General features: G+C 56.1%; 55 protein-coding genes and 2 tRNA genes (2 of these 57 running past the window's edge). 19 read left to right on the plus strand and 38 right to left on the minus strand.

Annotated elements, in window-relative coordinates:
• A protein-coding gene (locus ACXADZ_RS08625) for a class II 3-deoxy-7-phosphoheptulonate synthase (protein WP_475195036.1) crosses the window boundary here: on the minus strand, positions 1-946 show its 5' portion. It extends 425 nt beyond the left edge of the window; the window shows 946 of its 1,371 coding nt (coding positions 1-946); the start codon lies at positions 944-946; the stop codon falls past the left edge of the window.
• Positions 947-1,115: 169 nt separating this feature from the next.
• Here ACXADZ_RS08625 and ACXADZ_RS08630 point away from each other — a divergent pair, with 169 nt between their 5' ends.
• Positions 1,116-2,120, plus strand: coding sequence for a GlxA family transcriptional regulator (locus ACXADZ_RS08630; protein WP_171105248.1), 1,005 nt, complete (start codon positions 1,116-1,118; stop codon positions 2,118-2,120).
• 2 nt (positions 2,121-2,122) lie between these two features.
• Here ACXADZ_RS08630 and ACXADZ_RS08635 read toward each other — a convergent pair whose 3' ends face one another.
• Complete coding sequence (locus tag ACXADZ_RS08635; protein ID WP_475195044.1) at positions 2,123-3,214, minus strand: PQQ-dependent sugar dehydrogenase; 1,092 nt, start codon at positions 3,212-3,214, stop codon at positions 2,123-2,125.
• Positions 3,215-3,369: 155 nt separating this feature from the next.
• Here ACXADZ_RS08635 and ACXADZ_RS08640 point away from each other — a divergent pair, with 155 nt between their 5' ends.
• From ACXADZ_RS08640 to ACXADZ_RS08670, 7 genes are all read left to right on the plus strand, one after another.
• The gene (locus ACXADZ_RS08640; protein WP_171090017.1) at positions 3,370-4,551 is read left to right on the plus strand and encodes an ABC transporter substrate-binding protein; all 1,182 of its coding nucleotides are present in this window, start codon (positions 3,370-3,372) and stop codon (positions 4,549-4,551) included.
• 106 nt (positions 4,552-4,657) lie between these two features.
• The gene (locus ACXADZ_RS08645) at positions 4,658-5,446 is read left to right on the plus strand and encodes an ABC transporter ATP-binding protein (RefSeq protein ID WP_171090015.1); all 789 of its coding nucleotides are present in this window, start codon (positions 4,658-4,660) and stop codon (positions 5,444-5,446) included.
• Positions 5,443-6,276 (plus strand): ABC transporter ATP-binding protein, encoded by an 834-nt coding sequence (locus tag ACXADZ_RS08650; RefSeq protein WP_475195051.1) that lies wholly within the window; start codon positions 5,443-5,445, stop codon positions 6,274-6,276. The genes ACXADZ_RS08645 and ACXADZ_RS08650 overlap by 4 nt, the downstream gene beginning before the upstream one ends.
• 5 nt (positions 6,277-6,281) lie before the next feature.
• A complete protein-coding gene (locus tag ACXADZ_RS08655) occupies positions 6,282-6,755 on the plus strand; it encodes a hypothetical protein (RefSeq protein WP_475195054.1) in 474 nt (157 codons plus the stop codon).
• Positions 6,755-7,765 carry a branched-chain amino acid ABC transporter permease gene (locus ACXADZ_RS08660; RefSeq protein WP_475195058.1) on the plus strand — a complete coding sequence of 337 codons (1,011 nt, stop codon included), beginning with the start codon at positions 6,755-6,757 and terminating at the stop codon, positions 7,763-7,765. The genes ACXADZ_RS08655 and ACXADZ_RS08660 overlap by 1 nt, the downstream gene beginning before the upstream one ends.
• Positions 7,762-9,075: a branched-chain amino acid ABC transporter permease gene (locus ACXADZ_RS08665; RefSeq protein WP_475195063.1), complete on the plus strand. Its 1,314-nt coding sequence runs from the start codon at positions 7,762-7,764 to the stop codon at positions 9,073-9,075. Before ACXADZ_RS08660 ends, ACXADZ_RS08665 begins: the two co-directional genes overlap by 4 nt.
• Positions 9,076-9,255: 180 nt before the next feature.
• A complete protein-coding gene (locus ACXADZ_RS08670; RefSeq protein WP_171183191.1) occupies positions 9,256-9,510 on the plus strand; it encodes a hypothetical protein in 255 nt (84 codons plus the stop codon).
• A gap of 32 nt (positions 9,511-9,542) precedes the next feature.
• On the opposite strand, the gene ACXADZ_RS08675 is transcribed toward ACXADZ_RS08670, so the two are convergent.
• The gene (locus ACXADZ_RS08675; RefSeq protein WP_475195069.1) at positions 9,543-11,090 is read right to left on the minus strand and encodes a helicase HerA-like domain-containing protein; all 1,548 of its coding nucleotides are present in this window, start codon (positions 11,088-11,090) and stop codon (positions 9,543-9,545) included.
• A gap of 449 nt (positions 11,091-11,539) precedes the next feature.
• On the opposite strand from ACXADZ_RS08675, the gene ACXADZ_RS08680 reads away from it, so the two are divergent.
• On the plus strand, positions 11,540-12,148 hold the full coding sequence (locus ACXADZ_RS08680) for an invasion associated locus B family protein (protein ID WP_475195072.1): 609 nt from the start codon (positions 11,540-11,542) through the stop codon (positions 12,146-12,148).
• Between the two features lie 63 nt (positions 12,149-12,211).
• Here the strand turns inward: ACXADZ_RS08680 and ACXADZ_RS08685 are convergent, their stop codons facing one another.
• Genes ACXADZ_RS08685 through ACXADZ_RS08700 form a run of 4 tightly spaced genes read right to left on the minus strand, consistent with a single transcriptional unit; the run spans position 12,212 to position 16,453 of the window.
• Complete coding sequence (locus tag ACXADZ_RS08685; protein ID WP_171089999.1) at positions 12,212-13,420, minus strand: beta-ketoacyl-[acyl-carrier-protein] synthase family protein; 1,209 nt, start codon at positions 13,418-13,420, stop codon at positions 12,212-12,214.
• 9 nt (positions 13,421-13,429) lie between these two features.
• Entirely contained in the window at positions 13,430-13,687 is a 258-nt protein-coding gene (locus tag ACXADZ_RS08690) for an acyl carrier protein (protein WP_171089997.1), read from the minus strand.
• 32 nt (positions 13,688-13,719) lie between these two features.
• Entirely contained in the window at positions 13,720-14,811 is a 1,092-nt protein-coding gene (gene lpxD, locus ACXADZ_RS08695) for a UDP-3-O-(3-hydroxymyristoyl)glucosamine N-acyltransferase (RefSeq protein WP_475195085.1), read from the minus strand.
• 34 nt (positions 14,812-14,845) lie between these two features.
• The gene (locus ACXADZ_RS08700) at positions 14,846-16,453 is read right to left on the minus strand and encodes a L,D-transpeptidase family protein (RefSeq protein WP_475195090.1); all 1,608 of its coding nucleotides are present in this window, start codon (positions 16,451-16,453) and stop codon (positions 14,846-14,848) included.
• Positions 16,454-16,808: 355 nt separating this feature from the next.
• On the opposite strand from ACXADZ_RS08700, the gene mepK reads away from it, so the two are divergent.
• Positions 16,809-17,378 (plus strand): peptidoglycan L,D-endopeptidase MepK, encoded by a 570-nt coding sequence (gene mepK, locus ACXADZ_RS08705; protein WP_475195098.1) that lies wholly within the window; start codon positions 16,809-16,811, stop codon positions 17,376-17,378.
• Between the two features lie 64 nt (positions 17,379-17,442).
• Here the strand turns inward: mepK and ACXADZ_RS08710 are convergent, their stop codons facing one another.
• The 11 genes from ACXADZ_RS08710 to iscR all read right to left on the minus strand — a co-directional run bounded on the left by ACXADZ_RS08710 (position 17,443) and on the right by iscR (position 26,327).
• The gene (locus ACXADZ_RS08710; protein ID WP_475195104.1) at positions 17,443-17,775 is read right to left on the minus strand and encodes a hypothetical protein; all 333 of its coding nucleotides are present in this window, start codon (positions 17,773-17,775) and stop codon (positions 17,443-17,445) included.
• A gap of 169 nt (positions 17,776-17,944) precedes the next feature.
• Positions 17,945-18,021, minus strand: a tRNA-Arg gene (locus ACXADZ_RS08715).
• Positions 18,022-18,098: 77 nt separating this feature from the next.
• Positions 18,099-19,319 (minus strand): cysteine desulfurase, encoded by a 1,221-nt coding sequence (locus ACXADZ_RS08720; RefSeq protein WP_475195109.1) that lies wholly within the window; start codon positions 19,317-19,319, stop codon positions 18,099-18,101.
• Between the two features lie 11 nt (positions 19,320-19,330).
• Positions 19,331-19,897, minus strand: coding sequence for a YIP1 family protein (locus ACXADZ_RS08725; protein WP_475195115.1), 567 nt, complete (start codon positions 19,895-19,897; stop codon positions 19,331-19,333).
• The gene (locus ACXADZ_RS08730; RefSeq protein WP_171089983.1) at positions 19,894-20,379 is read right to left on the minus strand and encodes a YIP1 family protein; all 486 of its coding nucleotides are present in this window, start codon (positions 20,377-20,379) and stop codon (positions 19,894-19,896) included. Before ACXADZ_RS08730 ends, ACXADZ_RS08725 begins: the two co-directional genes overlap by 4 nt.
• The gene (gene sufD, locus ACXADZ_RS08735) at positions 20,379-21,659 is read right to left on the minus strand and encodes a Fe-S cluster assembly protein SufD (protein WP_171183177.1); all 1,281 of its coding nucleotides are present in this window, start codon (positions 21,657-21,659) and stop codon (positions 20,379-20,381) included. The genes ACXADZ_RS08730 and sufD overlap by 1 nt, the downstream gene beginning before the upstream one ends.
• Positions 21,659-22,414 (minus strand): Fe-S cluster assembly ATPase SufC, encoded by a 756-nt coding sequence (sufC, locus tag ACXADZ_RS08740; protein WP_171089980.1) that lies wholly within the window; start codon positions 22,412-22,414, stop codon positions 21,659-21,661. The genes sufD and sufC overlap by 1 nt, the downstream gene beginning before the upstream one ends.
• Positions 22,415-22,461: 47 nt before the next feature.
• The gene (locus tag ACXADZ_RS08745; protein ID WP_475195127.1) at positions 22,462-23,232 is read right to left on the minus strand and encodes an FkbM family methyltransferase; all 771 of its coding nucleotides are present in this window, start codon (positions 23,230-23,232) and stop codon (positions 22,462-22,464) included.
• Between the two features lie 2 nt (positions 23,233-23,234).
• Positions 23,235-24,755: a Fe-S cluster assembly protein SufB gene (sufB, locus tag ACXADZ_RS08750; RefSeq protein ID WP_475195129.1), complete on the minus strand. Its 1,521-nt coding sequence runs from the start codon at positions 24,753-24,755 to the stop codon at positions 23,235-23,237.
• A gap of 18 nt (positions 24,756-24,773) precedes the next feature.
• A complete protein-coding gene (locus ACXADZ_RS08755; protein ID WP_475195131.1) occupies positions 24,774-25,817 on the minus strand; it encodes a cysteine desulfurase family protein in 1,044 nt (347 codons plus the stop codon).
• 51 nt (positions 25,818-25,868) lie between these two features.
• A complete protein-coding gene (iscR, locus tag ACXADZ_RS08760) occupies positions 25,869-26,327 on the minus strand; it encodes a Fe-S cluster assembly transcriptional regulator IscR (protein WP_171089975.1) in 459 nt (152 codons plus the stop codon).
• A 178-nt stretch (positions 26,328-26,505) separates the two neighbouring features.
• Between iscR and ACXADZ_RS08765 the strand changes: the two genes are divergently transcribed.
• The 6 genes from ACXADZ_RS08765 (at position 26,506) to ACXADZ_RS08790 (ending at position 32,029) form a co-directional block, all read left to right on the plus strand.
• Positions 26,506-27,159, plus strand: a complete 654-nt coding sequence (locus ACXADZ_RS08765) for an alpha/beta hydrolase (RefSeq protein ID WP_170324952.1) — start codon at positions 26,506-26,508, stop codon at positions 27,157-27,159.
• Complete coding sequence (locus tag ACXADZ_RS08770) at positions 27,159-27,404, plus strand: hypothetical protein (protein WP_171089973.1); 246 nt, start codon at positions 27,159-27,161, stop codon at positions 27,402-27,404. Before ACXADZ_RS08765 ends, ACXADZ_RS08770 begins: the two co-directional genes overlap by 1 nt.
• Complete coding sequence (locus ACXADZ_RS08775; protein ID WP_475195138.1) at positions 27,401-28,570, plus strand: HD domain-containing protein; 1,170 nt, start codon at positions 27,401-27,403, stop codon at positions 28,568-28,570. The genes ACXADZ_RS08770 and ACXADZ_RS08775 overlap by 4 nt, the downstream gene beginning before the upstream one ends.
• A gap of 362 nt (positions 28,571-28,932) precedes the next feature.
• Complete coding sequence (locus ACXADZ_RS08780) at positions 28,933-29,268, plus strand: DMT family transporter (protein ID WP_171668210.1); 336 nt, start codon at positions 28,933-28,935, stop codon at positions 29,266-29,268.
• 76 nt (positions 29,269-29,344) lie between these two features.
• Entirely contained in the window at positions 29,345-31,162 is a 1,818-nt protein-coding gene (gene typA, locus ACXADZ_RS08785) for a translational GTPase TypA (RefSeq protein WP_475195141.1), read from the plus strand.
• 465 nt (positions 31,163-31,627) lie between these two features.
• A complete protein-coding gene (locus ACXADZ_RS08790; RefSeq protein WP_475195145.1) occupies positions 31,628-32,029 on the plus strand; it encodes a hypothetical protein in 402 nt (133 codons plus the stop codon).
• Positions 32,030-32,151: 122 nt separating this feature from the next.
• On the opposite strand, the gene ACXADZ_RS08795 is transcribed toward ACXADZ_RS08790, so the two are convergent.
• The 4 genes from ACXADZ_RS08795 to recA form a co-directional block, all read right to left on the minus strand.
• Positions 32,152-32,766 (minus strand): transglutaminase-like cysteine peptidase, encoded by a 615-nt coding sequence (locus tag ACXADZ_RS08795; protein ID WP_475195149.1) that lies wholly within the window; start codon positions 32,764-32,766, stop codon positions 32,152-32,154.
• Between the two features lie 354 nt (positions 32,767-33,120).
• Positions 33,121-33,408 (minus strand): DUF1330 domain-containing protein, encoded by a 288-nt coding sequence (locus ACXADZ_RS08800; protein WP_171089965.1) that lies wholly within the window; start codon positions 33,406-33,408, stop codon positions 33,121-33,123.
• Between the two features lies 1 nt (position 33,409).
• Complete coding sequence (alaS, locus tag ACXADZ_RS08805; protein ID WP_475195151.1) at positions 33,410-36,082, minus strand: alanine--tRNA ligase; 2,673 nt, start codon at positions 36,080-36,082, stop codon at positions 33,410-33,412.
• Positions 36,083-36,259: 177 nt separating this feature from the next.
• Complete coding sequence (gene recA, locus ACXADZ_RS08810; RefSeq protein WP_171183159.1) at positions 36,260-37,327, minus strand: recombinase RecA; 1,068 nt, start codon at positions 37,325-37,327, stop codon at positions 36,260-36,262.
• Between the two features lie 192 nt (positions 37,328-37,519).
• On the opposite strand from recA, the gene ACXADZ_RS08815 reads away from it, so the two are divergent.
• Positions 37,520-38,113, plus strand: coding sequence for a gamma-glutamyl kinase (locus ACXADZ_RS08815; RefSeq protein WP_475195156.1), 594 nt, complete (start codon positions 37,520-37,522; stop codon positions 38,111-38,113).
• Here ACXADZ_RS08815 and ACXADZ_RS08820 read toward each other — a convergent pair whose 3' ends face one another.
• The 3 genes from ACXADZ_RS08820 to guaB form a co-directional block, all read right to left on the minus strand.
• Entirely contained in the window at positions 38,114-40,405 is a 2,292-nt protein-coding gene (locus tag ACXADZ_RS08820; protein ID WP_475195160.1) for an ATP-binding protein, read from the minus strand. It lies immediately after the preceding gene.
• Positions 40,406-40,515: 110 nt separating this feature from the next.
• Complete coding sequence (locus tag ACXADZ_RS08825) at positions 40,516-41,673, minus strand: RsmB/NOP family class I SAM-dependent RNA methyltransferase (protein WP_475195164.1); 1,158 nt, start codon at positions 41,671-41,673, stop codon at positions 40,516-40,518.
• Positions 41,674-41,747: 74 nt separating this feature from the next.
• Positions 41,748-43,196, minus strand: coding sequence for an IMP dehydrogenase (gene guaB, locus ACXADZ_RS08830; protein WP_171183152.1), 1,449 nt, complete (start codon positions 43,194-43,196; stop codon positions 41,748-41,750).
• Between the two features lie 206 nt (positions 43,197-43,402).
• Here guaB and ACXADZ_RS08835 point away from each other — a divergent pair, with 206 nt between their 5' ends.
• Positions 43,403-45,451, plus strand: coding sequence for an ASKHA domain-containing protein (locus tag ACXADZ_RS08835; protein ID WP_475198535.1), 2,049 nt, complete (start codon positions 43,403-43,405; stop codon positions 45,449-45,451).
• A gap of 81 nt (positions 45,452-45,532) precedes the next feature.
• On the opposite strand, the gene ACXADZ_RS08840 is transcribed toward ACXADZ_RS08835, so the two are convergent.
• The 8 genes from ACXADZ_RS08840 to ACXADZ_RS08875 form a co-directional block, all read right to left on the minus strand.
• Positions 45,533-45,946, minus strand: a complete 414-nt coding sequence (locus ACXADZ_RS08840; protein ID WP_171089951.1) for a universal stress protein — start codon at positions 45,944-45,946, stop codon at positions 45,533-45,535.
• A gap of 23 nt (positions 45,947-45,969) precedes the next feature.
• A complete protein-coding gene (locus ACXADZ_RS08845; protein ID WP_475195171.1) occupies positions 45,970-46,950 on the minus strand; it encodes a zinc-dependent alcohol dehydrogenase in 981 nt (326 codons plus the stop codon).
• A complete protein-coding gene (locus ACXADZ_RS08850) occupies positions 46,947-47,708 on the minus strand; it encodes an SDR family NAD(P)-dependent oxidoreductase (protein WP_475195176.1) in 762 nt (253 codons plus the stop codon). The genes ACXADZ_RS08845 and ACXADZ_RS08850 overlap by 4 nt, the downstream gene beginning before the upstream one ends.
• Positions 47,701-49,008 carry a histidinol dehydrogenase gene (gene hisD / locus ACXADZ_RS08855; RefSeq protein ID WP_475195179.1) on the minus strand — a complete coding sequence of 436 codons (1,308 nt, stop codon included), beginning with the start codon at positions 49,006-49,008 and terminating at the stop codon, positions 47,701-47,703. The genes ACXADZ_RS08850 and hisD overlap by 8 nt, the downstream gene beginning before the upstream one ends.
• Before the next feature lie 12 nt (positions 49,009-49,020).
• On the minus strand, positions 49,021-50,349 hold the full coding sequence (locus ACXADZ_RS08860; RefSeq protein ID WP_171089942.1) for a TRAP transporter large permease: 1,329 nt from the start codon (positions 50,347-50,349) through the stop codon (positions 49,021-49,023).
• Between the two features lie 11 nt (positions 50,350-50,360).
• A complete protein-coding gene (locus ACXADZ_RS08865) occupies positions 50,361-50,873 on the minus strand; it encodes a TRAP transporter small permease (protein ID WP_171089940.1) in 513 nt (170 codons plus the stop codon).
• A 111-nt stretch (positions 50,874-50,984) separates the two neighbouring features.
• Complete coding sequence (locus ACXADZ_RS08870; protein ID WP_475195190.1) at positions 50,985-52,130, minus strand: TRAP transporter substrate-binding protein; 1,146 nt, start codon at positions 52,128-52,130, stop codon at positions 50,985-50,987.
• Positions 52,131-52,153: 23 nt separating this feature from the next.
• Positions 52,154-52,339, minus strand: a complete 186-nt coding sequence (locus ACXADZ_RS08875) for a hypothetical protein (protein WP_050602530.1) — start codon at positions 52,337-52,339, stop codon at positions 52,154-52,156.
• Positions 52,340-52,474: 135 nt separating this feature from the next.
• Between ACXADZ_RS08875 and ACXADZ_RS08880 the strand changes: the two genes are divergently transcribed.
• Positions 52,475-53,497 carry a LacI family DNA-binding transcriptional regulator gene (locus ACXADZ_RS08880; RefSeq protein ID WP_475195198.1) on the plus strand — a complete coding sequence of 341 codons (1,023 nt, stop codon included), beginning with the start codon at positions 52,475-52,477 and terminating at the stop codon, positions 53,495-53,497.
• Between the two features lie 26 nt (positions 53,498-53,523).
• On the opposite strand, the gene ACXADZ_RS08885 is transcribed toward ACXADZ_RS08880, so the two are convergent.
• From ACXADZ_RS08885 to ACXADZ_RS08905, 5 genes are all read right to left on the minus strand, one after another.
• Positions 53,524-53,597 (minus strand) — tRNA-Gly (locus ACXADZ_RS08885).
• A 70-nt stretch (positions 53,598-53,667) separates the two neighbouring features.
• Positions 53,668-54,495, minus strand: a complete 828-nt coding sequence (locus tag ACXADZ_RS08890) for a polyphosphate kinase 2 family protein (protein WP_475195202.1) — start codon at positions 54,493-54,495, stop codon at positions 53,668-53,670.
• Positions 54,496-54,616: 121 nt separating this feature from the next.
• Positions 54,617-55,678: a methyltetrahydrofolate cobalamin methyltransferase gene (locus ACXADZ_RS08895; RefSeq protein WP_171089932.1), complete on the minus strand. Its 1,062-nt coding sequence runs from the start codon at positions 55,676-55,678 to the stop codon at positions 54,617-54,619.
• Between the two features lie 9 nt (positions 55,679-55,687).
• Entirely contained in the window at positions 55,688-56,614 is a 927-nt protein-coding gene (locus ACXADZ_RS08900; protein WP_171646930.1) for a methylenetetrahydrofolate reductase, read from the minus strand.
• A gap of 24 nt (positions 56,615-56,638) precedes the next feature.
• Positions 56,639-56,834 carry the 3' portion of a virulence factor gene (locus ACXADZ_RS08905; RefSeq protein WP_171089927.1) on the minus strand. It continues 101 nt past the right edge of the window, so 196 of the gene's 297 nt are visible here — the last part of the coding sequence; its start codon lies beyond the right edge, outside the window — the gene reads right to left on this strand; it ends in the stop codon at positions 56,639-56,641.

Genomic DNA, 56,834 nt, shown 5'->3' on the forward strand with positions numbered 1-56,834 from the left:
TCAGGCGACCCTCTTCGTTTTCGGGGTTCAGTTTGGACATCAGAACCTTGAGGTCTTCAGCCGTCGTCGTCGGGCCGCATTTCAGTCCGATTGGGTTCAGAACGCCACGGCAGAATTCCACATGAGCACCGTCCGGCTGCCGCGTGCGGTCGCCGATCCAGATCATGTGTCCAGACCCTGCCAGCCAGTTGCCCGATGTCGAATCCAGACGTGTCAGCGCCTCTTCATACTCCAGCAGCAGTCCTTCGTGGCTGGTGTAGAATTCGACGGTCGAGAACTCATGCGTGGTGTCCGCTGTGATCCCAGCCGCACCCATGAAGTCGATGGTGTCCTGAATACGATCCGCGACCTCAGAGTACTTCTGCACATCCTGCTCATCCGTAAACCCAAGGGTCCATGAATGCACACGGCTCATATCCGCGAAACCGCCGGTCGAAAAGGCCCGCAGCAGGTTAAGCGTGGCCGCTGCCTGCGTATAGGCCTGAAGCATCTTAGCCGGATTCGGGATGCGCGCTTCGGGCGTGAAGGCCAGTTCGTTGATGATGTCACCACGATAGCTGGGCAGTTCCACACCATCCAACACCTCGGTTGGTGCACTGCGAGGCTTGGCAAACTGTCCCGCCATACGGCCGACTTTGACCACCGGCACTTTTGCGCCATAGGTCAGAACCATTGCCATCTGCAGCATCACCTTAAAGGTGTCACGGATCGCATCCGCGCTGAATTGTTCAAAGCTTTCAGCACAATCCCCGCCTTGCAGCAGGAAGGCCTCGCCGCGACCGGCGGCACCCAGGTGTTGTTTGAGACGCCGCGCCTCACCGGCAAAGACCAGCGGGGGATACTGTGAAAGCTGAGCCTCGACTTTGGCCAGAGCGGCCGCGTCGGTATAGTCTGGCATCTGAACCCGGGGCTTGTTGCGCCAGTTCGTTTTTTGCCATTCGGTCATAGCTTTGATCTCCGCTGAAGTGTTCAGGTGGCCTCTATACAAAAAGCTTTGAAGAGTGACCATATCCCATTTGCGCCTCTTGACGGCGCAAACAAGCTTTGATCATGGTGAGTTCTAAATCTGTCGCTGGATACGACCGTATTCAGCGCCGAAGTAAGGACAACCCGCCATGCAAGTGCAACGCCAGGCAGTCACAGTGGAAGACGCTGAGGCCATCCCGCGCCATTATGTTTTTGTTCTTCTGGACAAGTTCTCGTTGCTGTCTTTTGCCTCGGCCCTTGATAGTTTGCGGATCGCAAACCGTATGGCGAACCAGGAATTGTATACGTGGACACTGTCGGGCGAAGGCGGTGAAACCGTGACATGCTCAGCGGGAACCGAGTTCAAGCTGGATACGGATCTGGAAGAACTGCAACGCGATGATGTGGTTCTGATCTGCGGCGGCGTGGACGTTCAGACAGCAACCACCAAACGCGTTCTGAACTGGCTTCGGCGCGAAGCGCGCCGGGGGCTGCGAATTGGTGGGCTGTGCACCGCGGCCTACACGCTGGCCAAAGCTGGTTTGCTCGACAACAAGAAGGCAACGATTCATTGGGAAAACTCGGACAGCTTTGTCGAAGAGTTTGACGAGGTAGAGCTGACGAAATCGGTGTTCCAGATCGACGGTAGCCGCATGACAACGGCGGGCGGAACATCCTCGATCGATTTGATGCTGAAACTGATTGCGGATGATTTTGGGGAAGATTTGGCAAATGCGGTTGCGGACCAGATGATCTATTCGTCGATCCGGACGGATCAGGACACGCAGCGCCTTTCGACACCGACCCGGATTGGTGTGCGCCATCCCAAACTCAGCCAGGTTATCCTGATGATGGAAAAGAATATCGAAGAACCGATTTCACCTTCGATTCTGGCCAAGGATGTAGGAATGTCGACCAGACAGCTGGAGCGTCTTTTCCGCCGTTACCTTAGCCGTTCGCCAAAGCGCTATTATATGGAGCTTCGACTGCACAAAGCACGGAACCTTTTGATGCAGACGGACATGAGTGTGATCAACGTAGCGCTTGCCTGCGGGTTTGCCTCGCCCAGTCATTTCTCAAAGTGCTACCGCGCGCACTACAACACCACCCCCTACCGTGAGCGTGGGGCGCAAAGCGGTCGGTTGTCAGTTTAACCCTAGGGTGCCATTCGGTACACGGCACCCTGCCCAACCGAAATGAACCAGATCGATCCATCCGGGGCCTCGACGATATCGCGCACGCGCTCGGTCTCGGGACCCTTGATTTGCTCGACTTCGCGCAGCGGATTACCTGCAAGTCGGGCGATATAATCGAACTTCAACGAGCCAACAAAAATGTCGCCCTTCCATTGCGGCCAGAGTTTACCGGAATAGACCAGCAGACCAGAGGGTGCGATGGATGGGTCCCAAAACAGTTTCGGCTGTTCCAATCCGGCCTTCGCGGTGCCCTCGCCTATCTTCTGACCCGAATAATGCGTGCCATAAGATATGACCGGCCACCCATAGTTTCGACCGGCGCGCGGTTGGTTAACTTCATCCCCGCCACGGGCACCATGTTCTGAAATCCATAGCCGCCCCCGCGCATCCAGCGCGGCCCCCTGAGGATTGCGATGCCCAAAAGACCAGATTTCGGGTTTGACGTTCGATTGCCCGACGAAAGGGTTGTCAGCTGGGACAGACCCATTCCGATTGATCCGAATGACCGATCCCATCGGAGAGGACCTGTCTTGCGCGCTGTCAGGCTTTCCACGATCACCGATCGTTACAAACAACGTTCCGTCCCGTGCCTCAACAACGCGGCTGCCAAAATGCCTTCCACCTGATCCGCCGGGCGTGGCCTCGTAGATGACGCGCACATTGGTCAGGCGCTTTCCGTTTTCGGACAAGCGAGCCACAGCGACCGCCGTTCCAGTCCCTTGGTTTTGAGGTTTTGAGAAGGTCAGAAAGATCTCGCGACTTTGCGCGAAATCGCGGGGGATCGTCACGTCCAGCAGACCGCCCTGCCCTGTGGCAGCGACTTTGGGAACGCCGCGCACCGTGTTGGCCTTGCCGTTCCGAACGAACAGCAAATCACCGTCCCGCTCGGTTACCAGGAACGTCCCGTCCGGTAGGATGCCCACCGCCCAAGGTGTGTCCAGGCCACCAACCATTTGGGTCACTTCAATGTTCCCGGCGGATGTCGGCAGGGTCTGTGCCGCGGCTGAAACAGCGCTGAGCGAGAGAAACAGAATCATAAAGACACGAAACATGCTGGTCCCTTTCGGTGACGGTCACGGAAGAATTTCTAGCAAAACAGTTAGTTTCCCGATCAGCAAAAACACGTTTGCGTTAGGACTTTTCTTTTCCGGGCAGCTTGCCTAGGGTCAGGGCCAGAACAAAGTTGTTCATAACAGGGAGTAACCGTATGAAAAAGCTGCTTACAGCAACTGCAGCAACTGCACTTCTGGCCGGCGCGGCCATGGCAGACGATGTGAAACTGGGTATTCTGATCGGCTTTACCGGCCCGATTGAATCGCTCGCTCCAGCAATGGGGTCCGGTGCCGAGTTGGCAATTGCCGAAGTCAACGAGTCCGGCAAGTTCATGGATGGCGCCACCGTCTCCGGTATGCGTGCCGACACGGGTTGTATCGATAACGGCCTTTCCACCTCGAACGGTGAACGCATGATCGCGGACGGTGTTGCCGGTATCATTGGCGGCGATTGCTCGGGCGTGACCGGTGCGATTTTGCAGAACGTTGCAATTCCAAACGGCATGGTCATGATTTCGCCTTCGGCGACATCTCCGGGCCTGTCGACAATGGAAGATAATGGTCTGTTCTTCCGCACCGCCCCGTCTGATGCACGTGAAGGCCAGGTTATGGCCGACATCCTCAAGGACCGCGGCATCGAATCCATCGCCCTGACCTATACCAACAATGACTATGGCAAGGGTCTGGCGGATGCGATCCAGTCGTCGTTCGAGGCCGCAGGTGGCGAAGTGACCATCGTGGCCGCGCATGAAGACGGCAAGGCGGACTATTCCGCTGAAGTTGGCGCACTGGCGTCGGCAGGTGGCGACATCCTGGTTGTTGCAGGCTATCTGGACCAAGGTGGTCTTGGCATCATCCAATCGGCGCTGGACAGCGGTGCATATGACACATTCGGTCTGCCTGGCGGCATGATCGGTGACTCGCTGCCGGCCAATGTCGGACCCGATCTGAACGGTTCTTTCGGTCAGATCGCGGGTGCGGGTGGCGAAGGTCCTGAAAAGTACTTTGCTCTGGCCGAAGCTGCCGGTTTTGACGGCTCTTCACCGTACTCGCCGGAATCCTACGACGCCGCTGCGCTGTTCATGTTCGCCATGCAGGCTGCGGGATCGACCAATCCGGCCGATTACGCGGGCAAGGTCATGGAAGTAGCCAACGCACCGGGTGAAAAGATTTATCCGGGTGAGCTGGCCAAGGGGCTGGAGCTTTTGGCCAACGGTCAGGACATCGACTATGTCGGCGCTTCAGGCGTTGAACTGATCGGCCCCGGTGAAAGCGCCGGTTCCTATCGCGAGATCGAAGTGACCGACGGCGAAAACAAGACCGTAAACTTCCGTTGATCAAACGTAAAATACCATAAAAACAAGCAGCCCGGGCCTTGTGTCCGGGCTGTTTCAATGACAAAAGGCTGCACCTCGCGACGCGAGGCAAAGGCAAGGGGATAACATGATCGTCGTCGAAGACGTGCACAAGCATTTCGGCGGATTTCACGCGGTGGACGGGGCATCGCTGGAAATCCAAAAAGGGTCGATCACCGGCCTGATCGGGCCGAACGGTGCAGGAAAAACCACTCTGTTCAATGTGATCGCGGGCGTTCTGCCACCTACCAGCGGCAAGGTGTTCATGGATGGTGAGGATATAACCGGCCTGCCCCCGCATGAGCTGTTTCACAAGGGATTGCTGCGCACCTTCCAGATCGCGCACGAGTTTTCCTCGATGAGCTGCCGAGAGAACCTGATGATGGTGCCCGGTGCGCAAACGGGTGAATCGCTGTGGAACACCTGGTTTGGCCGCAAGCGCATCGCGGATGAAGAACGCGCGCTGCGGGCCAAGGCCGATGAGGTGCTTGAGTTTCTGACCATCGAACACCTGGCCGACCACAAGGCGGGTCAGGTCTCGGGCGGGCAGAAAAAGCTGCTGGAACTTGGCCGCACCATGATGGTCGACGCCAAGATCGTGTTCTTGGACGAGGTCGGTGCCGGTGTGAACCGTACCCTGCTGATGACCATTGCCGACACCATCCTGCGCCTGAACAAGGAACGCGGCTACACCTTCGTAGTCATCGAGCACGACATGGATTTCATCGGCAAGATCTGTGACCCGGTCATCTGTATGGCCGAGGGCAAGGTTCTGGCCGAGGGCACTCTGGACGAGATCAAAGCGAATGAGCATGTGATCGAGGCTTATCTGGGCACCGGCCTGAAGAACAAAGACAAGCTGGAGGCAGGCGCGTGAGCGACAATCCTTACCACGACGACAAAGGGAACAAGGACGCCTCGATCACCAACACGCACGGCGTTGGCACGATGACGCCTGCGCATCCCAAAAGTGGTGAAGCGCGATACGTTGGTGGCGGCGGCCCCTTCCTGATTGGCGACACGATGACCGGCGGCTATGGCAAGGGGCCGGACATCCTGCATGACTGCACCATTGCGGTCGACAAGGGTGAGATCGCGGTGATCGTTGGCCCCAACGGCGCGGGCAAGTCCACCGCGATGAAAGCCGTTTTCGGAATGCTGGACGTACGTGCCGGTTCGGTTCGGCTGGACGGCGAAGACATCACCAAGCTGTCACCGCAGGACCGCGTGATCAAAGGCATGGGCTTTGTGCCGCAGACCTCGAACATCTTCACGTCCATGACGGTGGAAGAGAACCTTGAAATGGGGGCCTTCATCCGCCGCGACGATATCACCGAGACGATGGAGCAGGTCTATGACCTCTTCCCCATCCTGCGCGACAAGCGCAATCAGGCCGCCGGAGAGCTGTCAGGCGGTCAACGCCAACAGGTCGCCGTGGGCCGCGCGCTGATGACTCAGCCCAAGGTTCTGATGCTGGACGAACCCACTGCCGGTGTGTCTCCCATCGTGATGGATGAGCTGTTTGATCGGATCATCGAGGTATCGCGCACCGGGCTGCCGATCCTGATGGTCGAACAGAACGCCCGCCAGGCACTGGAGATCGCGGACAAGGGATATGTGCTGGTTCAGGGGCGGAATGCCTATACCGGCACGGGCAAGGAACTGCTGGCCGATCCTGAGGTTCGTAAGAGTTTCTTGGGGGGGTGATCTCTGTGGTTAAACCATTCTCAGCTGTTCTAAACAGTGCGTGGATTTTTTTCGCTGGTGTAACCATGTACACACCGTTGCAAGCGTCTGAATCAGAAACCTTCAATTTCGCCAAAGACATAGTGGATAACGGCGGAATAGTTATCAATTGTGCACTTGCAGAGACTTGCAACCGCGGGGATTGCTCAGCGATGGATGGTACAGTTGAAATCGCGCTCAGTGCGGTAGCTGAAACTCAGCTCAAATTAGATACTAACGAGGCTGTCGCAGTAAGTGGCACTTGGATCGAACCAACGCGGCATAGCAACGTTACTGGCGTTCAGCTGGGCAGAGTTGCGACATTAATTGCGACAGGTTTCGGCGATGCCATTTTGGTCGCTTCCGTTGATCTGAAAACGATGGAAATCAATTCCTCCGAGCACCTGTCGACAGCCTTCGGAACTTCCAATCAATACGGTTCATGTGAGGTCGTAAACTAATGGACTTCCTCAACGCCCTTGTGGCGCTCTCCAACTTCGTCCTTGTTCCCGCAATCGCCTATGGCAGCCAGTTGGCGCTGGGGGCTTTGGGGGTGACGCTGATCTATGGCATCCTGCGGTTTTCGAACTTTGCCCACGGCGATACGATGGCTTTTGGCGCAATGATCGCTGTTCTGGTCACGTGGGGCTTGCAAGCCGCCGGGGTCAGTTTTGGGCCGCTGCCAACTGCTCTGCTGGCCCTGCCCTTCGCCATTCTGGGCTGTATCGTTCTGGTGCTGATCACCGACCGGCTGGTTTACAGGTTCTACCGGGAACAAAAGGCCAAACCGGTGATCCTCGTGATCGTCTCGATGGGCGTGATGTTCATCATGAACGGCATCGTGCGCTTTGTCATCGGGCCGGATGATCAAAGGTTCTCGGACGGTGCGCGGTTCATTATCTCGGCGCGCGACTTCAAAGCATTGACCGGGCTGCGCGAGGGATTGGCGATCAAGACCTCGCAAGGCATCACCGTGATCGTGGCGGTTGTCGCGGTGGCGTTGCTGTTCTGGTTCCTCAACAAGACCCGCACCGGCAAGTCCATGCGTGCCTATTCGGATAACGAGGATTTGGCGCTGCTGTCCGGTATCAACCCCGAGCGTGTGGTGATGATCACATGGATCATCGTTGCCGCATTGGCGACCACGGCTGGGGTACTCTACGGCCTCGACAAGAGCTTTAAGCCGTTCGTCTATTTCCAACTTCTGCTGCCTATCTTTGCGTCGGCCATTGTGGGCGGGCTTGGCAATCCGCTGGGTGCCATCGCAGGTGGGTTCATCATCGCGTTTTCCGAGGTGACCATAACCTATGCGTGGAAAAAGGTGCTGACCTATCTGGCTCCGGAAAGTCTGGAACCCTCAGGTTTGGTCCAGTTCCTGTCCACCGACTACAAATTCGCCGTCAGCTTCGTGATCCTGCTGATCGTGCTTCTGTTTAAGCCCACGGGCCTGTTCAAGGGGAAAGCGGTATGACCGAGTCTGTCAAAAACACGCTGCTTTTTGCTGTTGTCGCCAGTTTGATCCTGCTGACAGGTTTCACCCAAAGCTGGAATACCGCCATTCTGATCCTGAACATGGGGTTGATCTCGGCCATCATGGCGATTGGGGTCAACCTGCAATGGGGCTTTGCGGGCCTGTTCAACGTAGGTGTGATGGGCTTCGTCGCGCTTGGCGGTCTGGCCGTGGTGCTGGTGTCAACACCGCCCACGCCGGGGGCCTGGGTTGCGGGCGGTTACGGGATTGTATTGTCACTGCTGTTGGGGGCTGCGACCGTTGTTGCCGCTGTTCTGGTGGCGACCAAGATGCCGAAAGGTCGGGCTCAGACCCTGACCATCATCGCAGTTCTGGTTGTAGGGTTCTTCATTTACCGAGCTGTGTTTGACCCTAATGTTGCTGCAGTCGAAGCTATCGACCCAGCGATTGCAGGTAATATCGGCGGTCTGAACCTTCCGGTTCTGCTGGCCTGGCCTGCCGGTGGTTTGCTGGCGGCGGGCGCTGCCTGGCTGATCGGTAAAACGGCTTTGGGTCTGCGGTCGGATTATCTGGCGATTGCCACACTGGGTATTGCCGAGATCATCATTGCCGTCATGAAGAACGAAGACTGGCTGGCCCGGGGCGTTAAAAATGTCTACGGCATTCCGCGCCCGTCCCCTGTTGTCGGTTACGAAGTTGAACTGCAACAAGATCCGGCGTTTCTGGCGCGCGCGGAATGGTTCGGGCTTGATCCGGTCACAGCCTCTACCCTTTCGGTCAAATTGGGTTATTCGCTGCTGTTCCTGATCGTCCTGCTGGCGTTGCTGTGGATGGCCCAGATGGCATTGAAAAGCCCGTGGGGCCGCATGATGCGCGCGATCCGCGACAATGAGGTCGCGGCCGAGGCGATGGGCAAGGACGTGACTCGCCGCCACTTACAGATCTTTGTTCTGGGGTCGGCCATCTGCGGGATCGCAGGGGCTATGATGACCACGCTGGACGGTCAGCTGACACCAAGCGCCTACCAGCCTTTGCGTTTTACCTTTCTGGTCTGGGTGATGGTGATCGTTGGCGGTTCGGGCAACAATTTCGGCTCTGTTCTTGGGGCATTTCTGATCTGGTTCCTGTGGGTTCAGGTGGAGCCAATCGGCCTGTGGCTGATGAACCTGATCACATCGGGCATGCCGGATGGAAGTTGGCTGAAAGCGCATCTGATCGAAAGCGCTGCCCATATGCGCCTGTTCACTATGGGTCTTATCCTGTTGATTGTTCTCAGATTTAGCCCAAGGGGCCTGATACCTGAGAAATAGGATCGAACGATAACCAATTCGTGAAACCGCGCCTCCAAAGGGCGCGGTTTCTTGATTCTCTAACGGTTTCTGAATACACGAACCCACCGCAGTGTTTTTCTTTTGCGGTCTGTTACTGGCACTCACACCCGCCCAAGCCGATCTGAAACGATCATTCAAACGCGTTGATAAGAGTAAAAAATGAAAGCACCACGCTTCGGAACTGTTTTCCTGCTTTCGGTTGTTGCCGTTACAACAGCCGCCTGTATTCCCAGACCAGAAGATCTTGAGACAGCACCTGTCAAGGTTCAGACCCCCGAGGGCGTTGTGACCTGTCAGTTGTACCGCCAGGACCGGGTCACATGGGATCGCGCCATCGATTTCCCTGCAACCAAAATGTCAGTCCCGCAGGCAGATGCCTATTGCCGCCAGGAAGGTCAGCGCCGATTGAAATAATTACGTCGGCGCCCTTCACGGGCGCCGCGCCGCTATCTGTTTTTGAACAGACCGCCCAGAATACCGCGCACAATACGACGCCCGGTTGTTCCCTTAAGCTCTTTGATCACAGCGTCTGTCATTGCCGTTGCAAACGTGTCTTTTCTGCGCTGCACACGTGAAGACGACCGCCCGACCCGACTGCCAGAGTATCTGCGAGCCGCGGAAAACTCTCGTTCCATTGGCGATTGAGCTTCTAGCACATCATCCAATTCCGCTTGCTCCGCAGCTTTTGCGGCCGCCTCGGCCCGCGCCTGCAGAATCTCAAAGGCAGATTTGCGATCTATACCTTTGTCATATTTTCCTGCCATCGGGGACGCCGCCAAAATCGCTTTGCGATCAGCGCCAGAAATCGGCCCAAGCTGAGATCCCGGAGGACGAATCAAGGTGCGTTCGACAATGCCGGGAACCCCTTTCTTTTGCAGCATCGAGGTTACGGCCTCACCAACGCCAACCTCTCGGATCGCAGCTTCGGTGTCGAAAGCCGGGTTCTCTCGGTACGTTTCGGCGGCCATACGCAGGTTCTTACGGTCGCGCGCTGTGAAGGCCCGTAGTGCGTGTTGGACACGATTGCCCAGTTGGCCCAGAATGTCTTCGGGAATATCCGCCGGGTTTTGCGTGATGAAATAGACCCCAACGCCTTTTGAACGGATCAGTCGTGCCACCTGTTCAACCTTGTCCACCAAAACCTTTGGGGCGTCATCGAACAGCAGGTGCGCTTCGTCGAAGAAAAAGACGAGCTTTGGTTTTTCAGGGTCGCCGACCTCGGGCAGTTCCTCGAACAATTCACTCAACAGCCAAAGCAGGAAAGTGGCATAGAGCCGGGGTGAGGCCATCAGTTTGTCCGACGCGAGGATGTTCACCATCCCCTGCCCGTTTTCGTCAACACGCATCAGATCAGCCAGATCCAATGCCGGTTCACCAAACAGTTTTGTGCCACCCTGATTTTCCAGCACCAGCAAGCGTCTTTGGATTGCACCGATCGAAGACGTCGACACGTTGCCATAGCGCAGGGACAGCTGCGCGCGATTTTCTCCGATCCAGACCAGCAATGCCTGAAGGTCTTTCAGATCCAGCAGCGGCATCCCTTCTTCATCAGCCACCCGGAAGGCGATGTTCAGAATGCCTTCCTGCGCTTCGCTCAGTTCCAGTAGGCGCGACAACAGAAGCGGTCCCATCTCTGTAACGGTTGTGCGCACCGGGTGGCCCAGTTCACCAAAAAGATCCCAGAACGTCACCGGGCAAGCAGCATAGTTGAACGCCGAAAACCCGATGCGTTCGGCGCGGTCCCTAAAGGCCTGATGCAGTTTGTGCGACGCGCTGCCAGCTACGGCCAGACCGGACAGGTCGCCTTTTACGTCGGACAGAAACACCGGGACGCCTGCTTGTGAAAATCCTTCGGCAAGTATCTGCAGTGTCACGGTTTTACCCGTTCCTGTCGCACCCGCGATCAATCCGTGGCGATTTGCAAAGTTCAACGCCAATTCCTGCGGTGTGCCATACCCTTCGCCACCGCCGCCCAAAAAAATAGTCTTGCCCATTAACACTGCCTTATAGCTCACCGATCCGTGACCAGCATACAAAGTTAACCTTTGACTGCGATAGTCCTTTTGCCTTGCGGTGGTTTTTTGATCTCGCAGGGCAGACTTCCTCCCTGTCAACTGGCCGTGCCTTCGGGCACGGCTTTTTTTGCCTGCGCCAACACATGTTCAAGTGCTGAGGGTTGGATTAAAATTTCAGGATAGCTGTTGACCCACCGGCACCGCTCTCGTAGGGTTTGCGCATAAATAAGTCGGCCAGTCCGACGGGGAGAACCTTTTGAGGAAGGGAGCTGATAAAACGGCTCCCTTTTTCTATGTCTGGAAGGGCCTTTTTAAAACGCCGGGCAAGAATTTGTTCACGTTCCTCCGGGCTGCTCTGTTAGTGCCTGACACCGGTTCGGAAGAATGCTAAACGAGGCCAAAAGCTCAATCATCAAACCGAGGCATTCATGATCAAGAAACTTCTCTCCGCGAATGTACTGGCAGCCGCCTTTGTAAGCAGCACGGCATTTGCCCAGGAAACCACTGACGACACACAAGCGCAGACAGAGGTACCCCAGACCCAAGCTACACAGGAATTGGATCTGGGTGAAAGCGGCCCCCGCGTTGGCGACCAATACGTCAAAGAAGAAAGCGGTGACTGGAACATCACGTGCTTAAAGACCGAAGGAGACAATGATCCTTGCCTGCTGCGTCAAATTCTGTCTGGTGCCGAGGGACAACCGGTTGCGGAAATCTCAGTCAACAAACTGCCCGAAGGTGCTACAGCCGTTGCTGCCGCCAGCCTGATTGTACCGCTTGAGACATTGCTGCAGGCCCAAATCGCCATATCCATCGATGGTGCACCCAGCAAAAGGTACAACTATCATCACTGCAACCCCGTGGGCTGCGTGGCGCAGTTGGGCTTTACCCAAGGCGACATCGACGCAATGAAGGGGGGCAGCACGGCCACTATTTCTATGGTGTCCATCCTAGCCCCCAATCAGCTCTTGCAAATCGAAATGTCGCTGGCCGGTTTCACCAGTGGTTACGACAAGCTAGACGTCTTGCAAAACTAAGTGCACGCCACAAAAAGGCCGCCCGTTCCGTGGCGGCCTTTTCTATTTGAGCGTCGTTTTTTCTTACACTCGCTTCAGTGCCAAGACAGCATTCAGCCCGCCAAAGGCAAACGCATTGCTCAGGGCCACGTCAACTTTCGCTTCACGGGCGACATTCGGCACCACATCCAGCGCACATTCCGGGTCCGGCTCCTCATATCCGATGGTTGGTGCAATCACCCCGTCCCGCAGGGCCATGATACAAGCCAGCAATTCCACAGCTCCGGTCCCACCGATCAGGTGGCCGTGCATGGATTTTGTGGACGAAATCATCAGATCATCTGCATGCGGTCCAAATACATCTGCAACGGCTGCGCACTCGGTTTTGTCATTGGCTGCCGTGCCTGTGCCGTGGGCGTTGATATAACAGACATCGCTGGCGTTCAGCCTGGCATCCGACAAAGCGCCCGCCATGGCCCGCGCGGCCCCCTGTTTACTGGGCATCACAATGTCGGCCGCATCCGAAGACATCGCAAAGCCGACAACTTCACACAGAACTTCAGCCCCGCGTGCGCGCGCATGTTCGTATTCTTCGAACACAAATATACCTGCGCCCTCGCCCTGAACCATTCCGTTGCGGTTGGCGCTGAACGGACGGCAGGCGTCCTTGGACATCACGCGCAGGCCTTCCCATGCTTTGATGCCGCCGAAACACAACATGGATTCTGACCCGCCTGTGATCATCGCCGGAGCCGCCCCGCTGCGCACCATCTGAAAGGCTTGCGCCATGGCGTGGTTCGACGACGCGCAGGCCGTCGAGACGGTAAAGCTGGGCCCTTTGAGGTTATGCTCCATCGACACGTGGCTCGCCGCGGCATTGTTCATCAGTTTGGGAACAACGAACGGGTGCACACGGTTCTTACCATCCTCGTAGACCGAACGGTAATTGTCATCCCAGGTCGAAACGCCTCCACCCGCAGTGCCAAGCACAACGCCTGATCTGGCCGCCAATTCACCGTGAAACTCGATGCCTGACTGTTCAATAGCCTCTTTGGCAGCCGTCAGGGTGAACTGAGTGAACCGGTCGTACAAGGACATCTGTTGACGGTTGAACCGCCCTTCCGCCTCGAACCCCCGGACCTGACCGCCGATCTTGATGGCCAGACGATCGACATCGCGAAATTCCAGTTCCGAGATGCCACAACGACCTTCGCGCATGGCCTCCAAAGTATCAGGAACCGAATGGCCCAGTGAGTTGATCGTACCTGCGCCGGTAATAACAACACGTTTCATGAGAGCAGGTCAGACCTTTTCCGACACAAGCTGTTCGATCCCGGCAATGATGGCGGCCACATTGGAGATATCGAAATCATTGGCTTCAGGTTCGTTGGCATTGAACGGAACCGAAATATCGAACTCTTCTTCAATTGCAAAGATGCTTTCTACCAGACCCAGGCTGTCGATACCCAAGTCCTCAAGCGTGCTTTCGGGCGTCACATCCGATGGCTCCAGCACGGCCTGCTCTGCAATGATTGCGATGACGCGGTCGCTGATGCTCATGTCGGTCCCCTGACTTTCGTTCTGAGGATGATTTAATCACTCGGCGACTGTTTGAAAACAGCCTTTTTAAGTGCCTCAACGTCGCGGGCCATGCGCGGTAAACGGCGTTGGGCTTTGTAGATGTCCGTATGAGTATCCATTTTGATGCCCGGATAACCCATTATGACGCGGCCTGCCGGTACGTTGGACAGAATTTTTGTGCCTCCACCGGCAATCACACCGTCACCAATAAAGATGTTATCAACGACGCCAGTCTGACCACCCAGAACAACGTTATTGCCAATCTCGACAGACCCCGAAACACCGGTCTGACCACACAAAAGGCAATCGCGCCCCACACGCGTATTGTGCCCCACATGTACCAAATTATCCAGTTTCGAGCCGTCTCCGATCCGGGTATTGCGGATCGTGCCGTTGTCGACAGTGCAGTTTGATCCGACCTCGACGTCATCACCGATCTCAACCGCGCCCAAAGAGTGGATGCGAAGCCAGCTTTGTGCTTTGGCCTCGCCTTGATCACCCATGGTCTTGCGGGCGTTCTCAGCGCCAGAGACTTCGGGGGTGACAAAGCTAAAGCCATCGCCTCCGATCCGGGCACCAGGTTGCGCGACAAAGCGGTCTCCGATTTGCGCGCGGGCACCGATACTGACCATCTCGCGCAGCAACGCACGCTCTCCCAGTGTGGCATCGATGCCGATCGTGCAATGCGTGCCAATCACAGATCCCGCCCCGATCCGGGCGCGGGCACCGACAACTGTAAGAGGCCCGATAGAGACATCTGCAGCAATCTCTGCCGTCGGATCAATCACAGCCGACGGGTGAATTCCCGGCTCTACCCCTTGTCCACGATCCAGCATGGCAGTGATGCCCGCCATGGCCATACGGGGACGTTTGACAAAGATCGCCGCACGTAGCCCCATACCCTGCCAATCCGCGCCCTCCCACAAAACCGCAGCGCGGGCCTCTCCACCTGAAAGCGCGTCAGCGTAATTCGGAGACATCGCCATCGCCAGATCTGTCGGACCAGCATCACTGGGTTCAGCAGCACGCACAATCGTCAGGCCTGTATCGCCCTGGCATTCTGCGCTCAGAGCGTCGGCGATTTGTTGAACGGTAAACTGCATGACGGGTTTCCTTTTGGCAGGATTTGCCCCGTGCTTACCCCTGAACGTCCGGCAGGGCTACCCCTGCCTTTTGAAGTGCGTCCCAAATCTTGGCATCGCGGTTATAGACGTCTCGGCGATACTGCACCTCGCCCTTCGACCCGATATAGGCGGTGCGATAGATCAGATGCACCGGCACATGTTGGTCCAGTTCAACTTTGGTTTCCTTGCCGGTCTTGAGAACACGGTGAAAGAACGCCTTGGGGTCTTCCTCTTGTTTTGCCAGCAGCGCATAGGCGAATTCGAAAGGTTGCGCCAAGCGTATACACCCGTGCGAGAACGCCCGCACCTCACGTGCGAACAGGCTTTTCTGTGGTGTATCATGCAGATAGATGTTGTACTTGTTGGGGAACATGAACTTCACCAAACCCAGCGCATTGCTTTTGCTGGGGGGCTGGCGCATCGCAAACGGGAAGTTTCGCGCCGTGAACTGAGTGAAATCCACAGCCCCACGATTAACCTGCCGGCCGCTGCGGTCAGTGATTTGAATATGACCCACCGCGTTAGGATTGGACTGCAGTTTAGGCAGGTATTCCTTGGTTATGATCGAGCGTGGCACATACCAGCTGGGGTTGATCACCATATGTTCCATCACATCCGAAAACTCGGGGCTACGGCGATCATGTGTGTTCTTGCCAATCACCGCGCGGGTTTCAAACGTAACCTGCCCGTCATCGACGATCTTGGCCGAGAAATCAGCCTGATTCACCAGAATATGACGCCCGCCACGCTCTCGCGGCAGCCAGCGCTCTCTTTCCAGCGCGACATAGACTGCCTTTAGGCGGTCCGAGGCAGGACGGTTCAACTCGGTAATTGTGCCTTGGCCAGCGACACCGTCAGGTTCCAGCCCATGCGCCGTTTGAAAAGCCTGAACGCCAGCCAGCAGCGCATCGTCAAAAGACGGGCTGGCCGACGGTTTCATATACCCCATCGCCACAAGACGATTGCGCAGTTTGACGACATTCGGCCCGGTGTCACCATACTCTAGTTTCGTGACCGGTACCGTCGCCCCCCAACCACCTTGATCCACCAAAGCTTGCAAAAGCAGCTTTTGTTTCATCAGCGCGCGGTACTGCCGGGTTTGCGGCGGCAGTTGTTCCAGATATTGCGCGCCTTGCTCCGCCAGCCCTGACAAATGCTCGGCTGCACTTCGGCGCTCCACGCCCCGAACCAGTCCGTCGTCTACACGCTCAGGGTCAAGGGTGCCGGAATACAGCGCATCAGCGTACTCCACATACACCCGGCTGAGTTCGGCCTCGACCGCACCAAGGTCACGAACAGACCGGGCCTGTTCCATCTGATCAATCAATGCCGAGACGGTTGCATCTGCATGGGGCAAACCGTGAAGATGTGCGTTGGACAATGCTTCAATCAACGCGGTCCTGCGTTGCATATGCTCAGGGGTTTCACCCGCCCAAATTGGAGCAAAGCCGTTCGCCCGGTAAAACTCGGCAATTGTCGATGCCTGCGGCGTGTGTTCCGCAATCGCCATTTGAAACGCTGTATTCGGTTCGGGCGCAGACGCTGTGTTCGCAAAACCAGCGGTTGCTGCAAAACAAGCGGTGACAAGGATACTGGTACTGGTGCGGAAAACAGAAAGCATTACGGGGCCTTGAATATTCAAAAGATTGAACTTGGGATATGTGCGTCAGGCAACTATGGATTTGCCATCGATTACTTGTCTATTCACAAATCCCTTACCAAATCGCTTCTGATAGTGTCTGATGCGTGTTTGCATCGGCCGGTTGGCAAAAACCTCATAGCTGCACAATTTCTGAGTGGCACTGTGTCATTTGCGCAAAAAACTGCCGAAAATTCCCCCTAGAAATGGTGAACCTGAAACACTTCTTGGCCGCTGATTCCGATTGTGTCATAAAAATCGCATCTGGGATGGGAAAAAATTAATACCGCGCGCGTAACATCGTGCGCAGGCAGGAACAGTACGGGACGAACCAAAAATGACCAAGAGCAGTTCCTCGGGCTTGACCCGGCGTGCCCTATTGGGTGCATTTGCAGCTACCGCAGTCGCGGCAGCCCCCACATATTCCAATGCAGCAGGCTTTTTGCGCGGTGGCGGCGATATTCGTCGCATTCGTATGTATTCCGGTCGCACGGGCGAACGGTTGGATATGATCTATTGGGTCGATGGTAAGTATATCAAAGACGCTGTCAAAGAAGTGAACCATTTTATGCGCGATTGGCGCACAGATCAGGTTAAATCCATCGATTTGCGCGCGATTGATATCATGGCGGCATCACACAACCTTCTGGATGTGAATGAACCGTATATGTTGCTGTCCGGCTATCGCTCTCCGCAGACCAACGCGATGTTGCGTTCCCGGTCGCGTCGCGTTGCGCGCAAATCCCTCCATATGGAAGGTCAGGCTGCTGACCTGCGTCTGGCGTCTCGCTCAGTCTCGCAGATGGCCAAAGCCGCGATGTCGTGCCGTGCAGGTGGCGTCGGCCAGTATTATGGATCGAACTTCGTTCACATGGATTGCGGAGTTGTCCGTTCTTGGCGCGGTTAAAACGCAAACCAAAACGGGTCTCGCATATCTGAAACGCTTGTAGCAGGAATACTGGTTTTACCTGCTATATCCCTGCATCTCCTCCTCCACCGCCTGCGTCACCACCTCCAGAATCGCTAGTTGATGGAGCTTCGGCAGTCGAGCTGCCAGTCTCACGCGTCTTTTCCTTGTCGACATCCGATTCAACATTAGACGCAGACACATTGTTGCTCTCTGCTTCATCGTCGCTGTCGGAATCGTCGTCGGTCAGCTTACCAAGGATGAATGCAAGCACGACACCGACTATAGCCCAGCTTACAACGCTGGGGAGTGAATAACCCGAAATAACAGTACAGCCCAAAACCGCAACTATTACGACCACAACGATAAGCATTTTTTTTGAAGAGATGACTTGCACGTTCTTTCCTCCATCAAAGGTGACGCGAACCAACCCCATCGGGAAAGTGTATCGCAAAACGTGCTGATAGAGAAACTTGCGCTAAAGTGAGTGCGTCAGTGGACGTTCACAAAAGCTGGCGAAACTAAGTTTTCGTCCCATTCAAAACGGTTCAAAACATGTAAGAAAATGGCGCACCTGAGAGGATTCGAACCTCTGGCCTCTGCCTTCGGAGGGCAGCGCTCTATCCAGCTGAGCTACAGGTGCCTTGGTCGTTAGCTAACCTTGATCCGGTTCGGGTGCAACTGGAAATCGTGCTTGTCGCACCCAGTTTCAGATCAAAGTCAGGCGAATAGATCATGTGCCAATTCAAGGGCATCGATCAGTATGTCGACCTCTTCCGTGGTGTTATAAAGACCAAAGCTGGCGCGGCATGTTGCGGTCACGCCCAGGTGGTCCATCAGCGGCCCGGCACAGTGATGCCCGGCACGAACGGCCACGCCTTTTTTGTCCAAGATGGTAGACACATCATGCGCATGGCCTGCCCCGTCCAGCGTAAAGCTGAAAATGGCTGCCTTGTCTGGCCGAGTGCCCTGAACCTGCAACCAGTTGAGACCGTTCAAGCGCTGCATGGCATAGTCGCGCAGGCTTGATTCATGGGCCGCGATGTTCGCCATCCCCAGATCCATCATATAATCCAGTGCCACACCCAGACCGATCGTCTGAACGATACCGGGTGTACCGGCCTCGAACTTCATTGGCGGGTCGTTGTAGATGACCTGTTCCTTGCTGACCTCTTTGATCATGTCACCGCCGCCGATAAAGGGGCGCATTTCGGCCATACGTTCGGATTTGATGTAAATCGCGCCTGACCCGGAGGGGCCATACAGCTTGTGACCTGTAATCGCGTAAAAATCACAGCCGATCTCTCCCACATTCACCGGCATATGGACCGCGCCTTGGCTGCCGTCCACCAGAACCGGAACTCCTTTCGCGTGGGCCCCTTCGGTGATCGTTTTGACGTCGACAACTGTACCCAAAACGTTCGAACACTGGGTCACTGCAACCAGCTTGGTCTTTGGACCGATTGCATCAATTACGGCCTGAGGGTTCAGTCCCCCATCTGCGTCCACATCCACCCATTTAAGAACAACGCCCTGCCGTTCGCGCAGAAAATGCCAGGGCACGATATTGGCGTGATGCTCCATGACGCTCAGAACGATCTCGTCCCCGGCTTCGAGTTGCGGCATTGCCCAGCCATAAGCAACAAGGTTGATCCCTTCGGTCGTGCCCGAGTTCAGGACGATCTCGTCCTCATTCGAAGCACCAAGAAAGCGGGCAATGGTGCCGCGCACGGATTCGTACTTCTCGGTTGCAAGATTGGACAGGTAATGCAAGCCGCGATGGACGTTCGAATATTCCTCGGCATAAGCGCGCGTCACAGCGTCAATAACGACCTGCGGTTTTTGAGCCGAGGCGCCATTGTCCAGATAGGTCAAAGGCTTGCCATTGACCTGACGCGACAGGATCGGAAAGTCAGAGCGGATTTTCTGTACATCGTACATAGGCGTGTTTCCTAGACGGGTCCGGTTGGATTGAACATCAGAACAATGGGAAGGGCGACAATAGCGGCCAAAAGAATTACGGCAAATGCCTTGCCAAGCGAGCCGAATTGATGTGCCTCATTCAGAAAATGCAGCGTTATGTAGAGGCTCCATCCCAAGGTCGCCAGTAGCAAGAGAAGCGTCAGAGCAGGCAAAGCCACGCTGGCAATAACCATGGCCAGCAACGCGCCACTTTGCAAAAAACTCAGCCAGATCATCAGGATCAACAAGCCGGAAAGCGTTGCACTGCCGCCAAGAACCCGTCCGACCAAAAGAAAGGCGACAACGCTCAGAAGCATTGCACCGGCGGATCGGATTAGAATGAACGGGATGCTTTCGGCCTCGGCGTTCACTGGGGCTTCGGGCGCCATAAAGATCAGGTCCGTGCTGAGTTGGATCAGGCAGTTAAAAACCACCACCAGAAAAAAGCTCAGCCAGACCGCTTCCCGCCCCAGATTCAATGCCAATATCTGACGGGCTGCTTCGGCAGGTTTCTTGAGCGTCAGAACCACCAGTGGGCCCATTTGTGGAATAGTCATTCAGCCGACCTTTGCACTTGTCTGAGACCGGATAACCAGAACCACACAAAAACAGCAACCCAGAGGATGCCCACAATTGACAAAGCAGGTCCGGGTCCGATGAACCCAGCCACCAGGCCATTCAGCAAAACCAGCGGTGCAGACGAAAGCAGCGCCCAGAACAAGGCCAGCCTTGCCCCATAGGCCGAGCCCTTGCCGCCAACCAATCGCGCGGCCCAGTGCGAGACCAAAGCCAGAGTGTAGAAGAACAACGGTAAAATGAACACGGTGCCCAGCAGCGCACCGCCCAGTAGCATGTTCAGCTCAACACCTTCCAGATGCGCCTGGCGTGCGAGGCCGGGCATCTGCGCAATAAACGCGACGATGCAAAAGCCCATCACAAACACCAGTGCCCGGTCTTCGCGTGGCCCCAAATCCAGAAGCCGGCGCACAACACGCCCCGGCCCCCGGTAAGTTGCCAAAATGTCTGACGAAAGAGCCATCAGCTGCGGCGGGCGAGCCACCCCTCCAGACGGCTGACAATCGCTTCGGCCAACGCGCTGTCTTCGATTTCGTCCACCGCTTCGGCCAGGAATGCAAGTGTCAGCATATTGGTCGCGTCCTTGGTCGGAACCCCGCGCGAGCGCAGATAGAACAGTGCGGTTTCGTCAATCGCGCCCGAAGTCGAGCCATGCGAACACGCCACATCGTCGGCGTAAATCTCAAGCTCGGGCTTGGCAAGGAACTGGCTGTCGTCATCCAGAAGCAGCGATTGGCTGATCTGGTAGCCGTCAGTTTTCTGGGCCCCTTCCTTTACAAGGATTTTGCCTTGAAACACACCAGTTGCTCCGTTGCGCAGAACCTTCTTGAACACCTGACGGCTTTCGCAATTCACTGCGTCATGGGTGATGAAGACCGTGTCGTCGTGATGAAAATCGCCATCTCCAACGCAGGCACCGGCCACATGGGCCACAGCGTCATCACCTGTCAGTTCAACGACTTGTTCGTTGCGGGTCAGGACGCCGTTTACGGTCAGCGTGAATGACTTATAGACCGATTCCGTTCCAAGACGGGTGAACATATGGGTCGCGGCGCGACGTTCATGGTCCCTGCCCTGCGCACGGACGTGGTGCAACGTACCGTTGTCCGCAATGTCGATCTCCATGCACTTGTTAAAGCGCGAAGCTGCTGGACCGGTTTCCAGAATGGTGGCCTCGGCCCCGCTTTCCACACGAACCACGTGATGCAGGATCGCGTCTGACGTCGGCGACGCATGGCGATAGATCAGGTTGATCGGTTTAGACGGTTTGCCTGTCACATGGATGGCAACACCATCCGACGCAAAAGCTGTGTTCAAAGCAGCCAACGGACGCTGAACCGGAGATTGGCCGCGGGCTTCTAAAACGCCATACAGATCTTTGGCCCAATGGATGTCTTTGCAGCAAATGTCTTCGAGGCGATCGATGCTTACGCCTTCCATCGACAGATCGTCCGACTCTTCGGCACTGAACACACCATCCACGAAGACGATGTTGAGCCGATCAAATTCACTGAACACCAGAGGCTCATCATCGGCAAACACTGCAGCGGGGATCGCGTCGGGCGCGACAAGTGTGTCGGGCTGAGTGTATTTCCAGTATTCATCGCGCCGCCCCGGAAGACCGATTTCCAGAACACGTGCCAAAGCGTCTTCACGCGCGGCACGGGTGCAGCCAGCGTCGGGCATCGTCAGCGCAGACAGCCGCGCCTCGGTTGCGGATTGTTTGACTTCGGGCAAGGCCATCAGTTCACCTCGGCAAGAATGTCGGCATAACCGTTGTTTTCAACCTCAAGCGCCAGATCCGGGCCACCGGTTTTGACGATGCGGCCATCGGCCATGATGTGCACGACATCCGGTTTGATGTGATCCAGCAAGCGCTGGTAGTGCGTGATCACCAGGAAACCACGGCCTTCATCGCGCAAGGCGTTCACACCTTCGGCCACCAGTTTCATCGCGTCCACGTCCAGGCCCGAGTCGGTCTCGTCCATGATGCACATCTTGGGTTCCAGCATAGCCATCTGCAGGATCTCGTTGCGCTTTTTCTCACCGCCGGAGAAGCCCACATTGACCGGGCGCTTCAGCATATCAGCGTCGATCTTCAGGGTTTTCGCCTTTGCGCGCACTTCTTTCAGGAAGTCGGCTGCCGACAGTTCTTCTTCTCCGCGTGCCTTGCGTTGCGCATTCACAGCGGTCCGCAGGAAAGTCATGTTGCCAACGCCGGGGATCTCAACGGGATACTGGAACGCCAGGAATACACCTGCTGCGGCACGCTCTTCCGGTTCCATTTCCAACAGGTCTTCGCCGTCCAGGGTGGCCGAACCTTCGGTGACTTCATAACCATCTCGACCAGACAAAACATAGCTGAGCGTCGATTTCCCAGACCCGTTAGGGCCCATAATTGCATGTACCTTGCCAGCTTCAACCGTCAGGTCCACACCTTTGAGAATTTGCTTGTCTTCTTCTTCAAGCTGCACGTGCAGGTTCTTGATTTCCAGCATTTTTTCCTCGGCTCTTATCTCTATTCGCGCGTCATCTTGCGCGGGTGTCATTTCGATTTAAACGTTTCGGTTTTTTCGGCCGGAACGATCAGGAAGTTTTCGTTGTCGCGGTCTTGGCCAAAGCTCCGAAGAGTTTCGTAGTTTTGCTCTGCCATCCATTTCTGAAAGAACGTGCGGTTTTTGTGATCAACCTCGACAAAGATGATGGGGCGCGTCGCAGCCACCGTGCGGGACAACCCTGCCAACACGTCCAACTCCATGCCCTCAACGTCGATCTTGATCAGATCCGGTGACATACCTTCCAATAGCGTATCCCCGGGCTCTACCCGCAGATTTCCAGATCCCGGTGTCAATTGCGTGCCGCCTAGATTGCCCGCCTCAGGCTTAAGTTCAAAGCCAGAGGCAGCCTCGCGCCCTGCTCCAACACCCAGTTTCGAGCTGTCAACAACGTCTTCCAGGCTGTTAAGCTTGATGTTGCGCTTCAAGATGGCGATAGCGTCTGGGTTAACTTCGATTACGCGGACGATCTTGGTTGCGCAAACGCGCCCCCAATACACCGCATGGTTGCCGATATTTGCTCCAATATCAGCGATTTGCGCGTTTTTCGGCAGATAGCGCGATATGTCTTGGAGCAGGCCAAGCTCATACACGTCACCCCAAAAATGGCGTCCTTGGATCACATCACGTGGATTGGACACTTCAAACAGCAGAAATTGACCGCCGGCATCGCAATACCGAACGAAAGGGCCGCATAAGCTGACAAATACTTTGGCAACCGTGCGGTCAACAAACCGTTTGATCTTGGAACGCGGGCGCATAGTTAGCCGACGCTCCCCTCAAGCGAGATTGCCACCAACTGCTGCGCTTCCATGGCGAATTCCATCGGCAACGCCTGAAGCACGTCCTTGCAGAACCCGTTTACAACCAGCGCCACGGCCTCTTCCTCGTCCATGCCGCGCTGACGGCAGTAGAACAGTTGATCGTCGTCTACCTTGGATGTCGTCGCCTCGTGCTCAACACGGGATGAGTTGTTCTTGACCTCGATATACGGAACCGTATGCGCCCCGCATTTGTCTCCGATCAACAGAGAGTCGCACTGCGTATAGTTCCGGCTGTCTTTGGCTTTCGGATGCATCGAAACCAGACCACGATAAGTGTTCTGCGCCTTACCTGCGCTGATGCCTTTGGACACGATGCGCGATTTGGTGTTTTTGCCCAGATGAACCATCTTGGTGCCGGTATCGGCCTGCTGATAGTTGTTGGCAATCGCAATCGAGTAGAACTCGCCCTGGCTTTCGTTGCCGCGCAGGATGCAAGACGGGTATTTCCAGGTCACGGCAGACCCAGTTTCTACTTGCGTCCACATCACTTTGGACCGATCACCCCGGCAATCGGCGCGTTTGGTCACAAAGTTATAGATGCCGCCTTTGCCGTTCTCATCCCCAGGGAACCAGTTCTGAACGGTCGAATATTTTACCTCGGCATCTTCTTCGACGATGATCTCGACCACAGCCGCGTGCAGCTGAGCCGTATCACGCTGAGGCGCGGTGCAGCCTTCCAGATAAGAAACGTACGAGCCCTTGTCGGCGATGATCAACGTGCGTTCGAACTGGCCGGTGTTTTCGGCGTTGATGCGGAAATAGGTGCTCAACTCCATCGGGCAACGAACGCCCGGCGGGATGTACACAAACGACCCGTCCGAGAAGACGGCTGAGTTCAGCGTCGCATAGAAGTTGTCCGAAACTGGAACAACAGTGCCAAGGTATTTCTTGACCAGTTCAGGATGCTCTTTTATCGCTTCTGAAATCGAACAGAAGATCACGCCCGCCTTCTTCAACTCGGCCTGAAAAGTTGTACCTACGGAAACCGAGTTGAACACCGCGTCCACAGCAACCTTGCGGCCTTCGGCTGGTGCATCTTCAGCGCCCTCTACTCCAGCCAGGATCATCTGTTCTTTCAGTGGGATACCCAGCTTCTCGTAGGTAGCAAGCAGCTTGGGATCGACCTCATCCAGAGATTTGGGCTTTTCCTCCATGGATTTCGGACGCGCATAGTAGTACTGGTCTTGGAAATCGATTTCAGGGTAGTTGACCATCGCCCATTTGGGCTCTTCCATCTTGGTCCAGCGTTCAAATGCGGCCAGACGCCATTCGGTCATCCATTCAGGCTCATCATTCTTATCCGAGATCAGACGGACGATATCCGGGTTCACGCCTTTTGGCGCGTACTCCATCTCGATATCGGTATCCCAACCGTATTTGTAGGTTCCGACCTCGCGTACCGCATCCACGGTTTCCTGATCGACACCCTCTTTCACCTGGGTCTGGTCCAAAGCGGCCATAACTTACCCTCCGTCAGATCACGCGGCCCGCGCGCGATGCTTTTTCTCTTTCTCAAGCCACGTTTCGGCGAAACGCAGCACATCTTCTTTCGTTGTCCGAGGGCCCAGCGAAACGCGGATTGCGCTGCTGGCTGTCACCTCGTCGTATCCCATTGCGGTGAGCACCGCGCTGGCGCGAACCTTGCCGCTTGAACAGGCAGAGCCCGCACTGACCGCAAAACCCGACAGATCCATCTGCATGACCTGGGTCTCACCTTTCCAGCCGGGGGCGGCAAAACACAGCGTGTTGGGCAGGCGTTGCCGCCCTTTCCCGACAAAAATAGGTGATTTTACAGCAGCCTCAAGAGCGTTTTCTAGAATATCTCTAAATTCTTCAACCTGCTCCCAAACACCACTGGCCAGGTCCCGTGCTGCCGCTTCAGCAGCGGCACCGAAGCCCGCGATTCCAATGACATTTTCCGTTCCAGACCGACGACCCATTTCCTGACCACCGCCCTTGATCTGAGCTGGCAGATCAGTTCCGCGCTTCATAACAACCGCGCCAACACCCTTGGGGCCGCCCAGTTTATGCGCCGACACCAGGGCCATCTGGGCATACATCCAGTTGAACGCAATCGGAAGCTTTCCAAAGGCCTGCGTGGCATCTGTCACGGCCAATCCGGGCGGCAAGGACTGAACGATTCCGGTCTCGGAATTTGCCAGTTGAAGGGTCGAGGCTTCGGGTTCTGTTACCAATACTTCGCCAGCTTCAGAAACGGAGAGGTCTTCTTTGATCCAAGCCCTTACGGCATCATGTTCGACTGCGGCACCATGCAAGTGACGCCCAGCCAAAGTAAGAGATGCGCCCTCGGTGGAGCCAGAGGTGAAAACGATATCCGCACCATCAGCGCCGAAAGCGGCTGCAACCTGTGCCCGTGCCCGTTCGACAAGTGCCTTTGCGGCACGGCCCTCGGCATGAACAGAAGACGGATTTCCGCAGACTTCCATCGCGGCAATCATCGCCTCTCGTGCCTCAGGGCGCAGAGGTGTCGTTGCGTTATGATCCAGATAAACACAATTCATGGATGCATCTTTTTGCCAACAAAATTCATATGCCTGTGTCGCTTCTTTGGATTACTCGTCCACCACCGAGAACAAGCTCGGCACTGCGGGGCATGGGGCCAGGTCGTTCTTGATCACGTCAGACAGGCGCGTCTGATGCAAAAACACATAGACATGCGCACTTAGACTTTCCCAAAGGCGGTTGGTCAGCGATTGCGCGCGGCTGCCGGAAGACGCACCCGAAGCTCCGGCCCCTTTTTGAAGGGCATCAACTGTCTCATCCACGGCGGCCAGAATTTCGACCACGCGAATTTCAGACGCAGGGCGCGCAAGGCGATATCCGCCACCCGGTCCGCGTACCGACGAAACCAGCTCGGCTCGGCGCAGCTTTACAAAAAGCTGCTCCAGATACGGCAGGGACACATCTTGGCGTTCTGAGATTTCTCCAAGGGTCACAAGTCGGTCGCTTGGTTGCAGCGCAATATCCGCCAAGGCAACCATCGCATATCGCCCTTTGGTCGACAGCTTCATTTTTAGCCCCTCTTTGCAGGAATTGCGCGAAATCATTGACGCCGACGCTGCCAGTGCGTATCTCCGACTGACAGCGCTGACGCGCAGTGAAATGTAATTAGAACCGTTCTAAGGTGTCCGACGATTATCGTCAAGTATATCCGGACGCCCGTACGAAAAAGACAGGACCAAAGCACACATGCCCGAGGTGATTTTTCCCGGACCCGAAGGCCGCCTGGAAGGCCGCTACCACCCGCAAAAGGAAAAAGACGCACCGATCGCAATCGTGCTTCACCCGCATCCTCAATTTGGCGGGACCATGAACAACAAGGTGGTCTATAACCTGCACTATGCCTTCTATAACATGGGCTTTACCGTGTTGCGCTTTAACTTCCGCGGCGTTGGCCGCAGTCAGGGCGAGTATGATCAGGGCGTAGGTGAGCTGAGCGATGCGGCATCGGCACTGGATTATCTGCAATCGATGAACAACAACTCGAAACACTGCTGGGTCGCGGGGTTTTCATTTGGGGCATGGATCGGAATGCAGTTGCTGATGCGCCGGCCTGAAATCACCGGGTTCATCAGCGTGTCGCCACCGGCCAATATGTACGACTTTTCGTTCCTGGCGCCCTGCCCCTCATCCGGTCTGATCATCAACGGATCCGCCGACCGCGTGGCCCCTCCGGCAGACACCACGTCACTGGTGAATAAGCTGCATGAGCAAAAGGGCATCACGATCACTCATAACGAGGTTGAAGGCGCAGATCACTTCTTCCAGGATCGTCACATGGACACGTTGATTACCGATGTCAGCGATTATGTGAAGCGCCGCCTGACCGAGAACACCCGCTGATGTCCGACACCATCACAACTCTTGCGGCTAAACTGGCCGAAGATACGATGAAGGTTATGGACGAAACCGGGGAAGACCGTTTCTTTGTCGAAGTCGGCGAAGTGCTGGGGGCGGCGTCGCAGTCTTTGGAAGAGGCATTTCTAACTGAAATCCGCGTGCGCCTGGCCGAGCGTAAGGCCAGACAGTTTGTCATCAGACGCTTGGCTGCCCACCGCTCCAAACAAAAAGCGATAGAAAAACAATGAGTGAACGTTTGTCGGCCCAGATTGCGTTTCTGAAACGGGCCGACATGCTGAAAACGGTCGAGCGTGCAAACGTCCTGCTCGACCAGTCCCGACCCGAAAACTCTGCCGAACACAGCTGGCATCTGGCATTGTGGGCCATGGTGATGGCCCCTCTGGCCGGGCCAGATGTGTTGATTGATCGGGTTATCCGAATGTTGCTGTTGCATGATTTGGTTGAGATCGTCGTAGGCGACCATCCAATCCATTTGGAAACCGACTGGGATGAGCTGGCGGACGCAGAACAAAATGCAGCGTCACAGCTGTTTGGTCTACTACCGGAAGATCAGGCGCATTTCTTTTTGTCCTTGTGGCAAGAGTTCGAAGCAGACCAGACACCAGATGCGCGGTTTGCAAAAGTTCTGGATCGCTGCCAGCCGCTGTTTCAGGTGCTGTGCGCGTCTGATCCCAGGCCAGACCATGTGGATATCGCCCGCGCCAATCTGGACGGTGGACGCGCGGCCTATCTTTCAAATGTCTTTCCACTGGCCTACCGTCACGCAAATGACGTTCTGAGCGGATCAGAGCCTCAGGACAATGCCTTTACAAGACGGCTCGACTTTCTGACCGAAGCAGATCAGTTGAAATCGGTGATACGCGCCTCGCGCCTAATGGCTTCGGATCGGTTAGAGAACTCGGCAGAGCATTCCTGGCATATCATGCTTTACGCCTGGGTTTTGTCAGAACACGCGCACTCCGAAATTCGTGTGGATCGGGTGCTTCAGATGCTTCTTCTGCACGATATCGTCGAAATCGATGCCGGAGATCACCCTATTCACGGTCAGGCCAACCACGCCGAGCAGGAGGCAAAGGAACAAGCGGCAGCTCAAAGGTTGTTTGGTCTTTTGCCAGATGCGCAGCAGGTATTTTTCGCGGACTTGTGGCGGGAGTTTGAAGCTTGCGAGAGTGCAGACGCTCGATTTGCAAAATCAGTCGACCGGTTTCAGACACCGATTGCCAATCTGGAGAACGGCGGCGGTTCATGGATCGAATACAACGTAACTCTTGCCCAACTCGAAGCACGTGTGGGACCGGCGATCAGAAATGGGGCACCGGATCTTTGGAAATGGCTGTACCCCATGCTTATCGGATTTTTCGACAGCAGCGAAACGACGCCACTAGACGCATAACAGAAAAAAGGAGCCCAAAGGCTCCTTTTTCCCTTTCAAGTTCCGAGTGGCTTTAAAACACACGACTACCATCGAACTGTTGAACCACAATGGCTGCCTCATTTTCGACGGACCCCCCGTCGGCAAGCCACCCAACTGCCACTATCAGACCAGAAACAAGAATGACCGACTTTGCGAATGTCGTCATCGAACAATACTCTTTAACAAATCATAAAATATGAGCTAACCCTTACACTAATTCTAACCCGAGAATAGTCAGGTATACCTGACCTAACGGAAATTTTAGTTTGAGACTTGTCTTGCTTGTCGCGCGTGTTCCGTGTTCAAGGCGCACAAACCCTATAGCTCTACGAGAGACCATAATGCCTCAAGCCTATCTGTTTCTGTTACTCGCCGTGATGGCGGAAACCATCGGCACAACCGCATTGCAGGCCAGCCAGCAATTTACCCGGTTTTGGCCGTCCGTCCTTGTTGTTTTGGGGTACGGGGTCGCCTTTTATCTTCTGGCGCTGACCCTGAAAACCATGCCTGTAGGCATCGTCTATGCAATTTGGTCTGGGCTGGGAATCTTTCTGATCGCAATCATCGGGTTCTTGGTGTTTGGTCAAAAGCTGGACTGGCCTGCGGTGCTTGGGCTGAGCATGATTCTGGCTGGAATTCTGATCATTCACCTGTTTTCGAAGACTGCAGGCCACTGATCCACGGTTAGGGCTGGTATATTTTGCCGCGCCGCGTTATGCGCGCGGCAACTTCCCGTTCAAAGGCTGACCTCTCATGGACCTGCGCAATATCGCAATCATCGCTCACGTGGACCACGGTAAAACGACTCTGGTGGATGAGCTGCTCAAACAATCCGGTGCGTTCCGGGAAAACCAGGCTGTGGCGGAACGTGCCATGGACAGCAATGATCTGGAACGTGAACGCGGCATTACCATTCTGGCCAAAGCCACCTCGGTCGAATGGAAAGATACCCGCATTAATATCGTCGACACCCCCGGCCACGCCGATTTCGGTGGCGAGGTTGAGCGGATTCTCAGCATGGTTGACGGCGTTGTCTTGCTGGTCGACGCTGCCGAAGGTCCTATGCCGCAGACCAAGTTTGTGACCTCCAAAGCGTTGGCACTTGGCTTGCGTCCAATTGTGGTTCTGAACAAGGTCGACAAACCCGATGCCGAACCTGATCGTGCGCTGGACGAATGTTTCGATCTATTCGCCAACCTTGGGGCGGATGATGATCAACTGGATTTCCCAGCTATGTACGCCTCAGGCCGTTCTGGTTGGGCGGACATGGAACTGGACGGCCCTCGCAAGGACCTAAGCGCCCTGTTCGACCTGATCGTCGATCACGTCCCTGCCCCCAAGCAGACCGACCACAAGGAAGAGCCCTTCCGCATGTTGGCCACAACACTTGGCAGCGATCCGTTTATCGGTCGCATTCTGACGGGTCGCGTGGAAAGCGGTACTTTGAAAGCAGGCGATAGCCTGAAAGCGCTCAGCCGCGATGGCACACTGATCGAGAACTTCCGCGCTTCGAAAATCCTGGCGTTCCGTGGCCTGGCCCAACAGCCCATCGATGTCGCCGAAGCCGGGGACATTGTGACCATCGCTGGAATGAGCAAGGCCACTGTGGCGGATTCGTTGGTTTCCCCACAGGTTGAAGAGGCCTTGCCCGCGCAGCCCATCGACCCGCCAACCATCACCGTAACTTTCGGCATCAACGATTCTCCCCTGGCGGGTCGCGACGGCAAAAAGGTTCAATCCCGCGTCATCCGAGATCGCCTGATGAAAGAAGCCGAGTCGAACGTTGCGATCCGCATCACCGACACCCCTGGCGGCGAAGCCTTCGAAGTCGCTGGCCGTGGCGAATTGCAGATGGGTGTTCTGATCGAGAACATGCGCCGCGAGGGCTTCGAACTCAGCATCTCCCGACCGCAGGTTCTGTTTCGCGAGGAAGACGGTCAACGGTTGGAGCCCGTGGAAGAAGTCACCATCGACGTGGATGACGAATATTCTGGCGCAGTGATCGAGAAGATCACCGGCGCTCGTAAAGGCGAGTTGGTCGAGATGCGCCCGGCCGGCGCTGGCAAGACCCGCATCATCGCCCACGTCCCTTCGCGCGGCCTGATCGGCTATCATGGTGAGTTCTTGACCGATACGCGCGGCACTGGCGTTCTGAACCGCGTGTTCCACGACTGGGCGCCCCACAAAGGCCAGATCCCCGGCCGTCGCGCGGGCGTACTGATCTCGATGGAGAACGGACAAGCCGTTGCTTATGCGCTGTGGAACCTGGAAGAGCGCGGCCGCATGTTTGTCGGTCCGCAGACCGATGTCTATCAGGGCATGGTGATCGGAGAGCATTCGCGCGACAACGATCTGGAGGTCAATCCGCTGAAAGGCAAGAAACTGACCAACGTGCGTGCAAGTGGTTCAGACGATGCGGTCCGTCTTACACCCCACGTTCAGTTCTCGTTGGAAGAGGCCATTGCCTATATCGACGACGACGAACTTGTCGAAGTAACACCCAACGCAATCCGTCTGCGAAAGCGTTACCTGGACCCACATGAGCGCAAGCGGATGGCCAAATCGGCCTGAACAACCTGCACTTGTGACCAGCTTAATGGGAAACAATGGCATAACTGTGGCATTTTTGCTTCCACTTGATCAAAAAACGATTTTCGAAAGGCCGGGCATAACGCCCGGCTTTTTCTTGAAAAGATAGAATTTTCTTCCTTAGGTTGCATTAATTTTTACCCTTTCGCCCTGACCACATCTTGCGATTAAGTCGATCTAAAGGTGCAAATATGCCCGAAGTGTGACGTCGTTCACTCACACAAAAGTTTAAATGGTGCATAGAGATGCACGTGTAAGGTGCCGAGTTCCGAGGAGTTAATGATGGTTTTTCGTTCCCTTAAGTTACCAGTCTTTTTTGCCGTAACGGCAGTTTTTGTTTTGCCTGTGACCGATGCGTTTGCAAGCGGAACGTGTACCGTGAAAACAGCCCGTCAATCCGCGGGGTCGCCGTCAGTCTTGTGCGAATGTGATGCTGTGACCACTGGAATGTTGCGGTATATTCAGCGCCGTGCAGACTTTGATGAGATCGTGGCCCGTCTGGGCGCCGAATGCTCTCCGCTTGCGGATCTGCTGACAGACCTTCCAACGGCATCAGTTGGATCGTCGGACACACGCGCGGGCGATGGGCCGGCAAATGAAGGTACTGGCACCGACGGCTTTGGCGGATTTGGTGACACACCCGACAGTGATGGCCCACAAGGTGATCCCGGTCCGCAGGGTGATCCTGGTCCACAAGGTGATCCAGGCCCACAAAGTGATCCCGGTCCGCAAAACGATCCCGACCCACAAGGTGAACCGGAACAAGAAGAGCCTGAACAGGAAGAGCCTGAACAGGAAGAGCCCGAGCAGGAGGAACCCGAACAGGAAGAGCCTGAAGTTCTACGCTAGGGACTTGTCACTTGATGTTTGGGGGTGCTGCGGTCGAAAACAAATGCACCGGACGTGTGGGCGCTGAGGCGATCAATGCCCACACATTCAGAGTGAAACAGATGTTTTCGTAAGCTAACCAATTAGCTCCGCCCGTAGATACCTACCCAACGACCGGGTTGGTTCGGATCCTGCATGCGGAGAAAGAGATACCGCGTTGCTTTCCAAGGCTTGATGCGATTGGTCAAATTGTCCAAAACTAAATCACCGTTGGCTGAACGGTATATAAGGACCGCATGAGGGGTTCGGCGTGTATCCAGAACGGTGGCAATCAGCAATTTGTTCGGATCCACCCCCGCATTTATCAAATCCCGCTTCTTGAGCAGTGCAAAGTCTTCGCAATCGCCACCTCTGGTCGTTGGCAATGCCCACAACTCTCTTGTTTTGTACTGAGACTGATCAGTTACCTCTCGGGTCGAGGCGTTCACACGTCGGTTCACCTGCTTCACGATCTGCATTTCCGACTGACCGGAAAGTGCCGCAGATCGTTTTGCAGAACACGCCCACCGATACTGGCTGCAAAGATTTCTCGCCCCGCTCGGTGGCGGCGATGAAGCGACAGCGGGAATAAAGCGACCTTCAGATGCTTGGGCATCTGTTGTCCCAAAAGGCGTTGCAAGGAACATGGCGCTTAGACCAACAGCACATACAGCAGAGGTCAAAGCCTTTGCAAACCGGTGGTTGGTCGAATTGATCACTGATGTCATGCCCATTCCCCGAGACAGTATCGTTCCAACGACTGCCGATACCCAAGGACCATATTCCACTTTTGGAAACTATCCTTTAACGATCCTCAGTCGCAATCATTGAGAACGTGCAAATGAAAAAGGGCGAAATTTCGTTCCTTAATTTGACAATTTCGAGCAGGAATTGCCAAAGGACCGCCACAATCTTGCGGATCCATCAACGGAAAATTGTGAAGAGTTGTCCGTAAGCATTTGTAATCATAACAAAATAAAAACAGCCCGCAAAAACGGGCTGTTTTCCAGATACGCGCGTCATGTGTAAGCTGAAAATCGCTGAAATCAGCCAAACGGTCTGCGGGCACACACCTATTCGGTGATTTCGACCACAACCAACTCTCTTTCGCTGGCATTGCGGGCGTGATTCAGCGCCTGCTGATACTCATCGGAATTGTAGCATTCGACTGCTGATTCTAACGATGGGAACCGGGCAACCACATTGCGCGGACGCTCTTTGCCTTCCAACTGAACGTATCGCGCGGCCCGAGCGATAAACTCACCACCATGTTTGGCAATGGCTGGCCCGGCTAGCTCGGCGTATTTCCCATAAGCCTCGGCATCCGTGACCGTGACATGTGCAATCCAGAGTGCAGCCATCTTATCCTCCCAATACCTGCTCTGCGGCTTTGATCGCGGCATCTGCGTTCGAAGCATCTTTGCCGCCGCCCTGGGCCATATCGGGTCGACCACCTCCGCCCTTGCCACCCAGCTCAATAACCGCTGCCTTGACCAGATCCACCGCCGAAACGGTTCCGGTCAGGTCATCGGTCACACCGGCTGCAACCGCAGCCTTTCCACCGGTATCTGCGATAAGCAGTACGGCACCGGTTCCAAGACGGGCTTTATGTTCGTCGATCAGCGCCGGAAGGTCTTTACCCGACACACCGCTCAGGGCTTGTGCCAGGAATTTGACGCCGTTGACGTCCCGCGCTTCGGTTCCGCCACCCTGTCCGGCGCCACCTGCCATTGCCAAATCGCGACGCAGCTGAGCGACTTCGTTTTGCAACGATTTGCGTTCATCCAGCAGGCTCTTTACCCGCGCGACAACGTCGTCCGGTTGCGCTTTCAGTTCCAGTGCAACCTGCGCAAGCCGGTGATCCTGAGCCGAAAGGTAACGGTTCGCCTCATCCCCGGTCAGCGCTTCGATCCTGCGCACACCGGCGCTGCTGGCGCTGTCGCCCAGTACCACAAACGTGCCGATATCCCCTGTCTGGCGCACATGCGTACCGCCGCACAGTTCGATCGACCAGGTTTCACCATCCTGTCCCTTGCCAGTTGGCGCCTTACCCATCGAGACAACACGCACTTCGTCGCCGTATTTCTCGCCAAACAACGCTTGGGCTCCAAGCTCACGCGCGTCGTCAGGCGTCATGATCCGGGTTTCAACGGTCGAGTTCTGGCGAATGAAGCTGTTCACCTCGCGCTCGACCTTTTGAATTTCCTCAAGGCTCAGCGCTTTGGAATGGCTGAAATCAAATCGCAGACGATCCGCCGCATTCAGCGAGCCACGCTGCGCCACATGATCCCCCAACGCTTCCCGAAGCGCTTCGTGCAGCAGGTGCGTGGCCGAATGGTTGGCACGAATGGCAGTACGGCGGGCGTGATCCACCTCAAGCTCGACCGCGTCGCCTTTGGACAGCTTGCCGTTTTCGACCGTTACCTTATGTGCATAGACTTTGCCGTCGGCGAATTTCCGGGTGTCCTCCACCCGGCTAAGGTCATCGCGGTCTTCGACTCGGCGCAGTTCACCCGTATCGCCAATCTGACCACCGGCCTCGCCATAAAACGGAGTCTGGTTCACGACAACCCAACCGCTGCCCCCTGCTTCGATGGCATCGACCAAAGCGCCATCTACGACCAGCGCGGCAACTTGCGCTTCGGCCTTCTCGGTCTCATAGCCCAAGAAATCCGTCGCACCTGCCGTATCTAAGACATCAAACCACACGGCCTGGTCCGCAGCTTCGCCGGACCCGGCCCAGGCCGCCCGCGCCTTGGCTTTCTGTTCGGCCATTGCAGAATCAAACCCGTCGGTATCGACGGCACGACCCTTCTCGCGCAGCGCATCCTGCGTCAGGTCCAATGGGAAACCATAGGTGTCATAAAGTTTGAAAGCCGCAGCCCCCGGCAAAGGCGCGCCTTCGGCAAGTCCCGCAACCTCGTCATCCAACAGCTTCAAACCGCGATCCAGTGTTTGCTTGAACTTGGTTTCCTCAAGCAACAGCGTCTCTTCGATTAAGGGCTGGGCCTGGGTCAACTCCGAGTAATGCCCTCCCATGAGCTGCACCAACGACGGCACGAGGCGATGCATGACAGGATCCTTGGCCCCCAACAGGTGCGCATGGCGCATGGCGCGGCGCATGATCCGGCGCAGAACATAACCGCGCCCATCATTGCTGGGCATGACCCCATCGGCAATCAGGAACGAGGTGGAACGCAGGTGGTCAGCAATCACGCGGTGATGGACATTCTGGTCACCATAGGGATCCACGCCGGTTGCATCGGCAGACGCCTCGATCAGGGTTTTGAACAGGTCAGTGTCATAGTTGTCATGGCTGCCCTGCAGCAACGCGCCGATCCGTTCCAGCCCCATACCAGTGTCGATGGACTGCATGTCCAGTTCGACCATCGAGCCATCTTCGAACTGCTCGTTCTGCATAAAGACGACGTTCCAGATTTCGATGAAACGGTCGCCGTCTTCTTCGGCCGATCCCGGAGGACCACCCCAGATGTGATCGCCATGGTCATAGAAAATCTCGGTGCACGGTCCGCAAGGACCGGTCGGGCCCATCTGCCAGAAATTATCATTGGTCGCGATCCGGATGATGCGATCCTCAGGCACGCCAACCTTTTTCCAGATCTCAAACGCCTCGTCATCGGTGTGATAAACCGTGGTCAGCAGGCGGTTCTTGTCGATGCCGAATTCCTTGGTAATCAGGTTCCAAGCGAACGGGATCGCGTCATGCTTGAAGTAATCCCCGAACGAAAAGTTGCCCAACATCTCGAAAAACGTATGGTGACGCGCGGTATAGCCCACATTGTCGAGGTCGTTATGTTTGCCACCGGCCCGTACACATTTCTGCGCCGTCGTGGCGCGTGTATAGTCGCGGTTTTCAAGACCGGTGAACAGGTTCTTGAACTGGACCATGCCCGAGTTCACGAACATCAGCGTTGGGTCGTTACGCGGCACCAGCGGGCTGGATGCCACAACCTCATGCCCCTGTTTTTCAAAGTAGTTCAGAAAGGTCGATCGGATGTCGTTCAGGGTTGGCATAGGGCTCTCTCGGCGCACATAAATCTTGGTCCCCGCAGGTTTATCCCTCTGTCAGAAAAGTGTCCACAGCAGAGGTGTGCCAGAATGTAGCAAGGCGGCCCGATGGGCCGCCTTGTTTCGTTCTTACCTACTTTCGTTTGGAAATAACCGAACTTCCGGTTTTCCAATCACCGACGGTCACGCTTCGAGGATGTCATCATCCTCGACAGCACCCGGTGGCATATCGAAATCCAGCCCATGTGCAGCGCGGATCTTGTCTTCAATGTCCAAGGCGATCCGGCTGTTGTCACGCAAATATTGCTTGGCGTTCTCACGCCCCTGCCCGATCCGCTCGTCGCCATAGCTGAACCAAGACCCCGATTTCTCGACCACGCCAGCTTTGACACCCAGATCCAGTAGCTCACCCATTTTCGAGATACCTTCGCCGTACATGATGTCGAATTCGACCTGCTTGAACGGAGGAGCAACTTTGTTCTTCACGACCTTGACGCGTGTTTGGTTGCCGACAACCTCGTCCCGGTCCTTGATCGCACCGATGCGGCGGATGTCCAGACGCACAGAGCTGTAGAACTTCAACGCGTTACCACCGGTGGTGGTTTCCGGGCTGCCGAACATCACACCGATTTTCATCCGAATCTGGTTGATGAAGATCACCATACAATTCGAACGGCTGATCGAACCGGTCAGTTTCCGCATTGCCTGGCTCATCAGACGAGCCTGAACGCCAACATTGCTGTCGCCCATATCGCCTTCAAGTTCGGATTTCGGTGTCAGCGCCGCCACCGAGTCGACAACGACCATGTTGACCGCACCCGACCGCACCAGCGTATCGGTGATTTCCAGAGCTTGTTCACCGGTGTCCGGCTGCGAAATCAGTAGCTCATCAAGGTCGACACCCAGTTTGCGGGCATATTGCGGGTCCAATGCGTGTTCCGCATCCACAAAGGCGCAAACACCGCCACGTTTTTGCTGCTCTGCGATGCAATGCAGTGTCAGCGTCGTTTTACCCGAACTTTCCGGGCCGTAGATTTCTACAATCCGCCCCATCGGCAGGCCGCCGATTCCCAGCGCGATGTCCAAACCCAGCGAGCCGGTTGAGCTTGCTTCGATATCCTGCGTGGCACCTTCGCCCAGCTTCATGATCGAGCCTTTACCGAATTGCCGTTCGATCTGGGCCAGTGCGCTGTCGAGCGCCTTTTGCTTGTCTGCGTTTTTCTTGTCGCTCATTGTCAGAAGATCCGCCATTGTCCTGTCGCCTTCCCTTTTGTCACACCCTTGATCGGGCGGCAATCGCTGCTTTGTTCGCCTCTTGTTCCTTATGGGACCAAAAAGAGAACATTTCAACTAAAACTTACAGAACTCACTCTTCTGCAATTGTGTTAAAGAGTCGTTTACGACAATCTGTGCAAGCAATCAGGACAAGGCGGAACGCGGTACATGCTTGTTTTCTTTGAAGAACGTCTGGCTTTTCTTGCCGTTCCCAAGACTGGAAGCACGGCTTATCATATGGCCTTGCGTGATCGAGCTGATCTTGTGGTCACTCATCCACCAGAACTGAAACACGCGCCGGTGCGCCGGTTTGACCGTTTTTTCCAAAACATGTTTTTGAAAATGTACGACACGGAAATGGAAATCATGGCTGTTGTACGTGAACCCATCGACTGGCTGGGCAGTTGGTATCGGTTTCGCAGTCGCGAAGACCTGATTGGTCACCCTCATTCCACCCGCGACATAAGTTTTGACAATTTTGTGCAAGCCTACATGCAAAACCAACGCCCTGAGTTTGCCGATGTTGGAAGCCAAAGTCAGTTTTTCCGCACCCGAAGCAATGGGCGTGGAGCGACACATGTCTTCAAATATGAAAACCAGACTGGGATTTTGGACTTTTTGCAAACGCGGCTGAACATGGACATCGTCTTGCCACGCGAAAACGTGTCACCTGCAGGAGATCTAAGCCTTTCGCCGAGTACTGAACGACAATTCCGCAATTCACATGCAGCGGAGTTTGCCATTCATAACGCGGCGCATTGATCAGTTCATTTGCTGAAAAACAGCCTCGGTCAACTGATTGAGTGAGAAAGGTTTGGGCAAGAACGTTGAGTTTGAAATGCCCGGCCCGGACTCGCCGAATGCGCCCTCAGTATATCCTGAAACAAACACAACGCGCGCGTCCGGGCGCGTTTCCCGCGCTTTGCGGACCCAGGTAGGCCCGTCCATTCCCGGCATAACCACATCCGTCACAAAGACATCCACGTTCAATGACGCGTCTTCGAGAAGTTTCAGCGCCTCTTCTGCCGAATCCGCTTCGAGAACGGTATACCCCTTCAATCGCAGCGCGCGGGTGGCAAAGGCGCGAACCGGTGCCTCGTCTTCGACCAGCAGCACCACCCCTTCGCCTTGCCGTGCACTTTGCGCGTCAGGTTTTGCCGGGGTTGTGATCTCGGTTTTTTCATCAGTCGCGCACACTGGCAGAATGACCGTGAACTCCGTACCGCGCTCGACAACACTGTCGACGAAGATGAACCCGCCTGTTTGTTTCACAATGCCATAGACGGTCGAAAGACCAAGTCCAGTACCCTCACCTGTTCGTTTTGTTGTATAAAACGGCTCAAACACTTTTTGCAGCTTGTCGGCTGGAATACCTGTCCCGCTGTCCACCACCTTGACCGTGACGTATTCGCCAGGTTGAACTGTCGCCCGATCTCGGCTGAGCGGTCGGGATAATCGCATAACTTCGGTTTCGATACGAATCTCTCCGCCGTCAGGCATGGCGTCTCGGGCGTTGACGACAAGGTTCATCAGAACCTGTTCCAATTGGCGCTTGTCGGCCCGCACCGGTTTGAGAACCGGGTCATGGCTGAGCGTCAATTGCACCTTTTCACCCACCAATCGGTTGAGCAGGTGAATAAGGTCCGAAATCGTGTCGCGCAGATCCAAAACTTCGGGTCTGAGCGTTTGTTTTCGCGAGAACGCCAGAAGCTGACTGACCAGGGCCGCGGCACGGTTGGCGTTTTGGTTAATCTGAACAAGATCCCCAAAATCCGGATCGTTCTGGTCGTGCCGCAACAGCAACAAATCGCAATGACCGGAGATCGCTGTTAGCAGATTGTTGAAATCATGCGCGACGCCTCCGGCCAATTGCCCCACGGCTTGCATTTTCTGACCCTGAACAAATTGCGCCTCCAGCGTTTTCAACTCGGTCGCGTCGTTCAGGACTGCAATCAGACCCACCTTGCCGTCGATGACAACTTTGCTCAATGTGACTTGAACAAAAATTTCTTTGTCGTCCCGGCTAAGCTGCAGAAACTCTGACTTAGGTACATCCGCTTCCGAGGCGACCCCTGCAAGCCAATCCCGAAGTGGAAGCCGCAGCCCTCGCATGATGTCATCTATACAGGTTCCCTTTAGGCTGTCTTTCCCCAACAACTTTATCGCCAGCCTGTTTGTGTCGAGGATTGTGCCGTCTGACGAAAGGGTCAAGATTGGAATCGGAAGATCCTCGAAAGACGCACCGGCACCTTGTGTTGTGGACGTGCCGACAGGGATCAGGCCCAAATGATGCTTCGACCCCGTGGTCGACAAATTAGCGACGGCGGCTGAGACCAGACCGTCACGGGCGTTCACCAAATTTGTGGCCCCAATTACCGGTGCACCGTCAAGAAAGACGTCCTGAACACGTTTCACGTCAGAACCAAGCATCTTTTCGGCAGCGGAATTGGCATGCTGGATTTCGCCTTTATGCCCAACGGAAAGAACCGGGATGGCCAAGTCACGGCTGTTTGCCCCCTCGCCCTCTTCAAAGCGCCAACAAAACAACTCGGTGTCCAGCCGAGACACGGTGAGGGATAACATGTTCGCGCTGTTGGGAAACTCATCATAGGCACGGCCATGCGATTGTGCCTGAGATTGCAACCGAAGCAAAACGGCCTGAGGGTTCGAAAAGGTCGATCGCAAGCATAAACTCAGGGACTTACCAGTTTCGGCCCCAAACCGTTTTTGTGCGTGTATGTTCGCGACCAGAATATCGCCAAACCTGTCGGCCACCAGAAAGGGGGCAACCTCCAGTTCCGCAAATGCCCTCATCAGGGCTGCACTGCGCTGTGCGGATCGGATGGCCAATCGCCCCTTTATCGTGACGCAAAGCACCGCAAATAAAAGGGAAACACCGGCCACTGTAAGGCCAGAACTCCACTCCGGCGGCAACAGACCTGTGATTGGCGCTAAGGCGATCAAAAGAGCCAAGCTCAGAAGCGATCCTACGCGCGTCGCTGAAGGCAGTTGGGTAAAAGAGAGGTCGCGTACAGAAAATGCAGTGTCAGACATAAACGGCTCAAGCGCAAAAAGGTGTCGGAAGTAACATCCAAAATGGTTAATGCCCGCTTAACGAATATGAGCGGGTTAAAAGCTACCCTAGGTTGTTATTTGTCCGAGCCTTATCTCGTCAAGTGTGCCGTGAAAAACCCGTCTGACCCGTGTGCGACTTGCCATGATTTGCGGAATGTCTCGGCCCATTCCGGGTTTCGCGCCAAAAAGGAATCAACGATTGCGCCGTTTTCGTCAGCCAGAACCGAGCAGGTCGCATAAGCGAAAATACCGCCCTTTCGAACTAAAGCGGTCGTATTTTGCAAAATTCCGGATTGGATTTGCGTGAGATCTTGCAAGCGCTCTTCGGTCAAAGCCCATTTTCCCGCAGGTGCGCGCCGCCACGACCCGCTACCAGAACACGGAGCATCCGCAAGTACGATGTCAAAGGGCTCTTGTTCATCTAGTTCCTTTGACGTCAGAATTTTCACGTGGGCCCCGGCGCGTTTTGCGCGCGCAGGAAGATCCCGCATCCGGGCTGCATTCACGTCATGGGCAAAGACTTGGACACCATTAAACGCAGCCAAGGCCAGCGATTTGCCACCGCCCCCTGCGCAGAAGTCAAGGACACGCATGCCCGGCTGAAGCTCTAGCGCCGCAACAACCGCCTGACTGGCAGCGTCTTGTAGTTCGACCAACCCGTCCTGATAGGCGCGGCCCTGCGCAATCTTGCGCGCGCCTTCGGTCACTTCCAAAGCTGTCGTGCAAAACGCGTGCGGCTGCGCTGTAACGCCATCGGCCTGCAGCGCGGCTATCGCAGACGCTGCATCAGCCTTGAGCAAGTTCACCCTTAAATGCACCGGAGCCCGTAATTGCAGCGCTTCGGCCACGGCCGGAGTCTCAGATCCCAACGAAGCCGAAAACCGGGGCCAAAGCCATTCGGGAATATCAAGTCGTTCGGCGTCTGACCGAAAGGCCCGTACGGTCTCTGACGGCTGCACGGGGTCAGGCGCATGTCTGTCGCCTGTGAATATGGCTGCTGTGTCCCCACCCTGAGCCCGCGTTGCGCCAATCATCAAACCGCGCCCGGAGTGGCCACCGCCAAGCGCTGCAAAGGATCGCTGGCAGCGTAATGCATCAAACACATGATCTCGCACCGCTGCGCGATCTTTTGATCCTGCAAAGCGGCTGCGACGCGCCCATCCGGTCAACGCCTTTTCAACGGGCGCTCCGATCAATATCTCATCCAGGATTTCAATTGCGGCCTGAACACGAGCTGCCGGGGTCATGTCGACCTCCCTAAGGTGTGGGTGAACGCAAAACGGCGCCCGTGTCTGGGCGCCGCATGCAACAGGTCAGAAGATCACATCACCCGGTAATTTGGGCTCTCACGTGTAATCTGAACATCATGCACGTGGCTTTCCTTCAGACCGGCACCGGTGATTTTAACAAAGCTGCAATTTTTGCGCATCTCTTCAACGGTTGCGCAGCCAGTATAGCCCATTGCTGCACGTAGGCCGCCTACAAGCTGGTGGATCACAGCGCTGGCGGAGCCTTTGTAAGGTACCTGCCCTTCGATGCCTTCAGGCACCAGCTTGTCATTGGCTGCGTCCTTCTGGAAATACCGGTCCGCCGATCCACGCGCCATGGCACCCAGGCTTCCCATCCCGCGATAGGATTTGAACGAGCGGCCCTGATATAGAATGACTTCGCCCGGGCTTTCATCGGTGCCTGCGATCATCGAACCAACCATGGCGCAAGAGGCACCTGCAGCAATCGCCTTGGCAAAATCGCCCGAGAATTTGATGCCTCCGTCAGCGATGACGGGCACGTCACCTGCGGCTGCCGAACAATCACTGATCGCGGTCAGCTGCGGTACGCCAACGCCCGCCACCATTCGCGTGGTGCAGATCGACCCCGGACCGATACCAACCTTGATGGCGTCAGCCCCCGCATCAATCAATGCTTTGGTCGCTTCACCCGTGGCCACGTTTCCTGCGATGATCTGAACTTCATTGGATAGCGTCTTAACGCGCTTTACTGCGTCCAACACGCCTTGCGAATGGCCATGAGCAGTGTCGACCACAATGATGTCCACACCCGAATCCACCAGTTGTTCCGAGCGTTCAAAGCCCGCGTCCCCGACCGACGTGGCGGCAGCCACGCGCAGACGGCCCAGCCGATCTTTACAAGCTGTAGGGTTCAAGACGGCTTGTTCAGTGTCTTTCAAAGTTAAAAGCCCGGTCAGTTTCCCCTGGGCGTCTACCACAAGCAGCTTTTCGATGCGTCGGGCCCGCATCAGGCTTTTGGCTTCTTCCAGATCTGCGGGTTCTTGCAGCATGGCCAGATTGTCAGCCGTCATCATCGCCTTGATCGGAGTATCGTCCGAAGTGGCAAACCGCATATCCCGGTTTGTCACGATGCCCACAACGCGGCCTTCCGCATCCACGACAGGGAAACCGGTGAAGTTGTAGCGTTCCACCAGGGCCTGTGCATCTGCCAGCGTCTGATCCGCGCGCAACGTGACAGGGTTGTATACGATACCCGATTCAAACCGCTTGACCCGGCGCACTTCGCGGGCTTGCTCTTCGACCGAAAGATTCTTGTGAATGACCCCGATGCCACCGGCCTGGGCCATTGCAATCGCCATGCGCGCCTCGGTCACGGTGTCCATGGCCGAGCTCAGCAGCGGTATGTTCATGGTGATTTCACGCGTCACACGTGTGGTGGTATCTGCTGTCGCCGGAAGCACAGAAGATGCGCCCGGAACCAGAAGAACGTCGTCAAAGGTGAGTGCCTCACGAATCTGCATCTGAAAACCCCATGCAAAAGCCCGTTTGACGGCGACCCTATCGCATGGATTTAACCAAAGGGAAAGCCCCCCAAAGCAACTCAGGGCAATGGCGGTGCAGAAAACGCCGCAAGCTGAGCAAATCGTGCCGCTGATAGCCCTTTCCCTTTGCGCTCAACATCATATCTTGCGCCCAATACGCGCGAATATGAAAAGGTATGTCTCTGATGACCACCGACCCACTTGTCGTCTTTACGCCCTCTGGCAAACGCGGACATTTCCCTGTTGGAACTCCGATTCTAACTGCGGCCCGTCAGTTGGGCGTGGATCTGGATTCAGTTTGTGGCGGGCGTGGGATCTGCTCCAAATGCCAGATCACACCTAGCTATGGCGAATTTCCCAAGCATGGTGTCACCGTATCCGAAAGCGCGCTGAGCGAATGGAACGCGGTTGAACAGCGCTATGACGACAAGCGAGGCTTGAAACCGGGCCGTCGTCTGGGATGTCAGGCGTCCGTGCAAGGTGATGTCGTGATCGATGTCCCACCAGAAAGCCAAGTGCACCGTCAGGTCGTGCGCAAGGCGGCCGCGGCCCGCGCCATCACCATGGACCCGGCGACTCGCTTGTACTTCGTGGTCGTCGAAGAACCCGATATGCACTCACCCACCGGCGATCTTGAGCGTCTGGAACGTGCCCTGCGCGAGCAGTGGAAGATCGAAGCTGTCACAGCCGATCTGTCGCTTTTGTCCAAGCTGCAGCCGGTTCTGCGCAAGGGCAAGTGGGAGGCCACGGTGGCCGTTCATAAGGGCCACAACGACAGCGTTGCCCGAATTGTCGAAATCTGGCCGGGCCTGCATGAAGGCGGGCTTTATGGCTTGGCGATCGACCTCGGCTCGACCACCATTGCGGCCCACCTGACCGACCTGGAAACGGGTGAGGTCAAGGCGTCCTCGGGTCTGATGAACCCGCAGATCCGGTTTGGCGAAGACCTCATGAGCCGCGTTTCATATTCGATGATGAACCCCGGTGGCGATCAGGAAATGACCAAGGCCGTGCGCGAGGCGATCAACGATCTGACCACCTCAATTGCCGAAGAAGCCGAGATCGACGCCGCACTGATCGTGGAAACCGTATTTGTTTGTAACCCGGTCATGCACCACTTGCTATTGGGTCTGGATCCGGTTGAGCTGGGGCAAGCACCTTTTGCGTTGTCAACTTCGGAGAGCATGTCCCTGCCCGCGCGCGAGATGGATCTGACGACCATGAATCCGCGCGCGCAGATCTACATCCTTCCTTGTATCGCGGGCCATGTGGGTGCGGACTGCGCCGCCGTGGCGCTGTCGGAGGAACCGGGCAAATCCGAAGATCTGGTCTTGATCGTGGACGTAGGCACCAACGCGGAAATCCTGTTGGGCAACACCAGCCGCGTTCTGGCCTGTTCTTCGCCCACTGGCCCTGCCTTCGAAGGCGCTCAGATCAGTTCTGGCCAGCGCGCGGCCCCCGGCGCAATCGAGCGGATTGAGATCGACCCTGTTACAAAGGAACCACGTTTCCGCGTGATCGGGTCCGAGAAGTGGTCGGATGAAGAAGGGTTTGACCTTGATATTGCGACCACTGGCATCTCAGGCATCTGTGGTTCCGGCATCATCGAGGCCGTTGCTGAAATGCGTATCGCCGGCTTGATGGATGAAAGCGGATTGATTGGTTCGGCCGAGCAGACTGGCACAGCACGCTGTGTCCCCGAAGGACGAACCCATGCCTATCTGATCCACGACGCCAGCGCCGAAGGTGGCCCGCGCATCACCGTCACCCAAGGCGACATTCGCGCCATCCAACTGGCGAAATCGGCGCTTTATGCCGGTGCGCGCCTGTTGATGGATGAGATGGATGTCGACCGTGTCGATCGTGTGGTTCTGGCCGGTGCGTTCGGGGCGCATATCTCGACCAAGCATGCGATGGTTCTGGGGATGATCCCGGATGCGCCGCTGGACAAGGTCTCCAGCGCGGGTAATGCCGCTGGTACAGGTGCACGTATTGCACTGTGCAATATCGCAGCACGGACTGAGATTGAACGCGTCGTACGCGAGATCACGAAAATTGAAACCGCTATCGAACCAAAGTTCCAGGATCACTTCGTTGCGGCCAACGCAATTCCACACAAAACTGATCCATTCCCGGAACTGGCGCAGGTTGTCACGTTGCCCCACCCAAGCTTCAACACAGGCGGTGCCGACGCCGAAGCCGGTGGTGGTCGTCGCCGTCGGCGTCGCGGGTAATCATGCATTGGAGCGACCGGCTCATGTTTGCCGGTCGTTCCTTGCAGAACTTCCAAGTTCAATGGCCGTCTGCGCCAGAAATTAAGTCAGACCGCGGTGCACGTGCACGGCGCACGGCGCGTGACGAACAACGCGCGAAGCTGTCGATCCTAGGAAATAGTCGCTCAACCCCGGTTGGTGAGAACCAATGACGATACAATCGATGCTCTTACTTGTGGCATAATCAATGATCGTCCGGGCAGTGTGGCCCTTGACGATTTCGGGTGTCACACCTTCAAGGCCCTCAACCTTTTCCAACAGTTTCAGTCGCGCACGGTCAAACCCTTCTGCGACAACGGATTTATCCAGATAGGCACTGACAGATCCCTGTGGCATTTCGTAAACGTGCAATGCGATTATGTCGGCCCCGTTTTCCGACAATGCGCGTGCAACTTCCAGCGTGTGCTGCGATATGCCGTGATCCAATGCCATAGGGACAAGAACTTTTTTATACATCGAGGCCTCCAAATCTGGCGGGACTATGCCCAGGGTCTCAGGATAATCTTAGGGGCTGCCACAGCACCAGAGCGGATATCGCGAAATGCCTGCGCCCCTTCAGCCAAGGCGCGTTCCTCGGCCCAGTCCAACGCGCCCAGTCGTCCGTCAAAGATCGCTTCTGCCGTCTCGCGGAAATCCCGAGCGGTATAGGTGTATGTGCCGATAAAGGTTATTTCTTGCAACGTCATGCGGCGCACGTCCAGACCGCCGGTGTCTTCGCCAAGACCAACATGCGCGATCACGCCGCCGGGGTCCGCGACGGCTGATGCGACGGATCGTGTTGCCGCATATCCCACAGCGTCGACAACGAGCGGGAAGTTTCCAATCGCAGCGTCCGCGATTTTAAAGCCCTCAACCTGCTGCAGAAAAGTCCGGCGTAGGGCGTTGGGTTCTGCAATTGTGACATCTTCGACCTCCATCGCACGCAAGGCCAATGCGGCGGCAAGCCCGATCGCGCCGCCGCCAATGACCAGAGCGCGACGGGGCATCGCCGGGTGCAACGCTTCCAGCGCCAGCCGCGCCGCATGCCAACTGACGGCCAACGGTTCGGCCAACGCGGCCTTCGCAAACGAGATATGATCCGGTACGACAACCAGATTTCTGTCCGGCATCGAGACAAACTGCGCAAAGGCCCCTTCGCGTGGTGGCATTGAAATGATCTGACGATCCGGGCACAGATTTTCACGACCTGCCACGCAGGCTGGACATTGACCGCAGCTCACCAGCGGATTGATCGTTACACGATCTCCTGCGCGAAGACCTTCGACAATCACCCCGGCGGCCTCATGGCCAAGGATCAAAGGGGCCGGTCGCCGTGCATCATGGCCAAGATACGCGTGCATGTCTGATCCACAGATGCCTACGGCTTCAATCCGGATCAGGTGTTCAGATGCAGCGGGCACTACATTTGGCACATCGCCGAACTCCATCTGTTCCACACCTTTGTAAACCAGTGCTTTCATTTGGCCGTGAACCCCCCATCCACCATCAAAACCTGTCCGGTCACATAGTCAGAGGCCCGTGAACACAGGAAAAGAATCGGTCCGTCGATATCCTGCATCCGACCATTGCGCCCAATGCAGGTTTGCGCCGCATTTCGCTTGGCACGATCTGGGTCATCGAACACGGCCTGCGTCAGCTCCGTGGGAAAGAACCCCGGTCCAATTGCATTGGCGGTGATGCCAAAGGGCGACCATGCCTCGGCCATCGCGCGGGTCAATTGCCCGATCCCCGCCTTCGTTGCGCCATAGGCGATACCACCGGGAAACGCGCGCGTTGTTTGCAGCGAAGCAAAATTGACAATGCGCCCCCACCCCTTTTCTTTCATCGCGGGCACCATGGCCTGACTTAGAAAAAACGGTGCGCTGAGGTTCACCGCCAGCGTGGCGTCCCACCCTTCTGGTGTCACATCATCGGCGGCCTCACGCGTGTTTAGCCCAGCCGCATGAACCAGAATGTCGGGCGCGCCAAACTTGGCGCTGACGGCTTCCGCCACGCGATCAATTCCGTCACGATCAGCAACATCGGCTTCCACTGAAGCGGACCGAGATCCAATCTCGGCTTGCATCTGCGCCAACGCATCTTGGCGCCGCGCCACGCCAACAACCTGCGCACCTGCTGCTGCGAGCGCGCGCGCCACTTGCCGCCCCAGACCCGAGCTTGCACCGGTGACACAAGCCACCCTACCCGTCAGATCAAACAAAGCACGCGGATCATCCATCTGCGGTCAGATCAAACTGCTCATCCGGGAAATACTTGGCCAGACGCACGTCTGCGGCACGCGCGTGCCCTTCCATCCCTTCCAGCCGCGAAATCCGCGCAGTTGCAACGGCAATGGGCTTGGACCCCTCCCGCGTTGCCCGCTGCCAGGTCACGATCTTCATGTATTTGTGGACACTCAGACCGCCGGTATAACTGGCCGCGCCAGAGGTCGGCAGAACGTGATTGGTTCCGGTGGCTTTGTCGCCATAGGATACGGTGGTTTCCTCACCCAGAAACAACGAACCATAGCAGGTCAACCGGTCCAGCCACCAATCCAGATCCTCGGCCTGCACGGTCAGGTGTTCGGGGGCGTATTCATCGGAACACGCAGCCATGTCTTCGCGATTATCGCAGACGATGACTTCGGCATAGTCCCTCCACGCGGCTGCAGCGTTTTCCTTGTTCAAATCGGGCAAGTCGTCGATCAACTGCGGTACAAGGTCCATGACTTTCTGAGCCAAGGCACGATCATCCGTCACCAGCCAAACCGGAGAGTTATACCCGTGTTCGGCCTGACTGACCAAGTCGGTGGCAACCACATGTGCATCTGCGCTGCTATCGGCCAGGATCAGGGAGTCGGTTGGTCCCGCAATCATGTCGATGCCAACCTTGCCGTAGAGAATGCGCTTGGCCTCGGCCACGAACTGGTTGCCCGGCCCAACAAGGATGTTTGCACGCGGCAAACCAAACAGACCGTAGGTCATCGCCGCCACACCCTGCACACCGCCCATCGCCAAAATACTGTCAGCCCCGCAGATATGGGCCGCATAGACAATCGCAGGCGCAACCCCTTCGCCCGGACGAGGCGGAGAGCACGCTGTGATGTGACGGCATCCGGCAACCTTGGCTGTGGTCACAGTCATGATCGCACTGGCGATATGGCTGTAGCGTCCACCGGGCACATAGCACCCTGCCGCATCGACGGGGATGGCCTTTTGCCCTGCGACAACACCGGGCACAATCTCGGTCTGAACGTCCGACACGGTGGCCTTTTGCGTTTCGGCAAAGCGACGCACGTTGTCATGGGCAAAGCGGATATCGGCCTTCAACTTTTCGGGCACCAGCGCAATGGCCGCGTCGATCTCGTCCTGAGTCATCAGGACATTTCCCTCAAACTTGTCGAACTTAGCGGCGTATTCCAGGGCCTTGGCGTCACCTCCTGCCTCGATATCAGACAGGATTGTCTTGACCGTATCATGCACCTCGGTCGCATGAGACTGCGCCGTAAGGGTCGCCTTTTTCAGATAGTCACGGGGCATATTCAAAAGGTCCTATTGGTAGATTTCAGGAAGCAAGGTGGTCGAGACAGCTGGTACGTAGGCGATCAGCAACACCACGATCAGCATGGTCAACACGAAAGGCACGGCTCGGGCGGCAATCTTCAGAATCGACTCGCCGGTAATGCCAGATACAACGAACAGGTTCAGACCCAGCGGTGGTGTGATGAAACCAACACCCAGCGCGGTGATCATCATGATGCAGAACTGGATCTCGTTCATGCCAATGTTGTCGGCCAGCGGTTTCAGGATCGGTGCAAGGATCACGATGTTGGGCGTCGTCTCCATCACGCAGCCTGCCGCGATCAAGATGCCGATCATCAACAGGATCAGCAGATAAGGATCATCCGTCAACGACGTGACCGAAGTCACAAAGCCCTGAGGCACACCCATAATCGCCAGCGCTTCGGCCAGCGGCGCAGAGAAAGCGATGATGGGCAGGATCACCCCGTTCACTTTCGCCGAACTGACCAGCATCGACGGGAAGTCGGCCAGCGTAAGTGTGCGCAGGATGAAGCCCATGATGATGGTGACGACAACAGCGGTCGCACCGGCTTCGGTCGGCGTCAAGCGACCCGAGAAGATGCCGTAGAAGATGATGCCCGGCACGATGAAGGCGTACCAGCCGGATTTGAGCGCCTTGCCCAAGTTGGACAGCCACTCACCCATGGTCATCATGCCACCGCCCTCATAGGCATAAAGGCGATTCATGATGATGTTGGTGATCAGGATCGATACCAGAATGGCCAGTCCGGGGATCAGAGCGGCCAGAAACAGCGTCGAAGCTGAAATACCCAGCACAAGCCCGATGATGATATAGGCAATCGACGGCGGGATCAGAATGCCGGTACAGGCCCCGGCGGCTACCAGCGCACAGGCATAGGGGCGCGGATACCCGCTTTCAACCAGACGGTTGATGGTCATCCGACCCACAGCAGCAGCGCCCGCCGCGTCCGAGCCCGAGATCGCCGCAAACATGCCACAGACAAGCACGGTGGCCGACCCAAAGCCGCCTTTGGCAAAGCAGGTCAACGCTTCGGCCACGTCCAGAAACTTGCGCGATAGCCCGGTTCGAACCAGAACGTCTCCGGTCAAAATGAACAGGGGCACAGCGGTCAACGCAAAGGCATCGATACCGGTGAAAAGGCTTTCGCCCACCAAGCTTAGCGGCAAGTCGCCGGACATGATCAGCATGACGATAGCTGCCGACCCAATGGCGGCCCAAACGGGCACAGCCATGGCGATCAAAGCAACGAACAGGATCACGGGGACATAAAAATCCCAGCCGAGTTCAACGGTTTGATTGAGGGAATTCCAAAGCATTCAATTTCTCCTCAGTCAAACAGCTTGTCGCCTTCGAAGACGGGGGTGCCGTCTCGCAGACATTTCAGATCACGCATCAGGGATTGGATCAGCCGCCAGATCATCAGCGCAAATCCAGTGGGTACAGCCATCAGGAACCAGACTTTGGAAACCCGCAACCCATCTGTTACCGAGCCGAACTTGGCCGAGACATGAACCGCCTCGTAAGACCAATAGAGCGCGATAACGGCCACGACGAACATCACCAGATCGCCGAAGATATAAAGCAACGCCTTGGGGCGCGGCCCAAGGTAATGCATGATGACGTCAATTCGGATATGCGCACGTTCCTTGACCGCAGCGGCGGCCCCGATCCAGGCGAGGTAGATGAAGGAATAGCGCACGATCTCTTCGCCCCAGATCGACGAGTAAGCGAAGATCTCACGCCGCAGCACTTCGATCGCCATGGTGATCACCAGCATCACGTAGAACACCAGCAACAGCCAACGCTCTGCGTTTCGGTCAATGTTTTGAAGAACGGTCATCTGATCCTCCGGCGATAGGACAGCCAGACCCGCGCCTGCCGTTGCGGGCCGATTACAGCCTGACTGTAGAAAATAAACGTGGACGCCTGGACGGCGTCCACGCATAGCGCCTTAGGCGTCGTGAACGTAGTATTTGCCCTGCGTTCCGGCGGCTTCGACCAGCTTTTCGAAGTTTTCCATCGACCCGGCCAGTTCGGTCTTGAACGGATCCCAGTCGGCGTTCTGATAGCCGCCCGCATCCTGCCATTCGGCCAGTTGGTCGTCGCTGAGCGAGTGGAATTGGACGCCCGCCTTGTTCAGCTCGGCCATAGCGTATGCACGTGCCGACGGAACCTTGGACAGGTTCTGGTGCGCGGTCATTTCAGACCCCCACATGATGCCTTCTTGAACGTCAGCGGGCATCGAGTTGAACCACTCGAGGTTACAGGAATAAACCTGACTGTCCGGAACCGCTTGTGTGAAGGTCACGTGGCTCAGTATGTCCTTGAAGCCGAAGACAAACAGCGCGCCAACCGAAGGATCAAGCGCATCTGCGACACCTTGTTTGATGGCCGAAGGTGTCTCACCCCAGGCAACAGGAGTCGGGTTGGCGCCGACCATACGGTAATACTGCTGGAGCATCTTCGAGCCGGGAACACGGAACTTGATACCACTCATGTCGCCCGGCGTGATGACTGCATTGCCACCCTGACGAACCGCGACAACACGGGGGTCGATGTTCACATAGAACAGCGCCTTGAAGCCCGCAGCTTCGACCTTGGGATGAACCTCATTCTTCCACGTATCCGAATGGACAAGGTTGGTGAAACGCTGGTTCGAACCGCACAGATACGGCATGTTGATCAGATCAACGGTCGACGCAAATGGCGCGAAGTTCGACAGCGAATGCTGCGCCGCCTGAATGGTGCCGCCCTGCACTTTCTGCACAAGGGATCCACCGGCACCCAGCTGCCCACCCGGAGCCAGTTTGACATAGACTTTACCATTGGTGGCGTTCTGGATGTTTTCTTTAAGATCCAGCTGCATGATCGGATAGCTACGCGATGCCCCCAAAACATACGCCGTCGCGATGGTCATCACATGATCGGCCGCCTTTTCCCGCTCGCTTTCTTCCTTGGCGGTCTGCGCTGCGGCTTCAGACGACCACAACACCCCGCCTGCTCCGGCGACCAAAGCAGCCGTGAACGCACCACTTGCGCTCAGCTTTAGGAAATTGCGGCGTTCGGCTGACGCCAGTTCGGTCTTGTCGTTGTTCATGAATTGCCCTCCCAAGCAAAAGTTCAGCTGCCGTCTGTTGCGTCGCGGTCAGCCTCCTTTTTCAGAATTGCGACAACGAACAAGATCGACGCCGCGAACAGAACCAACATCTCTCCTACGTCCCCAAGAAACGCACTGTTCGCATAGGCACCCAAGGCGACGTTGGCGAAATAGATCGCAAAAACGACGGCTGATGCAGCAACAAACATTTCAGGGCTCCCTACAGAATCGGCTCTCCAATTCATTTGTAAGCGCTTACATGATAAATGCAAGCGCTTACATCTCCACTTTCAAAGTCCTTAAAAAACGCATAACTTAGGGCAAACGGAATTATGAGTTTGAAAATGTCAAAACATAGATCCGCTCCGACGTTGGATGACGTCGCCAAGGCTGCGGGTGTTTCAACTGCCACGGTATCGCGGTGCCTGAACAATCCGCAGCAGGTCGTCGAAGCGACGCGGAGGCGTGTTTTATCTGCGGTCGACGCTTTGGGATATACCCCGAACTTTGCTGCGCGTGTGATGGCAGCGAAACGATCTTTTACGATCGGAGCAATCATTCCAACGATGGAAAACGCCATTTTTGCGCGGGGTTTGCAAGCCTTTCAGGAGGAAATTCACAAACGCGGATACACGCTGCTGGTATCCAGCTCTGCCTACAAACCCGAAGTTGAACAAGAACAGATCCGAACCCTTGTGGCCCGTGGCGCGGATGCGCTTTTGCTGATTGGCCATGATCGCGATGAACGAATTTATGACTATCTGGAACGTCAAAGGGTGCCAGCTTTAGTTGCCTGGTCGTTCAGTCCGAACAACCGCATGCCGTCAGTTGGATTCGACAACCGGCAAGCTATGAAAACCCTGGCTCAGCAGGTCATTGGACTGGGTCATATACGTCTTGCAACGATTTCGGGCTTTAGCAAGGGAAACGATCGCGCTCGGCTGAGAATTGAAGGTATCCAGGATGCGATGACTGAAAACGGTCTGGCGTCCGATGATCTGATCGTTGCGGAAACCACTTATGAAATCGAAAACGGGGCCGAGGCTTTCAGGGACCTCATGTCTCACGCGCGCGCACCTACAGCAGTTCTTTGTGGCAACGACGTTCTGGCCGTAGGGGCCATGCGACAAGCCCAAGAGATGGGGCTGTGTGTACCTGACGATGTCTCGATCACTGGGTTTGACGACATCGAACTGGCCCGTATCGTTTCCCCTGCCCTTACGACAGTTCACGTCCCCCATCGCGAGATGGGTCAAAAAGCGGCGCTGGAGTTGATTCACATGATCGAAACAAAAGCGCCCGGTCGTTCTGTGGAACTGTCTACAAGACTGATATGCCGCGCGTCCTTACAGGCAGCAACAGGATAAGCGAGGCGAAAATTTTTCCGGAGGTTTGGAGCGGGTAGCGGGAATCGAACCCGCGCGTTCAGCTTGGGAAGCTGACAGGCTACCATTACATCATACCCGCCGCGTTCTGTGGAATATCACCAGTGCGGACAGAGGTTCAACCCGGCACGGGACAGATCAGGCGTAAATTATCACTCTGTCCGGGCGCGCAGGCTGTCGATCAACGATTGGTCGACGTCCAGCGCTTCTCCGGCGGCTTCCAAAGTTCGTTTGTCCAAGTGCTGCGGGTTCAGGTCAACGCCATCAGAAAACGCATCAACAATGGCTTGCATCGCCTTGATACGCGCATGTTTCTTGTTGTTCGCAGGTATGACATGCCAGGGGGCCAACTCGGTCGAGGTGCGCGCCAGCATTTCGTCGACAGCGACCTCGGCAACATCCCATTTCTCACGATTTCGGAAATCTTCATAGGTCAGCTTCCAGCGTTTCAAAGGGTTTGTCAGCCTTTCGGTAAACCGGCGCATCTGTTCGTCCTGCGAGATATGAAAGAACAGTTTGACGATCCGCGTACCGTCATCAACAAGCATCCTCTCGAAATCGTTGATTTCCTGATAGGCCGCGCGCCAGCGTTCTTCCGGTGTCAGTTTCTCAATCCGCTCGACCAGAACCCGACCGTACCAGCTGCGGTCAAAAGCCGAGATCGCGCCCGCGGGCGGTAATCGTTCCCAAAACCGCAAAAGATAGTGCCGGTTGAGGTAGTAGTTTCGCGGGGCTCCGATGGGCCAAACCTTGAAACTGCGCGGGTCCAGCGCTTGGCTGATCCGGCGAATAGTTCCCCCTTTTCCTGCAGCATCCCACCCTTCAAAGACCAAAACACCCTTGAGGCCATGAAACAGATACGCTTGTTGAATTCTGGCAAGTTTGGCTTGTAAATCGATCAGCTGATCAAAATAATCCTTCTTATTGAGACGTTTAGTCAGGTCTGCATCCGAAAGTTTCGGGGGATGATGTTTGCTCATGGTGCCACCTGATCTTTGTGCGAATGATCCGGCTATTGTGAAACCTTCTGCGCAATCGACATTGATCAGAGTCAAAAAGGCCGGGCACTGGGCCCGGCCTTTGGTGTCAGATTAGATCCGTTCAGGCGCGACGGCGACGGCCACCACCGCGACGGCCACCGGCCGCACCTGCAGCACCGGCTTCGTCAGGCGCTTTGTTGAACCGGATCCACTCGCCGCCATGCGGGTCGTTATTGGTCAGCAGGTTGGCGGCGCGAATGGCCTCCATCTCTTTACCAGCGCGCGGCTTGGTCGAACCCAAACCGAACATCTGTACAAACGCTTCGTCATCCATGCCTTCAGGCAGAATGATCCCAGCTGCGGCTACGGCTTCTTTCTTCTCGGCGATCTTTTTCTGTGTCACCGGCAACGCGACCGGGTTCATGATGGCCGAGGTCATACCAGCGCCCATTGCCATCGGCAGGAAAGCGTTGTTGATGCCGTGACGGTTCGGCAGACCAAACGAGATGTTCGAGGCACCGCAGGTGGTGTTCACGCCGAGCTCTTCGCGCAGACGGCGGACCAGAGCAAACACCTGTTGACCGGCAGTCGCCATCGCACCAATCGGCATGACCAGCGGGTCTACGACGATGTCATGTGCCGGGATGCCGAAGTCAGCGGCACGCTCAACGATTTTCTTGGCAACGTCAAAGCGCACATCGGGATCTTCTGAGATACCGGTGTCGTCGTTCGAGATTGCCACAACCGGCACGTTGTACTTTTTGACCAGCGGCAGAACCAGTTCCAGCCGCTCTTCTTCGCCGGTGACCGAGTTCAGCAGCGGGCGGCCTTCTGCGGCCTCAAGGCCGGCTTCCAGAGCGCCCGGAACCGACGAGTCGATGCACAACGGAACTTCAACCAGACCCTGCACCAGTTCGACGATCTTGCGCATCAGCGGCGGCTCGGTCTCGTTTGGGTTGGGGTTCGAGTTGTAGACAACGCCTGCGTTGATATCCAGAACGGTTGCACCAGCCATCACCTGCGCCAGCGCGTCTTTCTCAACGGTCGAGAAATCGCCCGCTTCCAACTCGGCCGCCAGTTTCTTGCGGCCGGTTGGGTTGATCCGCTCACCGATCACACAGAACGGTTCGTCAAAGCCCAGAACGGCGGTTTTTGTTTTTGATTCTACGACTGTACGGGTCATGTCCGTTCCTTAGGAGTTTACAGGCTTTGCCGAAGCGCCGCCGTTATTGATCGCCCAGTTGGCGTTGGTCTTGATTCCACCCAGCGGGAAGAAGTGCACGTTGGTGATATTGAAATCCGGGTTGGCTGCTTTGTGCTCCGCCAGTTCGGTGATCACGTCGGTCGGCTCATACGGCAGCAGCAGCTTGGACACGTCCATGGCGCGTTTCTGCAGAACTTTCAGCGACGGGCCAACGCCACACGCAATGGCAAACTTGATCAGCGTTTGCAGCTTGGCTGGACCCGCGATGCCGATATGGATCGGCAGATCGATACCAGCTTCTTTCAGGCTGTCAGCCCATGCGATGATCGGTTTGGCGTCAAAGGCAAACTGTGTCGCCAAAGCCATTTCCGCATCGGTGGTTTCTGAGAACTTTTGCTTCCAACGCAGCGCGTCGTCCACATTCTTGGTCGAACCGTCAGGGTCGATATCCTTGTTTCCTTCCGGGTGACCGGCAACGTGCAAGCGCTTGAAGCCCGCCTTGTCGAACAGACCAGTCTCCAACAATTGCATCGAGCTGTCGAAATCACCATGCGGGTTGGCAACGCCACCGGCCAGCAGCAACGCCTGATCAACGCCTGCTTCGCCCTGATACATGGAAATCCAGTTTTCCAGCGTCGCCGCGTCTTTGATGATCCGCGCCGGGAAATGCGGCATCACCGGATAGCCTTCGGCCGCGATGCGCTTGGCGGTCTTGACCATGTCCTCAATCGGAGTGCCCTCGATATGAGCGATATAGACGCGCGTGCCTTCGGGCAGCAGCGCGCGGAAATCGTCGACCTTTTCAGCGGTGCGCGGCATTACCTCGATCGAATAGCCTTGCAAAAAGGCTTCTACGGTTGGGTTCACAGGGCCGGTTTCGACCGCATCACGTTTTTTGAAGTTCAGCAAAGCCATTTCGGCCTCCCTTAAAATCTGGGCTTACGCCCAACCGTCATTGGCGATCAGCGCTTTGATGCGGTCCTGATCGTATTCTGTTTCCAGACGCACCGCCTCGGTCTCGGCAATCTCGGCGGGATCGCCATCTACTGCAAAGGGTGCGGCTTTGCGCCATTCGGCCAGGTAGGCATCACTGTCCTTGGCGTTCACCTTCATGGCAGCCCGGTCGATGGCTTGC

The sequence above is a fragment of the Ruegeria sp. ABM4_193 genome (assembly GCF_056158705.1).

Coding starts and splice junctions, on each gene's coding strand:
- ACXADZ_RS08630 (WP_171105248.1), top strand. CDS start 1,116: ATGCAAGTGCAACGCCAGGCAGTCACAGTGGAAGACGCTGAGGCCATC.
- ACXADZ_RS08635 (WP_475195044.1), bottom strand. CDS start 3,214: ATGTTTCGTGTCTTTATGATTCTGTTTCTCTCGCTCAGCGCTGTTTCA.
- ACXADZ_RS08640 (WP_171090017.1), top strand. CDS start 3,370: ATGAAAAAGCTGCTTACAGCAACTGCAGCAACTGCACTTCTGGCCGGC.
- ACXADZ_RS08645 (WP_171090015.1), top strand. CDS start 4,658: ATGATCGTCGTCGAAGACGTGCACAAGCATTTCGGCGGATTTCACGCG.
- ACXADZ_RS08660 (WP_475195058.1), top strand. CDS start 6,755: ATGGACTTCCTCAACGCCCTTGTGGCGCTCTCCAACTTCGTCCTTGTT.
- ACXADZ_RS08665 (WP_475195063.1), top strand. CDS start 7,762: ATGACCGAGTCTGTCAAAAACACGCTGCTTTTTGCTGTTGTCGCCAGT.
- ACXADZ_RS08670 (WP_171183191.1), top strand. CDS start 9,256: ATGAAAGCACCACGCTTCGGAACTGTTTTCCTGCTTTCGGTTGTTGCC.
- ACXADZ_RS08675 (WP_475195069.1), bottom strand. CDS start 11,090: ATGGGCAAGACTATTTTTTTGGGCGGCGGTGGCGAAGGGTATGGCACA.
- ACXADZ_RS08680 (WP_475195072.1), top strand. CDS start 11,540: ATGATCAAGAAACTTCTCTCCGCGAATGTACTGGCAGCCGCCTTTGTA.
- ACXADZ_RS08685 (WP_171089999.1), bottom strand. CDS start 13,420: ATGAAACGTGTTGTTATTACCGGCGCAGGTACGATCAACTCACTGGGC.
- ACXADZ_RS08690 (WP_171089997.1), bottom strand. CDS start 13,687: ATGAGCATCAGCGACCGCGTCATCGCAATCATTGCAGAGCAGGCCGTG.
- lpxD (WP_475195085.1), bottom strand. CDS start 14,811: ATGCAGTTTACCGTTCAACAAATCGCCGACGCTCTGAGCGCAGAATGC.
- ACXADZ_RS08700 (WP_475195090.1), bottom strand. CDS start 16,453: ATGCTTTCTGTTTTCCGCACCAGTACCAGTATCCTTGTCACCGCTTGT.
- mepK (WP_475195098.1), top strand. CDS start 16,809: ATGACCAAGAGCAGTTCCTCGGGCTTGACCCGGCGTGCCCTATTGGGT.
- ACXADZ_RS08720 (WP_475195109.1), bottom strand. CDS start 19,319: ATGTACGATGTACAGAAAATCCGCTCTGACTTTCCGATCCTGTCGCGT.
- ACXADZ_RS08725 (WP_475195115.1), bottom strand. CDS start 19,897: ATGACTATTCCACAAATGGGCCCACTGGTGGTTCTGACGCTCAAGAAA.
- ACXADZ_RS08730 (WP_171089983.1), bottom strand. CDS start 20,379: ATGGCTCTTTCGTCAGACATTTTGGCAACTTACCGGGGGCCGGGGCGT.
- sufD (WP_171183177.1), bottom strand. CDS start 21,659: ATGGCCTTGCCCGAAGTCAAACAATCCGCAACCGAGGCGCGGCTGTCT.
- sufC (WP_171089980.1), bottom strand. CDS start 22,414: ATGCTGGAAATCAAGAACCTGCACGTGCAGCTTGAAGAAGAAGACAAG.
- ACXADZ_RS08745 (WP_475195127.1), bottom strand. CDS start 23,232: ATGCGCCCGCGTTCCAAGATCAAACGGTTTGTTGACCGCACGGTTGCC.
- sufB (WP_475195129.1), bottom strand. CDS start 24,755: ATGGCCGCTTTGGACCAGACCCAGGTGAAAGAGGGTGTCGATCAGGAA.
- ACXADZ_RS08755 (WP_475195131.1), bottom strand. CDS start 25,817: ATGAATTGTGTTTATCTGGATCATAACGCAACGACACCTCTGCGCCCT.
- iscR (WP_171089975.1), bottom strand. CDS start 26,327: ATGAAGCTGTCGACCAAAGGGCGATATGCGATGGTTGCCTTGGCGGAT.
- ACXADZ_RS08765 (WP_170324952.1), top strand. CDS start 26,506: ATGCCCGAGGTGATTTTTCCCGGACCCGAAGGCCGCCTGGAAGGCCGC.
- ACXADZ_RS08770 (WP_171089973.1), top strand. CDS start 27,159: ATGTCCGACACCATCACAACTCTTGCGGCTAAACTGGCCGAAGATACG.
- ACXADZ_RS08775 (WP_475195138.1), top strand. CDS start 27,401: ATGAGTGAACGTTTGTCGGCCCAGATTGCGTTTCTGAAACGGGCCGAC.
- ACXADZ_RS08780 (WP_171668210.1), top strand. CDS start 28,933: ATGCCTCAAGCCTATCTGTTTCTGTTACTCGCCGTGATGGCGGAAACC.
- typA (WP_475195141.1), top strand. CDS start 29,345: ATGGACCTGCGCAATATCGCAATCATCGCTCACGTGGACCACGGTAAA.
- ACXADZ_RS08790 (WP_475195145.1), top strand. CDS start 31,628: ATGTTGCGGTATATTCAGCGCCGTGCAGACTTTGATGAGATCGTGGCC.
- ACXADZ_RS08800 (WP_171089965.1), bottom strand. CDS start 33,408: ATGGCTGCACTCTGGATTGCACATGTCACGGTCACGGATGCCGAGGCT.
- alaS (WP_475195151.1), bottom strand. CDS start 36,082: ATGCCAACCCTGAACGACATCCGATCGACCTTTCTGAACTACTTTGAA.
- recA (WP_171183159.1), bottom strand. CDS start 37,327: ATGGCGGATCTTCTGACAATGAGCGACAAGAAAAACGCAGACAAGCAA.
- ACXADZ_RS08815 (WP_475195156.1), top strand. CDS start 37,520: ATGCTTGTTTTCTTTGAAGAACGTCTGGCTTTTCTTGCCGTTCCCAAG.
- ACXADZ_RS08820 (WP_475195160.1), bottom strand. CDS start 40,405: ATGTCTGACACTGCATTTTCTGTACGCGACCTCTCTTTTACCCAACTG.
- ACXADZ_RS08825 (WP_475195164.1), bottom strand. CDS start 41,673: ATGACCCCGGCAGCTCGTGTTCAGGCCGCAATTGAAATCCTGGATGAG.
- guaB (WP_171183152.1), bottom strand. CDS start 43,196: ATGCAGATTCGTGAGGCACTCACCTTTGACGACGTTCTTCTGGTTCCG.
- ACXADZ_RS08835 (WP_475198535.1), top strand. CDS start 43,403: ATGACCACCGACCCACTTGTCGTCTTTACGCCCTCTGGCAAACGCGGA.
- ACXADZ_RS08840 (WP_171089951.1), bottom strand. CDS start 45,946: ATGTATAAAAAAGTTCTTGTCCCTATGGCATTGGATCACGGCATATCG.
- ACXADZ_RS08845 (WP_475195171.1), bottom strand. CDS start 46,950: ATGAAAGCACTGGTTTACAAAGGTGTGGAACAGATGGAGTTCGGCGAT.
- ACXADZ_RS08850 (WP_475195176.1), bottom strand. CDS start 47,708: ATGGATGATCCGCGTGCTTTGTTTGATCTGACGGGTAGGGTGGCTTGT.
- hisD (WP_475195179.1), bottom strand. CDS start 49,008: ATGCCCCGTGACTATCTGAAAAAGGCGACCCTTACGGCGCAGTCTCAT.
- ACXADZ_RS08860 (WP_171089942.1), bottom strand. CDS start 50,349: ATGCTTTGGAATTCCCTCAATCAAACCGTTGAACTCGGCTGGGATTTT.
- ACXADZ_RS08865 (WP_171089940.1), bottom strand. CDS start 50,873: ATGACCGTTCTTCAAAACATTGACCGAAACGCAGAGCGTTGGCTGTTG.
- ACXADZ_RS08870 (WP_475195190.1), bottom strand. CDS start 52,130: ATGAACAACGACAAGACCGAACTGGCGTCAGCCGAACGCCGCAATTTC.
- ACXADZ_RS08875 (WP_050602530.1), bottom strand. CDS start 52,339: ATGTTTGTTGCTGCATCAGCCGTCGTTTTTGCGATCTATTTCGCCAAC.
- ACXADZ_RS08880 (WP_475195198.1), top strand. CDS start 52,475: ATGTCAAAACATAGATCCGCTCCGACGTTGGATGACGTCGCCAAGGCT.
- ACXADZ_RS08890 (WP_475195202.1), bottom strand. CDS start 54,495: ATGAGCAAACATCATCCCCCGAAACTTTCGGATGCAGACCTGACTAAA.
- ACXADZ_RS08895 (WP_171089932.1), bottom strand. CDS start 55,678: ATGACCCGTACAGTCGTAGAATCAAAAACAAAAACCGCCGTTCTGGGC.
- ACXADZ_RS08900 (WP_171646930.1), bottom strand. CDS start 56,614: ATGGCTTTGCTGAACTTCAAAAAACGTGATGCGGTCGAAACCGGCCCT.